Here is a 57,671-nt window from a genome sequence, read left to right on the forward strand (position 1 = left end):
TCTTTGATGCCAAAGGTGGTCAGTGCCAGCACAAAGCCCAAAAAAACGGCCAGCATCGCGGCACTGGGCTTCTCTTTCGAAAAATACATGGCAAAAATAAGCAGCGGATTGGCAAACCAGGCAAAACTGCCGGCCAGCGGCCCTAGCCAGCCGAGCAATAACACGCCCCCACCCAGCAAGACTTCGTGGGAGTCCACGATTGCCGTTAAAAACAGGGATGCTACATATGCAACAACGCTCAGGGACAGCCCGATGGCGGCGGCATCTTCGCCGAGTATTTTTTGATATTTCACAGGTTTCCGATGGCACGAACGGGGGTAGCAGGACGACGATGAATTAACCAGGAAAAGTAATCCCCTTACGGTTTTAGCGGCACGGCACCCACTTCATACCACACCCGCAAGCCTCGCCATCGCCCGCCTGTGCGGCAAACGCCGAAAACCGGACGCCATGCAGCATAACAAATTACCAAGAAGAAACATGCGCACATTGTCACAAGCACCTGGCCAGCACCGATGCGGCGCATACGGCAGGCGCCTTCCCCTCCCGCGTCGGCAGCGGGAAGGCGCCATTGCTGTTAGAACTTCAGCTGCAGCCCCAGATCAATCGACCGGCCTTCGGCCGGCAAGGCTTGCAGCGCCCCGCCGTTCGCCTTCAGGCCCGACAGGTACACGCCGCCCAGCGGGTCCGCGTAGGCGCGGTTGAACAGGTTGCTCACGCCCGCGCTCAGGCTCGCCATCTTGCCCAGCGCCACGCTGCTGCGCAGGTTGACGAGGGCATAGCCGCCCGTTTCCGGTTCGAAGCGGCGCGCATCGACCTTGTCCTTGCGGGCCACGATCTTCGTTTCGATGCGGTTGCTCCAGGCGCCCAGCTTGTGCTCGACGGCCAGCAAGGCGTTGAACGGCATCATGCGGTACAGGTCGCCGCCATCGCTGCGCTTGCCCCGCGTATAAGCGGCATTGCCCGTCGCCATGAAACGGCCCCAGCGGGCACTGCTGGCCAGCGGCAGTTGCCACGCCACATTGGCGCCGTACAGCTTGGCGTCGTGGTTGGCAAAGCGCAGCAAGTTGCCATTCGCGCCCATTTTCATGTACGGATGGAAAGACGCCAGCACGTCGACATCGATGTAATCGTCGACCTTGCTGTAATAGGGGTTGACGCGCACGAACCAGCCCTCCTCGCCGCCGCCATGCCAGTCGGCCGTCAATGCCGCCGTGTAAGCCGTCTCCGGCTTGAGGTCGATATTGCCCACATAGCCGTTGCCATCGCCAAACCAGTTGGTCATGGTCATGGCCATCGAACCGCGGCCCCAGGAATAACGCTCGTACAGATTGGGCGAGCGTACCTTGCGCGCCAGCGCGAATTCATAGCTGCTGGCCGCATCGGGCGTGAAAGTGGCTTGCGCCGAGGCATCGATATTCGTGTCGCGCTGGCTGCGGCTGCGCGCATTGAAGGCCTTCGCGGCCATCAGGTCCGGCATGTTCATCATGTTGGTGCCGTACGATTGCACGTCGCCCGTGTCCATGCGCACGGATTCGCCGCGCACGCCCAGCACGCTGGTCCAGCGCGCATCGTGGCGCGTTTCCAGTTCGCCAAACAGCACGGTGCGGTCGCGCTTGCCGTCATTGATGTTCAGGTAGGTGCGCGGTCCCATCATCATGGAGCCGGGCACGGCCGGCCAGTAATCGTCGAGGCGGAAGCCGTGCCACTCCTGGCCCAGGCGCAACTCGCCCGCCGCCGTCGGCAAGCTGGCCATCAGCGCATAGCCCGTGTTGCGCCCATGCGTGAGCATCGGCATCGAGCCCTTGCGCTCGCTGCTGAAGAAGCCCATCTCGTGGTCCGTCTGCTGCCAGTAGGCACGCGCGTCCAGCACGCCCCAGCCGAATTCGCCCTTGTAAGCGAGATTGGCGAACTGGCCGTGGTTATCCGTCATGTCCATGTACTGGTTGGGAAAACCCTGGTACGGGATGTGCTGCACGCCGGCGCGCAGGGTCAGCTGCTGGCCCTGGCCTTTCGCCGCCAGCACGATGGACTGGTTGATGCTTTCATACATGCTGGCCAGCACGGTGTTGCCATGGCCGTCTTCATAGCTGTGGCCGCGCGTGTAAGCGCCGCTGTAGCCGACGCTCAAGGTGTCGCTGGCGGCCGACGCATTCACGCTGGTCGCCACGCTGTTGTTGACGCTGCGTCCCGAGACGGCAAAGCTGCCTTGCGTCAGCAAGCCTGCGCCGGGCCGGGCGAACACGGGCGCGTTCGACTGCACCTCGATGGTGCCGGCGATGCTGTCGCCGCCCGCGCTGACGGGCGTCACGCCCGCGATCAGGCGGATGCGCTGCACTTGTTGCGGATCAATGTAGGACAGCGGCGCATTCATATGATTGGCACAGGCGGACGTCAGTTCCATGCCGTCGATGCGGATCTTGATGCGGTCATCCGCGAAACCATTTACTACCGGCAAGCCGGACACGCCGCCCCCGGCCGCCACGCTGTAGCCGGGCGTGCTCGACAGCATTAATGCCGTGTCGGCGGCAGGACGGTAGCCGTCGCCTATGGCCGTGACGATGACTTTCATTTCGGGCAAGACGGTGGTGCCGGCTTCGGTGCGCGTTTGCGCCACGGCAGGCATGGCGATGGCGAGGGAAATCACTAACGATAAATGTTTCATGGTGCTGCTTTCAGTTTCTGTATGGGCAAGACGAACAGGCGCCAGCGCACGACGGGTGCGAGGCAAGGCCGTTCAGGGAAAGGACAGATCAGAAAGCGGCGGGCGGGCCACGGGGCTGGACGGGCGTCCAGGCGAACAATGGCGTGGCGGATTGGTAGAACAACTCGGGCAGCAAGCCCGTGATCAGTTCGCCGGAAGCGAGCACGAGGGAGGTGGGCGGTATCGCCAGGGTGTCGGCATGCATGCTGCAGCACGGGCAATCGCCCATGCGCATGCCGCCCTTGGCGGGATCGGGCGTGTCCGTGGACAATTTCACGGGCAGCATGTTCATGCCGCCCGCCACCGAGCAAATCTCGAAGCTGGGCACGGCCTGGCCGCTGGCGACCGTGAACGCGCGCGACAAGGTAGGGGCGAGCGCGGCCATGAGGATGGCGAGGCATGCGATCCACAGGACGACGACGGCGCGGCCTTGGCGAATAAACATGGCGGCATTATAGCGGCCGCCCTGCCCTGCAGCCAGCCATGTGGTCAAAGAAACTTTACAAAGCGTCCAGTTTCTTGATCTCGGCCTGCAAGTCCTGTTCGCTGAGCGGCAAGTAGCCCTCTTCGCTATCTTGCTGGGCCAGAATGATGGCTTGTCCCTGCGGCGACAGGGCCAGCTGCAAGTACGCTTTCACCAGCGGATCGAGCCCCTTGCCCGGCGCGCGGTTCACGTACAGCTGCACGGGCATGGTCAATGGATACTTGCCGGCGCGCACGGTGGCCTTGTCGGGACCGTAGTATGGCCCGCCCCGGGCCGCCGCCAGCGGCAGCACGCGCACCTGGTCCGAGATGGGTGCCGCATTGACCCAGCCCAGCACGGCAATGCCATAGCGGTCGGCGGCCACGGCGCGGATCACGGCTTCGCGCGAGGCCAGCGCCTCGTACCTGGCGGCAAACGGACGCTTGCCGAAACGCGCATGGCGCAAGCCCGTGGCGAAGCCGCCATCGTCGCGCAAGCCGTAGGCGTGGATGCGGCGCGGCGCCCAGTCCCCTGTCGCGCCCAGCTGCGACCACAGGTTGGCGTCGCCTCCCGGTGCGCCTGCCGTGAATACCTGGCCCAGCTGCTCCATCGTCAAGCCCGCCAGCGGGTTGTCGCGGTGCACGTACACGGCGGGCGGCGTCTTGGCCGGCGGACGGGGACCGTGGCCGTTGTAGCCGATGCGCACGGGAGTGGCGTCGTAACCGAAGACTTGCCGGAATGCCGCCTGGTCGCCCGGCCACATGTCGCGCGTCAGCGGCGCAAACGCCGTGGCGCCCGCCGTCAGCGCGGGCATGCCGGCCGATGAGCCTTCCATGCGCAGGCTGAAGCGCACCTGCGGATGCTTGCGCGTAAACAGCACGTTCAACTGCGTAATCACTTCTTCCAGGCCATCATTGCCGACGATGGCCACCGTGCCGTCACGGTTCACATAGGTTTGCGCGGGATCAACGGCCAGGGGCGAGGCCTGCACGGCGGCCGCCAGCACGCAGCAAACGGCCAGTGCGGTCTTGTTCAACGGCGTCATTCGAGTTTCTCCAGTTCAGCCCTGGCTTGCGCGGCCGTCAGGGGTAGATAGCCGCCCGGCTGCGCGGCGATGATCGCCTGTCCTTCGCGCGACAACACCAGGCGCAGGTATTCCTTTGCCAGCGGATCGACGGCGTGGCCCGGCAAGCGGCGCACGTACAGGTACACGTAGCGGCCGTACGGGTAGCGTTGCGCGACCACCTCCTCGTCCGTGCCCGTCGTTGGCTGGCCATCCGCGCCCACGATGGCCAGCTGGCGCAGCTGCGGGTGCGGCACGCCGAGCGCGGCCACGCCGATGCCGGCCGGGTCTTGCGCGATGCGGCCCGTGATGGCGGCCGTGTTGCCCAGCTCTTCGTGGCTGGCTGCCAGCGCCCTGCCCTGGAAATGTTCGCGCTGCAAGTAGTCGCCAAAGCCCGTGTACGCGGCCGTGCCGTACGGGTGGATCGCGCGCTCGCGCCATTCGCCGCTCAAGCCCAGCTGTCCCCAGCGGCTGAAGTCGCCGCCTGGATTGCCGATAGATAAAATTTGCGACACTTGCGCCGCCGTCAGCTGCGTCAAGGGATTGGCGCGGTTCACGTACACGGCCAAGGACGTGGCCAGGTGCTCGCCCGGCGTGGATGCCGTGTGCGCAATGCGGATTTCCAGCGCGTCGCGCCCCACGATCTTGCGGTATGGCACCAGCTCGATGGGATTGATGGCGCGGCCCATGGCGCCGAACAGCACCTTGTCGTGCATCAATAGCGGCACGGCGCTGCTGGTACCCTTGCCGTCAAACCCCAGGACGATGCCCGGATGGCTGGCCGCAAACAGGGCATTCCATTGGCCAACGACGGTAGCCACGTGTTCGGCGCCGCCTATCATGGCCGCGCCCGTCTTGCGGTCCAGGTAGCCGGCCGTGGCCGGCACCTTGACGGGCTGCGGCGCGTAGGCGGGCAAGGCGGGGTCGAGTGCGGCTGCGCCCGCTGCCGATGCGGACATGGCCAGCATGAGCGCCGCCAGCGGCAAGGATGGGCTATTTGCCATCGCTGGCCCAGTCCACGGCCGCGTCGAACAGGCGCAAGCCGGCCGGCGACAGATTCGTGAAGGTTTCATTATCGAGGAAGAAACTGACCCGGCGCGCAGGCGCCAGGCTGTCATAATCCATGGTGGAGCCCTTTTCATAGCCGAAGATGGCGGCTTTTTCCGGCTCGCCATAGATGGTGGCGATGGTCGTCGCGCCCAGGCCAGGCTTGCCCCAGCTCATGGTCGCCTGTTTCTGATAGATGTCCACCGTGCCGGCCGGCAAGCCGCCTGCCAGCGCGTGGGGCGCGTTGACCAGCCACACATAACGCGACTTTTCCACCGTGCCATAGTCCACGCCGGCCCGCTTGCCCGTCATCGACAGGTCGTCATACAAATCGTTTTCCCACGTCAGCACGGGCACCGTGACGTTGCGGTAGGCGCCCAGCAGGTCGCGGCCCCGGATGGTCGACGACAGGATCACCAGGTCCTTGCCTTGTGCGCCGGACACGGGCGCGTACTGGCTGTGCAGCGTGACGGCATAGCCGCGCGATTCCAGGTGTTCCTTGATTTTCTGGTCGAAAGGCAGGCTCTTGCCTTCCAGGCGCACCACCAGCAACACCTGCTTGCCAGGTGCAGTCTGCGCCGCCTGCACATGCAAGGTGCCTGCCAGCAGTGCCGCCGCCAGCGCGGTTTTGACGAGACGCATCACAGGTCCACCTTCATGCTCAGCTTGATGGCGCGCGGCGCGCCGGACGCCAGACGCGTGCCGGCGCCAGCCCAGTAGCGCTTGTCCGCCGCGTTTTCCACGTTCAGCTGCCAGACGACGGCTTTGTGCATGACCGTGCTGGCATAGCGGGCGCCGGCACTGAACAAGGTCACGCCACCGAGGAATGCCTGGTTCAGGTCGTTGACGGGACGGGCGCTGTAGTAATACGCGCCGCCATTGACGGACAGGCCCGGCACGGCGTCGAACGCGTAGGCGAGGAAGGCGCTGGCCGTGCGTTTCGACGCGTTTTCCGGCGCCTTGCCGTTGTAGTCGGCGTTGATGTGCTCGAATTTCGGGTCGAGGAACTGGGCCGACGTTTGCCACGACAGCTGGCGCGTCAGCTTGCCCTGGGTCGACAGTTCCAGGCCACGGTAGCGCTGTTCGCCATCCGAGGTGAACACATTGCTGCTGTTGGTGTAATAGCCGGGACGCGTGATGTCGAACAGCGCGGCCGACACCAGGGTGCCGCCCGGCGTCAGCCAGCGCGCGCCCAGTTCCTTCTGTTTGCTCACGCCGGGCGCCATCTTGACGTTCTGGTTGACGGTGCCCGTCGGGCCCGTCTCGCCCTCTTCCAGCCCCCGCGCCGACGAGGCGTAGAACGAGATGGCCGGCGTCAGCTTGTAGACCAGCGACACCATGGGCGTCGTCTTGCTGACGTCATAGTGGCTGGCGCCCTGGTCGCTTTGATAGCTGGTGCGGCGCACGCCGATGACGCTTTGCCACTGCGGGCTGAAGACCATGCGGTCGAGCGCATACAGGCCCGTGTCGCGCGTGTCCAGCGCGGCCGTCGTCGGCGAAGTCGGCTTCGGGCCGAACACGACATTTGTCACGGGCACGGGGTTGTACAGGTTTTGCGAGGCGATAGTATAGTTGCTCTGGTAGATAGGATCTTGCGACTTGTCCGTGCGCGAGGCGCCCAGGGTCAGTTCATGGGCAATGAAACCCGTATTGAACGTGCCGGCCAGTTCCGCGCGCAGCAAGTCCGACGCCGTCACGTGATGCTGCATATTGCCCGTGATGCGGCCCGCTCCCGTGGCCAGCGCCGCCGCATTGTTCAGGCGGAAGATGGCCAGGCGGCGGTCGCGCGCCGTTTCCGAGTGACCCGCCTCGACCGTCAGGGCCCAGCCATCCGTGATGGCGTAGTCGGCGCGCAATTGCGCGTTTTTCGTTTGCGCCTCGAAATTCGACCAGTCGGGGCCGATCAGCTTGCGCGGATCGACGGCGCGCGGCAAGCTGATCACGCCTTTCACGGCCGTGGGCAAGGCCACGCCCGCCTGCTCCGTCACCCGGCGGCGGTCGTATTCCAGGTCCGCTTTCAGCAGCAGTTTGTTCGTCACGCGCCAGTCCAGCGCCGTAGAAATGAAGCTGCGGTTGCCGTTGCCGACATTGTCCAGCCATGAACCCAGGGTGCCGCCGGCTGCATTCACGCGCACGCCGAATTCCTGCTCCGCGCCAAAGCGGCGGCCGATGTCCACGTTTGCCACGGCACTGCCCCGGTCATCGAGGCTCAGGCCCATGCTCGTGACGGGCTTGCTGCCGGCGCGCTTGGTGACGAAGTTGACCACGCCAGCCGGCGAGGTGAAGCCGTAATACAGGGCCGAGGCGCCCTTCAGCACTTCCACGCGCTCCTTGTTTTCCATGGATACTTGCGAAAAGTTCATGATGGGCAGCGAGCCATTGAGGCGGTAATTCGTGCGGTTTTCCACGGCGATGCCGCGCACCACCAACTGGTCCCAGGTATCGCCGCCGTTTTGCTGGCGCGTCACGCCCGCCGTATTGCGCACGGCGTCATACAGGCCGGACACGGCTTGCTGCTCCAGCAATTCGCGCGTGATCACGTTGACGGTCGATGGCACGTCCATGATGTTGGCGCCACGGAAGCTGCCCGCCTCGGTGGTGGTCGGCACCAGGCCTTGCGCGCGCGCACCCGTCACCTGCACCGCCTGCATGACTTTCTCATCGCCAGCCGTCAAGTCGTCCTGGCCGTTGGCGCCATTGGCGGCGCAGGCCGTGTGGGAAGCGAAAGCCAGCGACAAGGCGGCTGCCACTGGAAGTAGTTGCAAGGAAGGAAAAGCTGCGCGCATATAAACGGGTCTTTCAACAGAGAACAGTGATAGAAGGAAACTTCAAGTTACCGCGCATAATATCCGTAACGAGAATCATTCGCAATAAATAAGTGACAATTTGTGAGAATCTGAGAATTTCATAAGATAAACAGTCCGCCAGGCCGCCTGTTATCACTTGAACACGTCTGGATTTTGCAGACACAGCCGCAAAGAGGCATACTGACAGTCACGGCGTGCAAGATGTGCCGCCCAACAAGATCAAAAGGTAAGTTTGTGAATACAATCGACAACAAAAGCGTGCAGACGAAAACATTTCGCTGGAAACGCTGGCAGCGCTGGGCCGTTGGCACAGGCTGCGCCCTGGCCGCCTACAGCGCGGCCGGCTTCTGGCTGGTGCCCTACGTCATCAAGCACCAGCTACCCAAATTTGCCGAGAAAGAACTCGCGCGCCAGGCCAGCATCGCCGACGTGCGCTTCAACCCGTTTACCCTGCGCCTGGAAGCGGACCAGATCGCTTTCAAGGAAGCAGCCGGCGCGGATGGCAAGGACGGCGCACCGCTGCTGTCCATCGGCGCCCTGGCCGTGCAACTGGAATGGAAATCCATCGTGCGCCGCGCCTGGAGCCTGGCGGAAATCCGCATCACGGCGCCGCAAGCCCAGCTGACGATCACGCCGGACGGCAAGTTCAACCTGGCCGAAGTGCTGGCCACCTGGCAACGCAACCATCCGGAAAAAAGCGAAGGCGGCATGCCGCGCCTCGTCATCGCCCACTTTGCGCTGGAACAAGGCAAAGTGGATTGGCACGACCAGAAGGCGGGCTATGCAGACAACTTCACGCCCATCAACTTTACGCTCGACAATATTTCGACCCTGCCCGACGCCAACGGCAGCTACAGCCTCAGCGCCGACGCGGCGCGCGGCGGCAAGCTGCACTGGCGCGGCACGGCCTCGCTCAGCCCGATCCGGGGTGAAGGCGAACTGATATTGAACGACGCTTCCCTGCCCGGCCTGGCCGCGTATCTGAAAGCCTATACGCGCGCCACGGTGACGAGCGGACAATTGTCGGCGCGCCTGCCCTACGCCTTTTCCTATGCGGACGGCAAGCTGGAAGCGAGCGTCAAAGGCGCGGGCCTGGCCCTGCGCGACCTGGCGCTGGTGCGCGACGGCAAGGGAGAAGCATTTACTTCGCTCAATACTTTGGGCGTCGCCGGCGTGAACGTGGACCTGGCGCGCCAGAGCGTCACCGTGGATAAAATCAACTTGTATGGCGGCAAGGTGGCCGTACGCCGCGACAGCAAGGGCGAGATCGACGTGGCGAACCTGATGCTGCCGGGTAATCCCGCGCCCGCCGCCACCGCGCCAGCCGCACCAGCCAAGCCTGGCAAATGGAAGGTGGATTTAAAACAGCTGGCGCTGGCCAATGTGGACGTGTCCGCCATCGATGAAACCGTCTCGCCAGCCTTGCAGCTGAGCGCGAAACAATTACAACTGCAGCTGCAACTGGGCTTGCAGCAAGGTCCAGCGGGCATGGCCACCGTGATCGACGGCGCGAGCTTCAGCCTGGCCGACCTCGCCATGCAGCGGGGGGCGCAAACCCCGTTCAAGCTGGCCCAGTTGGGCTTTACAGAAGGCAAGATCGACCTGGCGGCGCATGCCGTGCACCTGGGTTCCGTGACGGCCAGCGGCGCGCAGATCGACCTGGCGCGCAACCGCCAGGGCGAATTTGCGATTGCGCAAAAGCTGCCCGTGTTTACCTCCGGCAAAACCGACCCGGCCAAGGACGCGCCATCCGCGCCGTGGTCCACCAAGGTAGACAAGGTAGAGCTGAGCAAGTTCGGCGCCCGTTTCGACGATGCGGGCACTGGCATCAAGGGCAATCTGCAGGATGCCAGATTGTCCCTGCAGAACGTCAGCAACGATATGCAGCAGGCGCTGCCGTTCGAGCTGGGCGTGGGCCTGCGCGAAGGCGGCTTGCTCACTGCCAACGGCAAGTTCGTGCCGGGCACGGGCGCCGTCGATGCGCAATTGAATTTGAAACAACTGCCCCTGGCCCCCGTGCAACCCTTGCTGGCGCAACATCTGAAACTGAAGCTGGCGGGCGGCTCGCTCTCCGGCAGCGGCCGCCTGACGACGGGCGGCGGCGCGCCGAAAGCGCCGAAAGTACGCTATGTGGGCGGCGTGGACATCGCCGGCCTCGTGCTCAATGAAACGGATGGCAAGCGTTTTGCCTCGTGGAAAAGCGTGCGCGCCGACAAGCTGACAGCCAGCGTGGGCCCCGATTTTGTCGACATCCCCGAATTGCGCGTGGTGGAACCGAACGCCCAGCTGATCATCGAAAACGACCGCAGCCTGAACGCGCAGCGCTTGCTGGTGAAAGCGCCGGAACCGGCCGCACCCGCGCCGTCGGCTACCGCCACGCCGGCCGCCGACGCCGCCTTCCCCGTGCGCGTGCGCCGCGTGCGCCTGCAGAATGCCAAGCTGGACTTTGCCGACCTGAGCTTGCGGCCCCAGTTCGCCGCGAAGATATATGAATTGAATGGCGTCGTCACGGGCCTGTCGACGAAGCGCGATGCGCGCAGCCAGATCGAACTCGACGGCCGCATCGACGAATTCGGCCTGGCCCGCGTGCGTGGTCAATTAAATCCGTTCGCCCCGACCGACAACACGGACTTGAACGTGGTGTTCAAGAATGTCGACATGGTGTCCGCTTCGCCGTACACGATGAAGTTCGCCGGCTACAAGGTGGCTGAAGGCAAGATTTCGCTGGACTTGCAATACAAGGTGCGCAACCGTCAGCTGGACGGCACCAACCAGATCGTGCTCGACAAGCTGACCCTGGGCGAGCGCATCGACAGCCCGGACGCCTTGAAACTGCCGTTGGAACTGGCGCTGGCCATCCTCAAGGATAGCGACGGGCGCATCGACCTGGGCTTGCCCGTGTCGGGCGACATGAACGACCCGCAATTCAGCTATGGCGCCCTGATCTGGAAAGCCGTGGGCAATGTGCTGACGAAGATCGTCACGGCGCCGTTCCGCGCGCTGGGCAATTTGCTGGGCATCAGCGCCGACAAGCTCGAAGCCATCGACTTCGATGCGGGCAGCGCCGTGCTGCTGCCGCCGGAACGGGAAAAGCTCAAGCAGGTGGCGCACATCCTCGCCAAGCGCGAACAGCTGAAGCTGGCCGTGCCGGGCCAGTACAGCGACACGGATGCGGCCGCCCTGCGCGCCCAGGCCGTGCGCCGCGCCGTCGCCGCCAAGGCCGGCATCAAGCTGGAAGCGGGCGAGGAACCGGGACCATTGAACCTGGGCGAACGCAAGATACGCAGCGCCCTGCGCGACCTGTACGGCGAACGCTTCGGCAAGGCTGAGCTGGACAAGCAGAAAAAGGCGGCGGAATCGGCCGTACCAGCCACCGCGGCGGTAGCCTCCGCCAGCGCCTCCGCTGCGGCGGCAGCCAAGATCCCCGTCTTGCAACGCCTGGGCAAGCTGATCGAGGGCGAGCCGCAAGTGGCTGACACGGGCGCCTTCTACAACGGCTTGCGCGAGCAGCTGGAAGCCAAACAGCCCCTGCCTGCCGACGCCTTGAGCAAGCTGGGCGCCCAGCGCAGCGCAGCCATCCTGGCGGCCCTGCAGCAGGACGGCACGCCGGCGGCCAGGGTCAGCGCGGGCGTGCCGGAAAAAACGGATGCCGCGCCGGGCAAGCTGGTGGGACTGAAGCTGGGACTGGCCACGCAATAAGACACGGAGATAATCTGACGCATGAAAAACCTCGACAAGGTAACGCTCTATGCATCGTCTGTTATACAGGGCGACTTGTGCACCATGACAACGCTCGTCGCTGAAACACAGGTATCGGCAAAAGACAGCATTGCATTTGCTGAAAAGACGCTGCTGGCGAACTATGTATACGGGAAAAATGGCACGTACAAGCTGATTTATACGGTGGTCGGGATTGATGGCAATATCGACAACTACATCGAGGATGACGGCATCTTGCCGACATTGTTCCTGAGTCCGGCTCAGGAAAACTATGTGTCCGTCATCCCCTATCATCCTGACAAGGAATTGGAAATCAGCATTCCCATCTTTGATCGTGAAGACGTGGAAATACCGAAGGGCAGCCGTCCATTTACAGGAACCTTCATTGGAACAACGGAAACCTGTTCGATATTTCACGATGTGGATTTCTATGACAGCAAACCCGATAAGATCCTGGCCATCGAATTTATCAATGGAAAACTAAAAAAGAAAAACAATATCAAGATCCCATTGCCCGCAAATAACAGAATCAGCATTGCCAACAAGGCGATTCATTTGCTGGCCAATGAAGGCAGCCTGCTGCTGCACCGGGAGCTTGATGAAAAAGGCAATGTGATTCGCCATCGCGAAATCGACTCGGATGGCATCTATGTCTTGCAGATATTAAGCGCTTCCTTCGATGGGAATTCTTATCTGCTGGCGCAGGAAAAAGACAAGCTCGTTATCCAGAAAATAGATGAGAATGGTGCAAGTGCCGTCATTGAATTGGTGGATTTTGCTGACCCATTGTTCAATACATGGCAACCGGTCAACATCGCCGACGACACTTTCATCACCCGCTTCAATAGCGAGTTTGGAAATGGCTGGCTGACCACGAAAAATGATGAGTTATTGGAAATCTTCTATAGCAAAGATGAGCAAGGCTACAGGAACTTGCTGACCAACGAGCTTTTGTCCATACCCCGTGACAACTTGATCATTTCAAGCATCAACAAGACGAGCGATCGTGCTTATGCGGTAGTGCTCTACCCGATGGCAGACGATAACGCGGGCAATGCCGAACTGATCGTCTTGAATCGCCGCTTGCAATAAGGTCGAACGCTTCAATGGCAGCGCATCCGCGGCATGGCCGGTCCATGCCGCGGATGCGTAGCGCTTACTTCCCTTTCCCCGCCTCCTTCACCGCCTCGTCCGGCAAGGCAAACGCCACCAGGCTATCGCCCATCTTCGTGCCCAGCGAACCGTGGCCGCCGGCCATCACCACCACATATTGCTTGCCCGTCTTGTCGGAGACATAACTCATCGGCGTAGCTTGGCCGCCGGCCGGCAGGCGGGCTTTCCATACGGTCTTGCCGTTGCGCACGTCGTAGCCGCGGATGTAGTAGTCGAGAGTGCTGCTGAGGAAGGCCACGCCGCCGCCCGTGGTGCTGATGCCGCCCAGGCTGGGCACGCCCAGCGGCAAGGCGATGGGCACGGGAGCGCTGTCGCGCGTGGTGCCGTTCTTGTGCATCCACACTTTTTTCATCGTGCGCAAGTCGACGGCGGCGATATAGCCCCAGGGCGGCGCCTGGCATGGGAAGCCCAGCGGCGACAGGAAGGGCTTGATTTCCACGGCAAACGGCACGCCCGTCTGCGGCTGCAAGCCCATTTCCGTGCCCGTGCCGCCCGGCGCATTGGCTTGCGCGCGCGGCACCAGGCGTTCCAGGAAGCCCATGTAGTCGGGGTTGACCAGCAGCAACTGACGCACGGGATCGACGGCCGCCCCGCCCCACTCGAAGATGCCGAGCGGACCGGGCGAAATGATGGCGCCCTTGATCTTGCCTTCGGCCACCGTTTGCGGCGTGAACGGCCCTTCATAGCGGTGCTGGCGGAAGATGATGCGGCACGCCAGCTGGTCGAACGGCGTCGTGCCCCACATATCCGTTTCGCTGATGTTTTTCTCGGGCAAGAAAGTGAGGGCCGAGAATGGCTGCGTGGGCGACAGCTTGTCGCCGGGGGCCGCGTTGGCCGTCGGCACGGGTTTTTCCGGCGCCGGCACGACCAGGCTGCCGTCGCGCCGGTCGATCACATAGATATCGCCCCGTTTCGTCGTGGCCACCACGGACGGTACCTTGCCTTTCGGCGTGTCGATGTCGACCAGGGTGGGCTGGCCGCCGATATCCATGTCCCAGATGTCGTGGTGCACGGTCTGGTACACCCAGCGCACCTTGCCCGTCGCCAGGTCCAGCGCGACGATGGCGCTATTGTATTTTTCGCCATGGGGGTTGCGGTTGCCGCCCCACGTATCGGGCGTTTCGTTGCCCATCGGAATGTAGACCATGCCCAGCTTTTCATCCACGCTGGACACGCCCCAGGAATTCGGCGAATTGTTGGTGTAGGTTTTCCCCTCGGCAATCGGCGCCGTGTCGTCCGGGTTCGAGGCATCCCAGTTCCACATCAGCTTGCCCGTGACGGGGTCGTAGCCGCGGATCACGCCAGACGGCTCCTCGGTGGAAAAATTGTCGGTCACGCTGGCGGCCATCACCACCACGTTTTGCGCCACGGCCGGCGGCGACGTCGGCATCAGGAAGCCCCGCTTCTTCATGCCCATGCCGTGGTACAGGCCGATGACGCCATTTTCGCCAAAGCTCTTGCACGCTTCGCCCGTATCGGCATTGACGGCGATCAAGGTCGCATCCATGGTGGGCGCGAAGATGCGGCGCGGGCATTCCATGCCGGCCGCTTCCGGCGCCGGGCTGTCCTTGGCGCGGCCCGCATTGACGTCCCAGTAGGCGACGCCGCGGCAAATCATGTGCTGGTAGCTGGACGCGTCGCGGTTGATCTTCGGATCGTGGCGCCAGATTTCCTTGCCCGTGTCCGGGTCCAGCGCGATGACGATGTTATGCGGCGTGCACAGGTACAGCATGCCGTTCACTTTCAGGGGCGTGACTTCGTTGGCGATCTCGCCCGGATCGTTCGGCCCCTTGAAGTCGCCCGTGTTGTAGACCCACGCCTGTTTCAGCTGCGCCGCGTTGGCCGGCGTGATCTGCGCGGCCGGCGCATAGCGGTCGCCATAGCCGGAGCGGCCATATGCGGCCCAGTCGTTGGGCGCCACGCCGGGCGCGAAATCGCCTGCGGGCACGGCGGCCATGTTCTCGGCCGGCACTTCGCCGTGCAAGGTGGTGTAATCCTGGAACAGCGAGAACACGCCCACGGCAGCCGTCACCACGACGGCCGCCAGCAGCGCGCTCTTGCCGGCGTCGCGCGGCTTTGCGCCCGCGATCAGCGGCGGATCGAGGCGGCGGTCGATGAACGGCAGCAGCAGCCAGACGGCGGCGGCGAACCAGATATCGAGGCGCGGCAGCAATTGCCACCAGTCGAACTTCACTTCGATCACGGACCAGATCAGGGTGCCGAACAGCAGCAGCGCAAGGAAGAGCTGGGCGCTGCGCCGCCTATTCCACACGAGCGCACCGGCAACTATCATGCCGATACCCGCCACGACGTAATACCAGGAACCGCCGAGGCTGACGAGCCAGGCGCCGCCGCCAACGAGCGCCAGGCCCAGCAAGATAAAGATGACTGCGGTGATGACAAGCAAGGGTCCAGGCCGGGCAGAGGCAGTCATGATGCTCCTTTACAAGAGTCAGTCGGCGGCACGCGCCTGCGCACCGTATTTGATGGCAATCAATGAAATTACATTTTTTCACTAATTGACAAAGCGTGCCACACGCCAGAACGCCCGCCGCGTGCCGTGTGGCTTTTTATACACGACATGCGCGTTCAGCCATCTTCCATGATGCGATTTTGATGAAAAACATAAATTAAAATAGATAAACAACAAATTTCTCGAATAAAACAAATTTTTGGCGTAAAATGAAAAAACTCATCCAGGCAAAGTATTTTTCTTGAATTTCACTTCATTGGAGCGGCGCCCATCATGACCATCGCTAAACGGCTGTACGTCTTGATCCTTTCCGTCGTCCTGGGACTGGCCGCCCTGGCAGGCTTTGGCATCTACCAGATGGACCGCGTGTACACAGCGGCCAGCTATGCCACCGTCAACACCGTTCCCAGCCTGCTGACCATGAACCAGGCGTTCGTGCCGTTCACGCAGATGCGCACGGCCGTCTGGCAGCACATGGCCAGCAAGGACGCCGCCAGGCGCGACAAGCTGGAAGCGGGCATCAACGAGGCGCGCGCGGCGGTCGGCAAGGCGCTCGACCAGTATGAAAAGGAAAACATTTCAGATGAGCAAGACAAGGCGCTGCTGGCCACGGACCGCGCCGTGCTGCTGCGCTACGACGCCGTGCGCGACAAGGTGCTGGCGCTGTCGAAGGCGGGCGAACTCGACGCCGCACGCGACTTGCTGATGGAAAGCCAGCCCCTGATCAAGGAACTGGTCGACGCCCTCGCCGCCCATCACCGCTACAACGAAACCCTGGCCGCCAAGGGGGCTGCCGACGGCGCCGCGGCCGCGGCCAGCGCGCGCTGGATTTCCAGCGGCCTGACCCTGGCCGTGACGGCCCTGGTGGCCGGCATGGGCCTGCTGCTGGCGCGGCGCATCGCCGCCTCGCTGGCCGATGCCATCGGCGTGGCCCGCACCATCGCAAGCGGCGACCTCAGCGTGCAGGTCAGCGCCGCCTCGCACGACGAGGTGGGCCAGCTGATGACAGCCCTGGCGGAGATGAGCGGCAGCCTGGTGCGCATCGTGGCCGAAGTGCGTGCCGGCACGGACACCATCGGCACGGCGTCAAGCGAGATCGCGGCGGGCAACCTGGACCTGTCGGCGCGCACGGAGCAGCAGGCCGGCTCGCTGGAAGAAACCGCGTCGGCCATGGAAGAATTGACGGCCACCGTGCGGCAGAATGCGGACAACGCCCGCCAGGCCCGGCAAATGGCCGTCAGCGCCTCGGACCAGGCGCAGCGGGGCGGGCAAGTGATGGGCGACGTGATCCGCACGATGCAAGCGATCGACAGCTCGTCCGCCAAGATCGCCGACATCATCGGCGTCATCGACGGCATCGCCTTCCAGACCAATATCCTGGCCCTGAACGCGGCGGTGGAAGCGGCGCGCGCCGGCGAACAGGGACGCGGCTTTGCCGTCGTGGCCACCGAAGTGCGCAACCTGGCGCACCGTTCGGCGGCGGCCGCCAAGGAAATCAAGGCACTCATCGGCGACTCCGTGCAACAGGTGCAACAAGGCGGCAAGCTGGTCCAGCAGGCCGGCGCGACCATGACGGAAGTGGTCGACACGGTACGCAGCGTCACCGGCATCGTCAGCGAAATCTCGGCCGCCAGCGTGGAGCAAAGCACGGGCATCGAGGAAATCAACCGCGCCATCGCGCAGATGGATGAAGTCACGCAGCAGAATGCGGCCCTGGTCGAGGAAGCGGCGGCGGCATCGCAATCGCTGCAGGAGCAGGCGGCCAAGCTGGCCGACGTGGTGGGCACCTTCAAGCTGGCGCAAGGACAAGCCGGCGCGGCGCCCCGCGCGCCTGCCGCCCGGCGGCCCGCACAGCACAAGGCCACGCTCAGGCTGGTCGCCACGCGCCACGCGGGCCAGGCCAGGAACACGGCGCCGGCCGGCGCCGATGCCGGCGACTGGGAAGTATTTTAGGTCCGCCCTCACGCAGGATCACGCGCATCGTCCGCACCGGAGCACCGCCATGAACGCCTTTCTCTCCATCCACCCCTTCCTGCGCTGCGAAGACCTGTCGCTGATGCGCCCGGCGCTGGCGCTGGCAGGCCTGCTGTTGCTGCTGGCCGCCCTGCTCTGGCGCCGCACCCGCTGGCGCCAGGCCGGCCGCGCGCCAGCGGCCGGCAGCAGCACGCCGTCCGACCTGCATCAACTGCTGCAGATGCGCAAAGCGGCCCCGCCGGCCAGGGGGGCTGACAGCGCACCGCCGCCGCAAGCGCCCAGGGCGCCGGGCGCGCCGCCATTCGAACTGGCCCGCCTGGACGCCATGTTCGGCCACGACCGGCGCCTGCAGGGCGAGATTCTGGCCCTGTTCGTGGCCGAGACGCGCGACCGCCTCGCCGGCATCGCCCATGCGCTGCGCTGCGAGCGGACCGCCCCGGCGCGCGTGCTGGCGCAGGAAATTCTCGACGGCAGCCTGGCCATGGGCCTGCTCCCCTTGCAGGCGCTGGCGCGCCAGGCCGTGCATGCGGGCTTTGCCAACGATATCGGCGCGCTGCGCCGCCTGCATGCGGAACTGCTGATGGCGCTCGACACGCTGTCGCAAGCCGTCACGGCCCTGCAAACGGGCGCGGTGCTGGCAGAGGAGCGCAGCGGCGCAGGCAGCCGGCCATGAGCGCGCATCCACCTGGCGCGCCTGCCCGGCCCTGAACCAGCCAGGTTTTTATTGAATTCATCTAATTCGTTAAAATTGATTTTTTGAGCGCGATTGCGTATCATCTCCTTCAACTTCATCCGCAACCAGACAGCCCATCATGCACACTGCAGACGTTTGCACTACCCAAAAGGCCGCCGAAATCCTCGGCATCTCGGTGACATCCGTGCAGCAACTGGTCGAGGCCGGCGTGATCGAAGCCTGGAAGACCAAGGGCGGCCACCGCCGCATTCCCCTCGCGGCCGTCGAAGCCTACAAGGGCAATCCCGGCCAGCCGGGCCAGGACCAGCGCGCCGCGCGCGCCGGCCGCCCCGCCCCGTCGGGCCGCCCGCCGTCCATCCTCGTCATCGAAGACAATCCGATCGAACGGGCGCTGTATGAAAAGCAGATCGGTTCCTGGGGCTTGCAGGCGGACTTGCGCTTTTGCGAAAACGGCTACCAGGCGCTGATGGAAATCGCCCGCGACCAGCCCGACATCTTGCTGGCCGACATCATCATGGAAGGCATCGACGGCTACGAGGTGATCCGCACCATCCTGGCCGACCCGCTGCTGGCGGACATGCACATCGCCATGCTGTCGAGCCTGACGCCGGAGGAACTGCAAGAACGGGGCGGCGTGCCGCCCGGCGTGGTGTTCTTTGCCAAACCCGTCAATTACGACGAGCTGCGCGGCTATCTGCGCGCCTGCTGCGCCGGCCATGCGCGGCGCAACAGCCTGGCCGCCTAGCCGGCCACCGCCTTCCCCCCGCCACGGAGCCGCCATGCCAGCCTATCGCCACATCGATCCTGCCGTGCTGTTCCAGGCCACCGGCCGCGACCTGGAGATGTTCCGCGCCCTGTCGCAGACCTACCTCGATACGGCGCCGGCCATGTTTGCCCGCGTCGAGCAAGCCGTGCGCGGCGGTGCGGCGCAAGCCATCGTGCACAGTTGCCATACCTTGCGCGGCACCGTCGCCCTGCTGGGCGCCGGCGCCCTGGCGGCGCGCCTGGCGGAATTCGAGCAGCTGGTGCGCCACCAGGGCGTGCCGGCAGCAGGCTGGCTCGATGAAACGGCGGCGCTGGTCGGCGCGGTGGAGCAGGAGGTACGCCGCAGCATGCTCGACTACACGGGCGCGCAGGCATGAACGCGCGCCAGGCCGCCCTGCGCCTGGTGCACCGCTATCGGCCGCGCACCACGGCGGCCGTCGTGGGCCTGGTGCTGGTGGGCCTGCTGGCGTTGCGCATCGCCGTCTCCGGCGTGCTGCTGCACCGCGAAGCCGTCGACGACTGGAAACAGGACTTGTCCAAGCTGTCGCTGCTGCTGGCGGAAAACACGGCGCAGAGCATGACGGCGGCCAGGCTGGTGCTCGACGGCGTCAGCCGCGACATCGATGCCGCCGCCCCGGCGGACGCGCAAGCGCTGGCCGCCGCCGTCGGCACCCCGGCCATGCAGCAGATGCTGCGACACAAGATCGGCGGCGTGCCGCAAGTGGACGGGGTATCCATCATCGGCGGCGATGCCAAGGTGCTGGCCTTCAGCCGCGCCTTTCCCGCGCCGCCCATCAGCCTCGACGAGCGCGATTACTTCGAGTATCACCGGCGCCACCCGGACGGCGGCATGCATGTCAGCGCGCCCGTGCAAAACAAGGGCGATGGCGCCTGGACCTTCTATATCAGCCGGCGCATCAGCGGCACGGACGGCCGCTTCCTGGGCGTGGTGCTGGTGGGCCTGTCGTGCGACTTCTTCAGCAAATTCTTCCAGAACGCCAGCATCGGCGAACACACGGCCTTTTCCCTGTACCGCAGCGACTACACGCTGCTGGCCCGCTGGCCGGCCGTACCCGGCATGATGGGCAAGCGCAACCTGACGGGCAGCACCTACCGCCTGCTGGAACAGGGCAAGACCGATGGCGTGCTGCAGGTGGACTCGCCGCGCGCGGCCGACCAGGGGCGCGCGGTCGACCGCCTGGCCGCCATACGGCTGGTGCGCGACTATCCGCTGGCCATCAACGTGACCGTGACGGACGACGTCTACCTGGCGGGCTGGCGGCGCATGCTGCTCACCATGGGCGGCGCGGCCGTCGTCAGCCTGCTCGTGCTGGCCGCGGCCGTCGCGCTGGTCCTGGCCCTGCTGCGGCGCCAGGAGCGCGACGCGGCCACGGTGCTGGCGCTACAGGAGCGCGCGGCACCAGCCGATGCCGCCAAGCCGCCGGAACAAGAGATAGCGCCGGGCGCGCGCATCCTGCTGGTCGAGGATACGGCGCTGAACCGCCAGCTGGTGTGCCTGCAGCTGGGCACCTGCGGCTACGCCATCGACACGGCGGAGAACGGCGCGCTGGGCCTGCAAGCGCTGGCCGAACAGCAGTACGACCTGGTCCTGATGGATTGCATGATGCCCGTCATGGACGGTTACCAGGCGTGCCAGGCCCTGCGCGCCCGCGAAGCGGCCAGCGGCGCACGGCGCCTGCCCGTCATCGCCCTCACGGCCGGCGTCACGGACGACGACCGGCAGCGCTGCGCGGCGGCCGGCATGGACGATTACCTGTCCAAGCCCTTCACGGCCGCCCAGCTGCGCGCCATGGTGGAACGCTGGCTGGCGCGCTAGCCTGCGGCTGGCGCCTGCCGCCTGGCGGCAAATTGGCCACACTATCACCTGCGTAGTCATGCACAAAAGTTGTTCTCCCTGCATATCGGGTATAGCATCGCCACATGACCTACCACACAGACGCGGCGGCGGTGCACAGGCGATTGATCGAATGGCTGTTTTTGCTCCTCGGGCTGCTGATCGTGGCTGCCGCCCTCGCCTACGCGCACCTGGCCGAAGCGTCGCGGCACGATGCGGCCGAGCGCGAAAGGCTCAGCGTGCTGACTGCGCTGCTGGCAAAAAATATCGAAGTCGACCTGGCGTCGACCAACCTGGTGCTCGACGGCGTGATCCGCGACTACCTTGCCGCCGGCGCCGCGCCCGACGCCGGGCAAGCGCTGCCCCGGCGCCTGGCCGCGCTGGTCGACGCCATGCCGGGCGTGCGCACCATGCTGGTCATCGATGGCGGCGGCAAGCCGGTCGCCACCAACATCCCGGAACTGGCCGGCCAGGATTTTTCGCGCCGCGGCTACTTCCAGACGGCGCGCGACGCCCCCGATGCGCGCATGCTGTACATCTCGGCGCCTTTCCTGTCCTTCAAGCGGGACTTGGTCATCACGGCGGCGCGCATGGTGCAGGACCGGCAAGGCCGCTTTGCCGGCGTCGTCGTGGCCACCTTCGACCCCGACTATTTCACGGCCAAGTTCCGCACCGCCATGTATGCGCCCGACGTCTGGGCCGTGGTCGTGCATGGCGACGGCCGGCAATTCCTGAACTATCCCCCCAGGAACGCCAATGGCGGCAATGTGGACGCGCCCGGCAGCTTCCTGCGGCGCTTTCGCGACAGCGGCTTTCAGGCGGGCGTGCTGAGCGGCGTCGAGATTGCCGGCGCCGGCGGGTCCGCCTCCCCCCGCGTCATGGCGATGGCAACCATCGCCCCCGCCGCGCTGCACATGGACCGCGCCCTGATCATCGGCCTGAGCCGCGAAGAAGCGGCCATCGCCGCCCCCCTGCGGCGCCAGGCGCTGGGCTACGTGCTGGGCTTTGCCATGCTGGCGCTGGCCGCGGCCAGCCTGCTGTTCTGGAGCCAGCGGCGGCGGCGACAGCAGGCGGCCTGGCAGGTGGAACAGGAAAGGGAACGCCAGGCCATGCAAGCCGTGTCCGACAGCGAAACGCGCTTTCGCACCCTGATCGAAGATGCGCCCGTGGCGATCGCCATCCTGCGCCATGGGCGCTTCGTGTATTCCAACCCGCGCTACCGCCACCTGCATGGCTATGCGCCCGAGGACGACCTGAGCGGCCTGGCCTGGCGCACCATGCTCACGGCCGACTCGCAAGTGGCGCTGGCAAGCAACGAGGCGCTGATCGAGGCCGATTCGGCCAGCGAACAGGTGTTTGAAGCCATCGGCCTGGACAAGCAGGGCCGGCCCGTGCCCATCCTCAAGACCAGCACGCGCGTGATGCTCAAGGATGGACCGGCCACCTTGATCTTTGCCCAGGATATTTCCGCGCAAAAGCAGGCCGAGGCGGCCATGCTGCTGGCGCGCGACGGGGCCGAAGCGGCCAACCGCAGCAAGGCGGAATTTCTCGCCAACATGAGCCATGAAATCCGCTCGCCGCTGAACGCCATCCTCGGCATGGCCTGGCTGCTGGAAAGGGGCCGCCTGGATGACGAGGGACTGTTGATGACGCGCAAGATCCGCGCCGCCGGCCAGTCCCTGCTGGGCATCATCAACGACGTGCTGGACGTCTCGAAAATCGAGGCTGGCCACATGCGCATCGAACAGGCGCCGTTCCGCCTGGCCGAAGTGATCGAAAAGATTGCCGCCAGCATGGGTGTTGCCGCGCACGACAAGCCGATTGAGGTGCGGATCGGGCCGTTGCCCGACGGCATCGACCACATGCTGGGCGACGCGCTGCGGCTGGAGCAAGTGCTGGTCAACCTGGGCAGCAATGCCATCAAGTTCACGCCGCAGGGCACGGTCGAGCTGCTGAGCACGCTGGACAGCCGCGACGGCGACGCCGCGGTGCTGCGCTTTTGCGTGCGCGACACGGGCATCGGCATCGCCCCCAAGGTGCAGGAAGCGATCTTTTCCGCCTTCGCCCAGGCCGACAGTTCCACCACGCGCCGCTTCGGCGGCACGGGACTAGGCTTGACCATCTGCCGCCAGCTGGTCCACCTGATGGGCGGCACCCTGCAGCTGAAAAGCGGCCTGGGCCAGGGCAGCGAATTCAGTTTCACGGTGCCCCTGCAATTGATGCCCGCCGGCGCCCTGTCCTCGCCCGACATGCAGGGCCTGCATGTCTTGCTGGCCGATGACAACGCCGGCACGCGCGAGGCGGTGGACGCCGTGGCGCGCGGCCTGGGCTGGAGCGTGCATGCCGTGTCCGGCGGCCAGGCGGCACTCGATTATGCGCTGGCCTGCGCCGAGGGGGAGCGGCCCGGCGTCGTGCTGCTGGCCGCCGGCATACCGGACCTGGACGGCGAAGCGACGGCGCGCGCGCTGCGCGAATACTTGCCGCCGCAGGACTGCCCCGTCGTCATCCTGGCCGCCAGCGGCGCGCCGGCAATGGCGCCGGCACGGCGGCGCACCGACCCGGTCTATGCCGCCGATGCCATCCTCAACGAACCGGTGACCGCTTCCAGCCTGTACAACGCGGTGATGGCTGCGCGCCAGCAGCGCGCCAGGGATGCCGGCCTGGACGCCAGTCTGGCTCCGCTGGAAGAGCGCCAGCTGGCCGGCGTGCGCGTGCTGGTGGTCGACGACAGCGAAATCAACCGCGACGTGGTCAGGCATATCCTGTGCGACCAGGGCGCCGTGCCCTCGTTCGCCTGCGATGGCCAGCAGGCGCTGGACTGGCTGCTGGCCCACCCCGCCGACGTCGACATCGTGCTGATGGATGTGCAGATGCCCGTCATGGACGGCTTGCAGGCGACACGCGCGCTGCGCCAGTTGCCGCAGTTCCAGGACTTGCCCGTGGTGGCGCTGACGGCCGGCGCCTTCCAGACGCAGCGCACGGCGGCACTGGAAGCGGGCGTGAACCATTTCATCAGCAAACCGTTCGACGTGCCGCAGACCATCGCCCTGGTGGCGCGCGCGCACCGGCGTCATGCGCAAGGGCTGCCTGCCCTGCCGCCTGTCATGGCCGAAATGGCAACGACCGAGCCGCCGGGCGGCGCGGCGCCCGCCATCGACCTGGCGCAAGGGATGGCGCAGTGGCTCGATGAAGCGCCCTACCGCCAGCACCTGTTGCGTTTTAGCAACACCTACGGCGACACGGTCGGCGCCATGCGGGCGCTGCTGGCGACCGATGCGCGCGGCGACGCGGCCGCGCTGGCGCACAAGCTGGCCGGCGAGGCGGGCAGCCTGGCCCTGCCAGCCACCCTGCATGCGGCCCGGCATGCCGAACAGCTGCTGCACGCCGGCGACGATGCGGCCGCCGCGCTCGACACACTGGAGCAGGCTCTGGCGCATGCCATCGAGGCCGTCGCGACCTTCACGGCACGGACGCCGCCGTCCGACCAGGCGGCCGTACCAGAAACGCAACATGGCCGGGCATGCCAATGATAAACTTGCCAATATGAAAATTTGGGAGACGCCATGATCTGGTGCAGGGATTTACTGCTGAGAGCCTTGATGCTGGGCCTGCTGCTATTCGTCGTGGGCGAATCGCTGTCCTACTGGACGCCGGAAATCAGGAAACTGCTGGCCTGGCGCCCTTTCTGACGCTTAGCCTTCGCGGCCATCCACCCTGGCGCGCCACAGGTACGGCGCATACACGCACGCATACAGGCCAAAGGCCAGCGACCAGCAGGCGCCCGCTGCCAGCAGCAGCGGCATGGCCAGCGTTGCGGGACCGACGGCGGCCAGCAGGCGCGCCAGCGCGCCCAGCTGGATCAGCCAGTACATCGCCGCTTCCGCCCTGCCGCCTTTCAACGGCCGCCCCGTGTGGCCCAGGGTGGTGCGCGTCATCATGCCGATGATCAGGCCCGCCATCGAGCCCACCGTCAGCGCGTGAAACGCGGCGCTGGCCGGCAGCAGGCCCAGGCTTGCGGCCGCCAGCAGCGCGAAGCCGATGCCTATCCACGCATACGACAGGTGCAGGATCCACAGCAGCGGCACGCGCAAAGTGCGCTGTGGCTGCCAGGCCAGCAGGTTGGTCAGCGAGACGCCGGCAGCACAGAAAGCCAGCGGCGCCGTCAGCCAGGCCGGCGCGCCGGCCAGCCACGCGATCGCGGCCGCCGCCATGCAGGCCACGGCGATCAAGGCCCGCCGCGGGCTGGCCACCGGCGTGCTGCCAGGCGCGCCATTGCGGGTAAACATGGGGATCACGCGCGCGCCGATCACCGATTCGATCAGCACGATGATGAAGATGGCCGCCTGCACGGGCAGGAACAGCGACAACGGCAGCCAGCCCAGCACGGCCGCATGGAACAGGCCGTTGGCCAGCGCCAGCAAGGCCAGCAAGCCGACGAGGAACAGGTTGCGCGTATTGCCCGAGCGGCGCAGCACCCGATACAGGGGCCAGGCGGCCAGCGGCAGGAACAGCCAGTCGACCAGCGCCGCCAGCAGGCTCGGGCCGCACAGCATGGCCACGCGCCCCGCCAGCCACAGCGCCGCCAGCGCCATCAGCGGCGCGCCGTGCGGCGTGGGCAAGCCCGTCCAGTTGCGCCCCGCCGTGTACAGGAAACCCACGACGACGGCCAGCGCGAAGCCGAACACCATTTCATGCATATGCCAGCCCAGCCCCACGTGCAAGCCGCCCGCCAGCACGCCGAAGTAGCTGGCCAGCCACAGGGGAATGCTGATGGCCGCAAACACGGCCGCCAGCAGGTAAAACGGGCGGAAACCCAGTTGCCAGACGGCGTGGCCGGCATGCCAGGGCGCAGCGCCGGGGGCGGAGGGAGAAGGAGATGGTTCGCTGATCGGGGTGATGGCCATGATGGGCTCGCATTTAAAGATATATTCAATATACTACTTTAAAAGCGCAGCTGCCGCCATCGGCAAAAGGATTAGACGGCTAGCCCGCAAGGACTAGCCGCCGGCGCAGGCTACTTGCCCTGGCGGTGCTCGACCGCGTACACGGCCGCCTGCACGCGGCTGGTGAGGTTGAGTTTTTTCAGCACGTTCTGCACGTGGATCTTGACCGTGCTTTCGGCCAGGTCCAGCGTGCGGGCGATGCCCTTGTTGCTCTCGCCGCGCGACAGGCAGTCGATGATTTCCTTTTCGCGCGGCGTGAGCTTGTCGAGTTCCGACACGGGCTCCTCGCGCCGCGTGCCCGCCTGCAGCTGCGCCACCAGCTTGCCCGTCATGGCTTCGGCGATGACGACTTCGCCGGCGGCGGCGCGGCGGATGGCGCGCACCAGGTAATCGGCGTCGATATTCTTGATCAGGTAGCCGCAGGCGCCCGCGCGCAGGGCCGTCGCCAGGTCTTCCGCGTCTTCGGACACGGTCAGCATGACGATGGCCGTGTCCGGGCAATCGTGCTGCATCAGCTGCAGCGCTTCCACGCCGGACATGCCGGCCATGTTCAGGTCCAGCAGCACCACGTCGGGCTGCAGCTGGATGGCGCGCTTGATGCCTTCCACGCCATCGGCCGCCTCGCCCACGACGGAAAAATCCGTATGCCGCTGCAGCAGCGAGCGTATGCCGCTGCGGAACAGCGCGTGGTCGTCCACCAGCATGACGGTGATCGGTTTATCGGGTGTCTCCATTTTTTGTACTTTCAGGTGGTTACTTAGGCGGCGCGGCGCTGCTCGCGCGACAAATGCAGTTCGACGGTGGTGCCGCCGCCAGGACAGGCGTGCACGTCGAACGTGGCGTCGATGCGCTGCGCGCGCTCGCGCATGATATGGATGCCGACATGGCTGTCGCCCTTTTCCAGCACGGCGCAAGCGTCAAAGCCGACGCCATTGTCGCTGATCGTCAAGGTAAAGTCCTGGTGGTCGGCGAGGCGCACCTCGACGTGGCTGGCCTGGGCGTGCTTGCGGATGTTCGACAGCGCTTCCTGCACGATGAATAATAACTGCAATTGCTGCTCGCGGGGGAATGGCGCGCCGTCGACATCGGCCAGCAGTTCGGCGTCGATGCCCGTCTGGCGGCGGAATTTGTCCACCGCGGCGCGCAGGGAGCCGATCAGGTCATCTTCCATCAGGCGGCTGCGGAAATTGGCCAGCAGTTCGCGCACGTCTTCATAGCTTTCCTTCACGCCCGCATGCAGGGCCGGCACGATGCCTGCCACCTCGTCGAAACGGGCGTTGCGCACTGAGTCGTCGAGCATCTGCACTTGCAGGTTGAGGAAATTGAGGCTTTGCGCGATACTGTCGTGCAGCCCCTGCGCCACCAGGTTGCGCTCTTCGGAAATGGCCATTTCGCGTTCGCGCGCGGCCAGGCGCAGGTTTTCCAGCGCGATGCCCAGCAACTGGCCCAGCGTTTCCAGCAAGGCCAGCTCGCGCGCGGAAAACACGCGGGCATGGCGGAAATGCAGGTTGAAGAAGCCCAGGTGCTGTTCGTGCGCGTGGATATGGAAGACGGAGACGGTGGCAAAGCCCTCGCGGTGGCAGCGCAGCTCGTGCGCCTTGTCGATGCGGCGCATGTCGTGCACCTTCGCCACCTTCATCTCGACGGCCGTGCCACACAGGCAGTCGCCCACCTTCAGGCAATGCTCGGACGCCACCAGTTCTTCGGACAGGCCGTGGTGCACCACCATGTGCAGGTTGCCCCGCTCCGCGTCGAGCACGCGCACGGTGGAACCGTCGGCCTCGAAATAGTCGACGATGCGCTGCATGAAACCGCCGCAGATGTCTTCCAGCGGCTGCGGGCGCTGCAGGAAGGCGGCGCTTTCGTACAGCAGCGCCAGTTCGCGGTTGCGGTATTCCAGCGTGGCCGTCTTGCTGCGCACGCCCTCTTCCAGGTTGCCGTACAGCGCCTGCAGGCGGTCGGCCATCTGGTTGAAGCCACTGGCCAGCTGGCCGAATTCGTCATTGCTCTCCACTGCCAGGCGCACGCTGAAGTCGCGTTCCTTCATGCGCTGCATGCCCAGCCGCAGGCGCGTGACCGGTTCGATGATCAGCATGAACATCAGGTAAATCATGCTCACCGTGCCGATGACGGCCATGCCGACCAGGATCAGTTGCGAGGCGCGCAGCCAGAAGGTGCGCTGTTCGCTATCGTGTTCGATCAGGCGCACCAGCTGGTCGACCTGGCCGACGAAGGTATCGGCGTCATGCTCGAACTGGCGCGCGCGCACGCTGGAATCGGCGGCCAGGGCGGCCGGACGCAGGGCGCCGCGCCAGGCGGTGCCGATGCGCTCGAATTCGGATTTGATGGCGCTGCTGGGCGGCAGGAACAAGGGGCGCTGCGGGTCGCCATGGCCGATCTTGGCCAGGGTCTCGTCGATCAGCAGCACTTGCTGGCGCGCCTGCTCGCCCGCATCGCTGGCAAGCAAAAGGGTCAGGCGGTAAGTCTGCATGCGCAGCCGGCCCGTCTCGTTGATGGCGGCCGAACTGCCTTCGAGTTGCCACGACAGGAACAGGGTGCAGCCGATGGCACTCAGGGCCAGCACCAGCATGAGCAGCAGCGCGCCGACGATCTTGGTCGACAGCTTCTGCCAGGAGGAAAACATCGCTTTAAATTTCATACACCCTTTACTTGGCACCGCCCCGTTCAGCCTCCGGTTTGGGCCATAAAACGGATAATCTTGTCCGGCTGCGTGTTGAAATCATGCTGCTGCGGCTTGAGTTCGATGGCGGCGCGGATCGCCGCCTCGATCTCCGCATCCGTGGCCCCGCCGCGCAGCATGGGGCCAAGGGCGAATTTTTCTTCCTGGCCCAGGCACAGGTACAGGGTACCATCGACGGACAGGCGCACGCGGTTGCAGGTGGCGCAAAAGTGCTGCGACATGGGCGTGATGAAGCCGATGCTCGAGCGTCCATCAGGGGTCGCCATATAGCGCGCCGGCCCGCCACCGAGCTCCATCGCCTGCGGCACCAGGCCAAAGCGGGCCGCCAGGCGCTCGCGCACGGGACCGAGCGGCATGTAGCGGGCATTGCGGCCCGTGCTGCCCATCGGCATGGCTTCGATCAGGCGCAGGATGAACTGCTGCTCGATGCAGAAGGCCGCCATGGCCTCGATCTGGCTGTCATTGACGCCGCGCATGGCCACCATATTGATCTTGATCGGATCGAAACCGGCCCCCTTGCCCGCCATCAGGCCGTCCAGAATCGGCTGCAGGCTGTCGCGCCCCGTGATCTGCTGCATGCAGGCGCGGTCCAGGGAGTCCAGGCTGACGTTGATGCGGTCCACGCCGGCCGCGCGCAGGGCCACGGCATGCTTGCCCAGCTGCGTGGCATTCGTCGACAGCGACAGGTCCTGCAAGCCGGGCAGCGCGGACAGCCTCTGCGCCAGCTCCGGCAGGTTACGCCGCAACAGGGGCTCGCCGCCCGTCAGGCGCACGCGGCGCGTGCCGAGGCGCACGAAAATACCCAGCAGGCGCTCGATCTCGTCGAACGTCAGCCAGTCCTTCGGCTCTTCGAAACCGCGAAAGCCCTTGGGCATGCAATAACTGCAACGCAAATCGCAGCGGTCGGTGACGGACAGCCGCACATAATCGATCGAACGGCCAAAACGGTCCTGCAACTTGACGCTACCCATGACGCTACTCCTGTTTCTTCCTTGATTGTAAAGGCTGGGGCACGATCTGGCTGTGCCCCAGAAGGCCTAGCGGCCTACGCCTTCCGGTCTATTGCACTAACGGACTGGCTGTGCCTTCCAGCTCGATGCCGGCGATCTCCGCGCGCCCCACCAGCAAGTGCAGATACTGGTGCACGGCGCGCTGCCACGCGGCACGCGACAGGCGGTCGGCGATCTGCGCCTGCACCGCCTCGTAGGCGATGGCCTGGCCTTCGACCCGGCGCAGCACCTGCACGATGTGGTAGCCGAAGCGCGTTTCCAGCAAATGGCCAGCCAGCGCGCCCTCTTCCAGGCGGAAAAGCAGCGCGTCGAACTCCGGCACGCTCTGGCCCGGCGACAGCTGGCCCAGGTTGCCGCCCAGGGCGCCCGAGGGGCAGTTCGAATACTGCGCCGCCAGTTCGCCGAAGCGCTCGGGCGCCAGCTTCAGGGCGTCGAGCACGGCTTGCGCCGTGGCCCGCAGCAGTTCCAAAGGCGCCTCGGGCGTCACCTGGAACAGGATGTGGCGCGCCTCGACCAGCGCGCCGCTGCTAAACAGCTGCGGACGCTGCGCATAAAAGGTGCGGCAAGCCGCATCATCGGCGGGCGGCACGCGCACTTCCTGCGCAAACAACGCTTCGATGCGGTCGTCAAGGCTGCCGCCCTGCACGCCGAGGCGTTCGACCTCGTCCTGCAGCAGCCGGCGCAGCACCAGCTCATGCACGGCCTGTTTCAGCGGATTGCCGGCGCCGTCGTGATGCGGCAATTCCTGCGCGATGTCGGCATCGTCGATATCGATGCCATTGACGGAGATTCCCATGATGTAGCTCCTTTCTTAACGGCGGCGCACCAGTTGCCAGGCGCGGCCAAGATAGCCGATGGCGCCAAAGCCGCTCCACACGTGCACCAGGCGGGTGAACGGGAAGATGACGAACAGCGACATGCCCATGAACAGGTGCAGCTTGAACACCAGCGGCGCATCGACGATGAAGCTGGCCGCGTCGCCGCGGAAAGTCACGATGTGCTGCGCCCAGTTCATCAGCAAGACCATCATGTGGCCATCCATGTGCGAAGCGGAGACGAAGATCGACGACAGTCCCAGCAGCAAGGTCAGCAAAATCCACACCATCACCAGCTTGTCACCGGCCGTGGTGACGGCGCGCAAGCGCTCATTGGAAAAGCGGCGCACCAGCAGGATCAGGATGCCGGCCAGGCACAGGCCGCCCATCACGCCGCCGGCCGCCATGGCCACGCCCTGCTTCAGGCTGTGCGACACGCCCAGCGTATCCCACACCCAGACGGGGGTGAGCAAGCCGGCCGCATGGCCGAACAGCAGGCCGATGATGCCGATGTGGAACAGGATATTGCCCAGGCGCAGGCTGCCGCGGTGCAGCAACTGGCTGGAATCGGACTTCCACGTGTATTGCTCGCGGTCGAAACGGATCAGGCTACCCAGGAAAAAGATGGCCAGCGCGATGTATGGATAAATGCCATACACAAATTGATGCAAATAGTTACTCATGATGTACTCTCCTCATGCGGACGCGATTCAAGCTGCGCGCCGCGGCTGCGGGTGAAAATGCACGGGATGGACGCCGCCCGCGACCTGGCCCTGACCTTGGCGCAGCAACGGCTCGACGCCGTCCGCACCGGGACCGAAGGTTTCCAGCGCTTCATCCATGTCGCGCACCGGCGGTTCGGCCAGCATTTCGGCCGCCACGGGGCTCAGGCGTTCTAGCAAGGTGAAGATGGGCGCATACGGGCTGCCGTTGGCCGTCAGCTTGCGGCCAATGTGCGCCAGCACGTGGACGGCGTCGCCCAGCAGCGGTGCCGAGACTTCCTCGTCGAGCTGCGCCAGGAACTCCAGGAACAGGGGCACGAAGTCGGGCAAGTCGTCGCCCACCATTTGCAGGCCGTGGCGCTTGTATTCCTCCATCAGGTCGACCATGGCCTGGCCCCGGTCGCGCGATTCGCCGTGGATATGCTCGAACAGGTGCAGCGAGTGCGACGGATTGCGGTCGAACGTGGCCACGTACTGCTGCTGCAGGTCGATCAGGCTGCTGCTTTCCAGGTGCGCCAGCAAGGGCCGCAGCAGCGCGTGCTGTTCCGGCACGGCCGCCAGCGCGGCATCGAGCTGCGGCAGGTGTTCGATCAGCTCGGGCTCGGGATACAGCAGCAGGCGAGAAAGGACTTGGTAGTGATGCATAGCGTGTTCCATATGAACTCCTTAAGCGCCGGGCGCCGTTTTGCGCGACTTCGGCATCTGCATGAAGATGGCCGAACCGTGTTTTTTCTTGCCGAACAAGGTAGGCTCGCTGACCCCGTCCGAGCAGCCATTGCCGAAGCTGAAGCCGCAGCTGCCCTTCTCGTTGAAGCTGTCCTCGGCCATTTCCTTGTGGCTGCTGGGGATGACGAAGCGGTCTTCGTAATTGGCGATGGCCATGATGTGGTACATGTCCTCCACCTGCGCCTTGGTCAAGCCCACCTGTTTCAGAACCGTGAGGTTCTCCACCTTCTCGACTGTCTTGCTGCGCATGTAGGCACGCATGGCCAGCATGCGGTCCAGCGCCGAGACGATGGGCGGCTGGTCGCCGGCCGTCAGCAGATTGGCCAGGTACTGCACGGGAATGCGCAGGCTTTGCGTATCCGGCAGCATGCCGTTCACGCCCAGCTTGCCCGATTCGGCGGCCGCCTGGATCGGCGACAGCGGCGGCACGTACCACACCATCGGCAAGGTGCGGTATTCGGGATGCAGCGGGAACGCCACTTTCCACTCGACGGCCATCTTGTAGACGGGCGACTTGACGGCAGCTTCCAGCCACAGGTCGGGGATGCCCTGGCGGCGCGCCTCGGCGATGATGGCCGGGTCGTGCGGATCGAGGAACAGGTCGAGCTGCGCCTGGTACAGGTCCTGCTCCTGCGGCACGGAGGCGGCAGCCTCGATCTTGTCGGCGTCATACAGCAGCACGCCCAGGTAGCGGATGCGGCCCACGCACGTTTCCGAGCACACGGTCGGCTGGCCAGCTTCGATGCGGGGGAAGCAGAAGGTGCACTTCTCCGCCTTGCCGGACGACCAATTGTAGTAAATCTTCTTGTACGGGCAACCGGAGATGCACATGCGCCAGCCGCGGCACTTGTCCTGGTCGATCAGCACGATGCCGTCGTCTTCGCGCTTGTACACGGAGCCGGACGGGCAAGAGGCCACGCACGTCGGATTGAGGCAATGCTCGCACAGGCGCGGCAAGTACATCATGAAGGTGTTTTCGAACGTGCCGTACATCTCCTTCTGCATGTTGTCGAACAGTTTATCTTTGCTGCGCTGGGCGAATTCCCCGCCCAGGTCATCCTCCCAATTCGGACCCCACTCGATTTTCTCCATCTTTTTCCCCGTCAGCACGGAGATGGGACGGGCCGTCGGCGGCGTCTGCGACAGCGGCGCGCTTTGCAGGTGCTCGTAGTCGTAGGTGAACGGCTCGTAGTACTCGTCGATGGCGGGCAGGTTCGGGTTGGCGAAGATATTCGCCAGGATTTTCAGACGGCTGCCCTGGCGCGGCTCGATCTTGCCCGCGTCCGTGCGGCGCCAGCCGCCATTCCACTTGTCCTGGTTTTCCCACTGCTTCGGATAGCCGATGCCTGGCTTGGTTTCCACGTTGTTGAACCATGCGTACTCGACGCCGTCACGGCTGGTCCACACGTTCTTGCAGGTGACGGAACAAGTGTGGCAGCCAATGCACTTGTCCAGGTTCAGCACCATGCCGATTTGCGCTCTGATTTTCATACTATGCTCCTTCTTCCTGCAACGGGCCTTCGAGCCAGTCGACCTTGTTCATCTTGCGCACCAATACGAATTCATCGCGGTTGGAGCCCACCGTGCCGTAGTAATTGAAACCGTACGCCAGTTGTGCGTAGCCGCCGATCATGTGCGTCGGCTTGGGCACGGCGCGCGTCACCGAGTTATGGATGCCGCCCCGCTTGCCCGTCATCTCCGCGCCAGGCACGTTGATGATCTTTTCCTGGGCGTGGTACATCATCGTCATGCCGGCCGGGATGCGCTGGCTGACGATGGCACGCGCCGTCAGGCTGCCATTCACGTTGAACACTTCGATCCAGTCGTTGTCGACGATGCCTGCCGTCTGCGCATCGGTTTCCGACAGCCACACGTGCGGTCCGCCGCGCGACAGGGTCAGCATGCGCAGGTTGTCCGAATACGTGGAGTGGATGCCCCACTTCTGGTGCGGCGTCAAAAAGTTCAGCGCCAGTTCCTTGTTGCCGTTCGGCTTGGTGCCCAGCAGCGCTTCCGTCGTCTTCGTGTTGATGGCCGGCTTGTACACGCACAGCCCCTCGCCGAAATCGCGCATCCACAGGTGATCCTGGTAAAACTGCTGGCGGCCCGTCAGGGTGCGCCATGGGATCAGTTCATGCACGTTGGTATAGCCGGCCGTGTAGCTGACTTCTTCGCTTTCCAGGCCCGACCAGGTGGGCGAGGAAATGATCTTGCGCGGCTGCGCCTGCACATCGCGGAAGCGGATGCTGTCATGCTCGCGCGGCAGCGCCAGGTGGGTGTGCTCGCGTCCCGTGATGGCGGACAGCGCGGCCCAGGCTTTCACGGCCACGTGGCCATTCGTTTCCGGCGCCAGCGACAGAATCATTTCGGCCGCATCGATGGCCGTATCGAGGCGCGGCTGGCCCTTCGACACGCCCTCGTCGAGCACCGTGCGGTTCACGCTGCGCAGTACCTCGACTTCATGCCCCGTTTTCCAGGAAATGCCCTTGCCGCCGTTGCCGATGGTTTCCAGCAGCGGGCCGATCGAGGTGAACTTCTTGTAGACGTCGCGGTAATTGCGCTCGACCACCGTCATGTTCGGCATGGTCTTGCCGGGAATGGCGTCGCATTCGCCCGCGCGCCAATCCTTGGGATCGAATGGCTGGCCCAGTTCGCCCGGGGTGTCGTGCATCAGCGGCGTCAAAATGATGTCTTGCTGGGTGCCCAGCAGCTCGCCGCCGATTTCCGAGAATTTCTCGGCGATGCCCTTGTAGATTTCCCAGTCCGATTTCGATTGCCACAAGGGTTGCACGGCTTCCGACAAGGGGTGAATGAACGGATGCATGTCCGACGTGTTCAAGTCGTCCTTTTCATACCAGGTGGCCGTCGGCAGCACCACGTCGCCGTACAGACACGTGGTCGACATACGGAAGTCCAGCACCACCAGCAGATCGAGTTTGCCTTCGGCGGCCGGGCGCACCTTCACCTGCTTCGGCGTGAGGCAGTCCTCTTCATCGCTGAGCAAGCCGTTCTGCGTACCGAGCAGGTATTTCAGGAAGTACTCGTGGCCCTTGCCCGAACTGCCGAGGATATTCGAACGCCAGACGAACATATTGCGCGGGAAGTTGGCCGGGTTGTCCGGGTCGTCGCACGAGAACTGCAGCTGGCCTGCCTTGATCTGGTCGAGCGCATATGCGGCCGGCGCCTGCCCTGCCGCCTTGGCGGCCTTCGCCACTTCCAGCGGATTGGTTTGCAGCTGCGGCGCCGATGGCAGCCAGCCCATGCGTTCGGCCTTGGCGTTGTAGTCGAGCAGGGTCAGGTCGCCCGTGCCGCCGGCCGCCGATGGCGAGGCGATGTCGCCCGTTTCCAGCTTTTCATGGCGCCACTGGCTCGTGTGGGCATAGAAGAACGAGGTGCCGTTCATCTGGCGCATCGGGCGCACCCAGTCCTGGGCGAAGGCCAAAGGCGTCCAGCCCGTTTGCGGACGCAGTTTTTCCTGGCCCACGTAATGGGCCCAGCCGCCGCCCGACTGGCCGATACAGCCGCACATCATCAGCATGTTGATGATGCCGCGGTACGTCATGTCCATGTGGTACCAGTGATTCAGGCCGGCGCCCACGATGACCATGCTCTTGCCGCGCGTCTGGTCCGCGTTTTCCGCGAACTGGCGCGCCACGGTGATGACGTCGGCGCGCTTCACGCCCGTGTGCTTCTCCTGCCATGCTGGCGTGTACGGCACGTCGTCGTCATAGCTTTCGGCCACGTTTTCGCCGCCCAGGCCACGGTCGATGCCGTAGTTGGCCAGGGTCAGGTCGAACACGGTGGTCACCAGGCCCGTGCTGCCGTCGGCCAGGCGGATGGTTTTCACCGGCACCTTGCGCAGCAGCATGTCGGACGCATCCTTGCCGCCGAAGTAGGCAAAGCCCACTTCCGTGACGGCGTCGCTGTCGTTGATCATGGAGAGCATCGGCACGATGGGCGCGCCGCTGCCGCCCGCCTTCTGCTCCAGGTTCCACTTGCCCGACTCACCCCAGCGGAAGCCGATGGAGCCGGCCGGCGCGGTGATCGCACCCGTGGTTTCATCGATGACGAGGGTTTTCCATTCCGGATTGTTGGTTTCGTCGAGGTTGTTGTCCAGGTGCGAAGCGCGCAGGAAGTAGTCGGGCACCAGGGTGCCGTTATGCTCCTTGAGCAGGACCAGCATCGGGAAGTCCGTGTACTGGCGCGCATAGTCGCGGAAGTAGGCGCTCTGCCCTTCCGAGTGGAATTCCTTGAGGATGACGTGGCCCATGGCCAGCGCCAGCGCGGCATCCGTGCCCTGCTTGGGCGCCAGCCAGATGTCGCCGAACTTCACCATTTCGCCGTAATCGGGCGAGATGGCCACGGTTTTCGTGCCCTTGTAGCGTACTTCCGTGTAGAAGTGGGCGTCCGGCGTGCGCGTCATCGGCACGTTCGAGCCCCACACCATCAGATAGGTCGAGTTGTACCAGTCGGCCGATTCCGGCACGTCCGTCTGTTCGCCCCACACTTGCGGGCTGGCGGGCGGCAAGTCGCAGTACCAGTCATAAAAGCTCAGGGCCACGCCGCCGATCAGCGACAGGTAGCGCGTGCCGGAGGCATAGCTGACCATGGACATGGCGGGAATCGGCGAAAAGCCGACGACGCGGTCCGGGCCGTATTTCTTGATCGTCAGCGCATTCGCTGCGGCGATGATTTCATTCGATTCGTCCCACGTGGCGCGCACGAAGCCGCCCAGGCCGCGGATGGACTTGTACTGCTGCGAGCGCACGGGGTCCTGGCTGATCCAGTCCCAGGCCGTGACGGGGTCCATGGTCTTGCGCGCTTCGCGCCACATTTCCATCAGGCGGCCGCGCACCATCGGGTATTTCACGCGCTGCGCCGAATACACGTACCAGGAATAGCTGGCGCCGCGCGGACAGCCGCGCGGTTCGTGGTTGGGCAGGTCGGGCCGCGTGCGCGGGTAATCGGTTTGCTGGGTTTCCCAGGTGATCAAGCCATTCTTGACATACACCTTCCAGCTGCACGAGCCGGTACAGTTCACGCCATGCGTGGAGCGCACGATCTTGTCGTGCTGCCAGCGCTGGCGGTAGGCGTTTTCCCAGGTACGGTCTTCATCGACCACGGTGCCATGGCCGTTTGAAAACGGCTCGGCGGGCTTGCTAAAAAATTTCAGGCGGTCCAGAAAGTGACTCATGCTACCTCCACAGTGCGCCGCAGGCAGCGGCGCCAGGTCTTAAAAAACGCTGCAAGCAGGATGGCTCAAGCGTCGATACAAACAGTCTATCGATGCGCCCTGCCCGGCGGTATTGGCAAGAAGTCGGTTTCCGGCACCAGGAATGCATAGGCGCGTAGTCACCCGGATAGTCACTATTGCCTATGGGCGGCAAGGCGGCGCTGCGGTATACCTGTCGTCATCGTTCAACACAGAGAAAGAGCACCATGCCGATTACCGATTACGCCAGCCTGCTGCGCAGCGCCCGCAACCAGGAGCAGCCGCAACGCCTGCTGTTCACCTTTACCCAGGCGCAGGCCCAGCCTGGCGGCCAGGGCAAGTCCCTCACGCCCGTGATGTGCGCCGACAAGCTGCCCGAGGAACTGGACAGCTTCGAGACATTGAAGGAGGAGTCGAAACAGATGCAGACGCACTGGGACGTGGTCTTCGTGGCGGGACTGGCGGGCCAGGACGGCCAGCCGCCGGCGGCGCAGGAATGCGAAGCGCCCCTGCGCGCCATGGTGACGGCCATCGAGCAAGGCCGCATCGACAGCCTGCTGGCGTTTGACCGCAGCGGGGATTTGTTACGTTTTAGCTGAATCCGGCCAAGGGCGCTCGTGCAAATGCCGCGCGCGCTCTATCGGACACACCAGCGGCAAAAACTGCTGCTGGCGCGCCGAATACGCCATCAGCGCCCCGCTGTCGATGTCGAAATACCATCCATGCAATTTCAATAATCCCTGCTCCACCCGCCGTTTCAGCCATGGGTAGGTGAGCAGGTTGTCCAGCGACTGCAGGATGCTGGCCAGTTCGCACGCGTGGTGCTGTTCTACCGACGAACGGTGCGCCAGTTCGCGCCGTACGCGTTGCGCCACCGGTTCGGCGATGCGCATCCACTGTCCCACGAAGTCCGTTTCCTGGCCTTCCGCGCGCGGCTGCGGTTCCAGCAGCGCGCGGATGCCGCCGCAGCGCGCATGCCCGAGCACGATGACCCTGGCCACTTCCAGCTTGCAGACGGCAAACTCGATGGCCGAACTGACGCCGGGCGGCGCGTCGGGCGTGCACGGCGGCACCAGGTTGGCGATATTGCGCACGACGAACATGTCGCCCGGATCGCTGCCCGTCAGCAGCATGGGATCGACCCGCGAATCGCAGCAGCCGATCAGCAAGGTCGAGGGCCGCTGCCCGTCGCGCAGGCTGTCGTACAAGGTTTGCGGCTCGCTGAAATACTGCTGCTGAAACAGGCTGAAGCCGTTGACGAATTTTTCCAGTTCTTCCATGACTACCTCTTACTGAATACAACGCCCGGCAAGCAGGACTTGCCAGGCATTCTGACGCTAACTAGCAAGGCATCGGTGCGTTCTTGCGCGCATAGCACCACCAGGTGATCACGATGCAGCTGACATAAAAGCCGATGAAGCACCACAGGGCCGCGTCGGGGCTGCCCGTCAGCGAGATCGAGGTGCCATAGCTTTTCGGGATGAAGAAGGCGCCATACGCGGCCACGGCCGAGGTGAAACCCAGGACGGCAGCGCCTTCCTTGTTGGCGTCGACGATGGCTTGCTCCTGCTCCGCCTTGCCCTTGCCGGCGGCCGCGCGCTGGTGTTCCGTCAAGAAGATCACGGGGATCATGCGGAAGGTCGATGCATTGCCGATACCGGTGCCGGCAAACAGCAGCATGAACATCCAGAAGAAACCGGTAAAGCTTCCACCCACGCCGGATTGCGGCATGAAGTACAGCACGCCCAGCACAGCGCCGATCATCAGCAGGAACGACCACAGGGTGACGCGGGCGCCGCCCAATTTGTCGGAAATCACGCCGCCGGCCACGCGCGCCAGCGCGCCGACCAGTGGGCCGAGGAAGGCGTAATCGAGCGGGTTCACGTCGGGGAACTGGATCTTGATCAGCAGCGGAAACGCGGCCGAATAACCGATGAAGGAGCCGAAGGTGCCCGTGTACAGCCAGCACATGAGCCAGTTGTGCTTGCGCTTGAAGATCACGGCCTGTTCGGAAAACGAGGCCTTCGCCGACGCCAGGTCATTCATGCCGAACCAGGCCAGCAAGGTACTCAAGGCGATGAACGGCACCCAGATGAAGCCCGCGTTTTGCAGCCACATGTCCTTGCTCACGCCATTCTTGACCCAGGTGAGCGAATCGCCGCCCCAGGCGCCGAAGACGGCGAAGGTGATCACCAGCGGCACGACGAACTGCACCACCGACACGCCCAAGTTGCCCAGGCCCGCATTCATGCCCAGCGCGAAGCCCTTGCTCGCCTTCGGGTAGAAAAAGCTGATGTTGGCCATCGACGAGGCGAAATTGCCGCCGCCAAAGCCACACAGCAGCGCCAGGATCAGCATGGTCGGATAGCCCGTGTTCACGTCCTGCACGGCCAGGCCGATGCCGATGGCGGGAATCAGCAGGGACCCGGTGGAAATGGCCGTCCAGCGGCGCCCGCCGAAGATCGGCACCATGAACGAATAAAAGATGCGCAAGGTGGCGCCGGACAGGCCCGGCAAGGCCGTCAGCCAGAACAGCTGGTTGTTACTGTAGGTAAAACCGATGTTGGGCAGGTTGACCACCACCACGCTCCACACCATCCACACGGCGAACGCCAGCAGCAGCGCGGGAATCGAGATCCACAGATTGCGCGCGGCCGTGGCCTTGCCTGTCGATTGCCAGAAACTGGGAGTCTCAGGCTCCCAGGTGTTAATCATATAGCGGCTCATGCTTTTGCTCCTGCAGGTTGAGGGATAGGTGCCGCGCGCAGCGACTTGAACGAGAAATGCATCCAGACGAGGGAAACGCAGACGGTGCCGTACAAGAGCATGAAGGAGCTCGAACGCACGCCGGTGAGGTCCACCAGGGCACCGAACATCACGGGCAGGATGAAGCCACCGAGACCGCCGGCCAGGCCGACCACGCCCGAGACGGCGCCGATGTTGTCGGAAAAATCATCGCCGATGAACTTGAAGACGGATGCCTTGCCCACGGCCATGGCGATGCCGACGATGAACAGCAGCACGGTGAACCACAGCGGCGACAGGCCGATATGGAAGGCCAGCGGACCCGTGACGGTTTCCACCACCATCTGCGTTTGCGGATACGACAGCAGGAAGAAGCACACCCAGCACACCCACATCACGGCCCAGGTGACTTTCGCCGCACCGTATTTGTCGGAGATCCAGCCGCCCACGGCGCGCAGCACGCCGCCCGGCAGCGAGAAGCAGGCGGCCAGCAGCGCTGCGTGCTTCAGGTCGAAGCCGTATTCGGCCACGTAGTACTTGGTCATCCACAGGGCCAGCGCCACGTAGCCGCCGAACACCACCGAGTAATACTGGCAGTAGCGCCACACGCGGGGATCCTTCAGCACCTTCATCTGCGCCGAAAAACTTTCGCCCGACGGCGCCAGATGCGATTTGTCCGTGAACGAAAACAGCCAGAAGATGATGGCAGTGGCCAGCATGGTGACCGCATACACCTTGGGCAGCATTTGCCAGCCGAAAGCGGCGACGATGCCGGGCGCGACGAACTTGGTCAGCGCGGAACCGGAGTTGCCGGCGCCGAAGATGCCCATCGCCAGGCCGCGGCGCTCCTTTTCATACCAGCGCGCCACGTAGGGCGTGCCGACGGAAAACGAACCGCCCGCCAGGCCCACGAACATGCCCAGCACGAGGAAATGCCAGTAGGCGGTGGCGTAGGAGATCAGGTAGATCGGCACCACGCTGGCCAGCATCAGCCAGAAGAAGACGCGGCGTCCGCCGTATTTGTCCGTCCAGATGCCCAGGGGCACGCGCACGAGAGAACCCGTCAGCACAGGCATGGCGGCCAGCAGGCCGAATTGTGTTTCAGTCAAGCCCAGGCTGGTCTTGATGGGAATGCCCAGTACGGCAAACATCATCCAGACTGCAAAGCAGATGGTAAATGCGAAGGTGCTGCTGACCAACACGGAAAACTGCTTGCGCCGCATGCCGGGTTCGACTGCCTTGTTACTACTGTTGTTCTTAGTGCCATCTAGGGTAGCCACGATGTTTCTCCATGAATGCACTGGCCGTCTGGCCAGCCGTCCCGACCAGCTTACGTGGCAGAGGGGAAAGGCACTATCGGTCACAGGGTGATTCTGGAAAGGCAATCTGGATAGCCGCATCGGCAAAAGTGACTAGACAGGGAGGCGCCGCACTAGGCTGAACGGCAGGCCAGGCTCGTGCGGACCGTCGCCCTGCCCAGCCTGGAAAAGCAGGCCCGCGGGCAGTCCAATTCCCGCCATGCCTTGATCTGCATCAAGAACATGAAATTGCCTGGCGAAACCGCCTTGCCGCATCACCGCTCTATCCTATTCGCCTCCCGCCGCCTGCATTCCCCAGTAGCGGCAAGAGCTTCACCGAGAGGAGTTACCATGAAGATATTCTTTTTCACTATCCTGTTGCTACTTTTACAGGCGCTCCCGGCATCGTCACGCGCCAGCGGAAGGCTGTCCGCGCTGGCCGCCAGCCAGTCGCAAACTTCCGTTTCCGGCCTTTCCGCAGGCGCATTCATGGCTGTGCAATACCAGGTCGCCTATTCGGGATCGGTGATCGGCGCGGGCATCGTCGCCGGGGGGCCGTATTACTGTGCCACCGGCATGGCCACACGTACCGCGCTGTGCATGGGCTGGATGAGTCCTCTTGAACCGTGGCCGCAGCGAATGCTGCTCGCGGCCGAATATTTCGCCGCCATGGGCCTGATCGACCCGCTCGACAACTTGAGGCACGAGCGGATCTACATATTCAGCGGCCTGAATGACAAAGTCGTGGTACCGCCCCTGGTCGACGCTACGGCCGTTTTTTTCAGGGATGCCGGCGTTCCCGCCGAAAATATGCTGTACATCAAGAATGTTCCTGCTGGACATGCCATGATATCGCCATCGTATGGCGGCGACTGCGCCACGAATGGGGACCAGTACATCAACCACTGCGAGGTCGACGGCGCGGCATATGACCAGCCTGGCGCGATACTCAAGCACATCTATGGCGACTTGAATCCGCCGGTGCGCAAGCGCGCGGACAAGGCGAAAAGCTTCAATCAGCGCGAATTTTCCATGGGCTGGACCAGCCTGGATACCGATGCCCATGTGTATATCCCCGCCATCTGCCTGCGCGAGCCCGGCTGCCGTATCCATGTGGCATTTCATGGTTGCGAGCAGACCCAGGCGGATGTGGCCGATGCCTTTTATGAAAAAACCGGTTATAACGATTGGGCTGACAGTAATAAAATCATCATCCTGTATCCGCAGCTGCGGCGTGTCGGCATCCTCAACCCCCTCGGATGCTGGGACTGGATCGGCTATACGGGGCAGAACTACGCGTTCCGCTCGGGAGCGCAGATGTCCGCCGTGCATGCGATGCTGACGCGGCTGATGTCCGCCCCGGACTGAGCGCGGATGATTGCCGCCCGCTTCTTCGTCCAGGCGGCAAGGCGCAAACCCGCTGGCGCCTCATGCGATTTGCCGGCGTGTTTGCCGGCGTGGCGAGAAAGACGCATGATGATGGCAGCGGCCTGCATGACCACGCATGCCCGCTGGGCGATATCGACAAGGGAAAACCCGACTGGAAAGGAGCATTCATTGATGTATTACGCAGGAAACAGCGCCGCACAGGGTGACGAGAGCACCGTGCTGGTCCGCACTGCAAGACCCGAAGAGATCGACGCCATGCTCGCCTGCGATGCCTATGCGCAGGCGCACCCGGAGCGTGGCGATGCCGTGCGCGCCGCCGTCGGCCAGGGCCACTGCCTGGTGGCCATGCGGGCGGGCCACGTGGCCGGCTATGCCCTCACGCACGACGACTTCTTCGGCTACGGCTTCGTCTCGCTGGTGGTGGTCGATTCCGGGCAGCAGCGGCGCGGCGTGGGATTGCGCCTGCTGGCCGCCGCCGAAGCCGCGTGCCAGACAGGCAAGCTGTTCACCTCGACGAACCAGTCCAACAGCGCCGCGGCCAGATTGACCATCTCGACGAGGGAGACCCGGAGCTGGTGTACGTGAAATGGTGCCGCTGATCGATCGCGCCTCATCCCGACGACGTATGGCGCGGCGCGGCAAAGGCGGCTATGCTGGCGCCATCGTCAATCAACGCCGACAACATCACGCATGGATTATCTGAGCCTCAAGCATTTCCACATGGGTTGCGCCGCCGCCAGCGGCTTTCTTTTCCTCTTGCGCGGCGCGTGGATGCTGCGCGCCTCGCCCGCCTTGCAGCAGCACTGGGTGAAGATATTGCCGCACCTGGTCGACACAGCCCTGCTGGCCAGCGCCATCACCCTGGCCGTGTGGAGCGGCCAGTCGCCGGGCAGCCAGCCGTGGCTGGCCGCCAAGCTGTGCGCGCTGGTGGCCTACATCGTGCTGGGCACCATCGCCCTGAAACGTGGCAAGACGCCAGCCGTGCGCGGCGCCGCCTTCGCGCTCGCCGTGCTGGTATTCGCCTACATCATCGCCGTGGCCGTGACCAAACAGGCCTGGCCGCTCTGATACATCAGAAGAGGTAGCGCAGCGTGACGCTGGCGTTGCGCGGCGCGCCCCAGTAACCCTGGTTGTACATGCCAAGCTGGCTGTAGTAATGCTTGTCGAACAAGTTGTTGACGTTCGCCTGCAGCGACAGCTGGCGCGACAGCGCGTACTTCGCCATCAGGCTGGCCACGGCGTAACCCCCCTGCTCCACGCGTTCCGTGCCCTTCGGCCCGGTGGCGTCGCGGTAGGCGCCGCTCTGCCAGTTCACGCCGCCGCCCACCGATAACGCGCGCCAGTCGCCAGGCATCTGGTAAGTGGAAAACACGCGCGCCAGCGTCTGCGGCACATAGCTGTTCAGGCGCGCGCCCGTGTTGTCCTCGGCCGCCGCGTGCGACACGCTGCCCGAGACGTTCCAACCCTGCGCCAGCTCGCCCGAGACATCCAGTTCCACGCCCTTGCTGGTGGTGCCGGCCGCCGCGTAATACGCCTGCGTCAGCGAATTGCCGACAAAATGCCCCGTGTCCTCCTGCGCCAGGCCGTCTTGCGCGATGCGGAACACGGCCAGCGCCGCGTTCAATCGGCCGCCGAAATACTCGCCCTTCACGCCCGCTTCCACATTCTTGCCCTGCACGGGATCGAGGTAGCGGCCGAGCCGGTCCTGGTAGCCCTGCGGCTTGAATATCTTGCTGTAGCTGGTGTACAGCGCATGCTGCGCGTCGATATCCCACACCAGGCCCGCATACGGCGTGACGGCATGCTTGGCATAGGCGTAGCTGCCGCCCCAGTCATCGACGTGGTCCGCCTTGTAGCGGCTGTAGCGCGCGCCGACGATCAGTTTCAAGGGATCGGCCAGCGAAAAGCGCGCCGTGCCGTAGATGCCGCGCTGCTGCACCGTGTCGAGCAACTGCCAGCGCGAGAAACTCGGGGCGTTCCAGTCCGGCTCCGGCGCCACGCCCTGCCACTGGTAGAAATTGCCGTAATCGACGCTGCTGCCCGCAATACCCGGATTGCTGGAGAACTGGTTGCTGCCCGAGACGCCGAACGCCAGGTCGTGCGTGCGCCCCAGCAGTTGCACGGGGCCCTGCACATAGGCGTCGACGCTGTCCTGGCGCCGCGTGCCCGAGTAAAACCCGGCGTAGCCCGTCACGCCTTGCCCCGTGACCTTGTCCGGCCAGGTATTCGCGAAAAGCTCGGCAGCCGAATAATTGCCCCAGCCGTGATTCAGCATGGCCGTCAGGTTCCAGCCCTTGCCCAGGTCCTGCTCCAGGCGCAAAAAGGCCGTCTGGCTGGTGCTGAACCAGCGGCTCCAGGTGGTTGCCGTGGTGGCGGAACGGGGCAAGGTGGCCCGTTCGCCATCCGCATACCACAGCGGCAAGCCGCCATACATGCCGCCGCGCGGGCGATTATCCTGGTACTCATAGCCGACGATCAGCACGCTGCCGGGCGCCAGGTCCGCTTCCACGGTGGCATACGCCATGGCCTTCTTGGCGTGATACAGGCTCACATACGATTCGCTGTCCTGGTAGCTGGCCACGACACGCCCGCGCACCTTGCCATCGCTGCTCAATGGCGAGGAGACGTCAGCGCTGGCGCGCGCATTGCTCCAGGAACCCAGGCTCAGGGTTGCATTCCCGGCGAGCTGACTCGATGACGCGCGCTTGCGCACCAGGTTGATGGTGGCCGACGGCTCGCCCGCGCCCGTCAGCAGGCCCGTGGCGCCGCGCACGATCTCGACCCGGTCGTAGGCCGTCATGTCCAGGGTGCTGTCACCCACGCTGAACGCATTGTCGACCGTGGTGGGAATACCGTCATACTGGTAGCTGGCGATGGAAAAGCCGCGCGCGAAGAACGAGGTGCGGTCGCTGTCGTAGCGGTTGATGGCCACGCCGGCCGCGTTTTGCAGCACCTCTTCCACCGTTTGCAGGTTCTGGTCATCCATCTGCTGGCGCGTGACCACGCTGACGGCTTGCGGCGTCTCGCGCACGGACAGGCCCAGGCGCGTGGCCGAGCGCATGGTCTGCGTCGTATACGAACCGCTGCCTTCCGTCGCGCCGTTCGCATCAAAGCTGGCGCTGACCTTCATCTCGGGCATGGTCTGGCCGCCATCGGCCGCCGCCACGTCGAGCACATAACCGCCGTTCGCCTGCGGTACGGCGCGCAAGCCCGAGCCGGCGACGATGGCGCCCAGCGCCGCAGGTATGCTGTAGCTGCCCGTCAGGCCGGCGCTGCGCTTGCCCGCCACGCTGGCCGCCTGATAAGAGATCATGGTGCCCGTCTCCTGGCCGAAGCGCACCAGCACTTGTTCCAGGGTGCCGGCAGGTATCGCCAGCTCGATGCGCGCCGCATTGGCTGCCTGCGCAAGGGGTGCGGCGGCCGAGGCGCCGCCGGCGGCGAGCAGCCACAGGGCGTGGCTGACGGCCAGCGCCGCCACGCTGCGGCGGCATGTGCTGGAAATGGAAGAGGCGTAAATAGGTGTTGTGCTGGGCATGCGGACTGTTTTCCTGAAAGTGAATGAAGGGTTCACTCGCTATGTCACGCGAAAATCGAAAACCCCTCACTTTTTCGGAAAATAATCACGGGTGCTTCCGATGCGGCACCACGCTCACCCAGAAGCGCGTGCTCTGGCGCACGTCGACGGGCAAGGTGCGCGTCAGCATGTCGAGCACTTGCGTCGTGTCGGCCAGCGGATAGATGCCCGACACGCGCAGGTGGGCGATGGCCGGATCGCAGGCCAGGCGCCCTTGGCGATAGCGGGCCAGCTCGCCGACAAAATCGGCCAGCGGCATGTCGTGCGCCACCAGCATGCCGGCCGTCCACGCATCCGCACCGGCAGGCAAGGTTTGCACGCTACCGATCTGCGCCGCCGTGAAGCTGGCTTGCTGGCCGGCCTGCAGCCTGCGTACGGCGGCGGGCGCCTGTTCCGGCAGAATATCGACGGCGCCCGCGAACACACCCAGGTGCGTGCGTCCCCCTTCCGCGCGCACGGCAAAACGCGTGCCCACGGGCTGCAAGCGGCCTTGCGCCGTGCGCACGAAAAAGGGACGGCCAGCCGCATCGCGCGCCGTACTGACCATGATCTCGCCTTTTAACAAGGTCACCAGGCGCTGGCCCGCATCGTAGCGCACGTCGATGCTGGACGCCGTGTTGAGCGCGATGCGCGTACCGTCTGCCAGCACGAGGTGGCGCAGCTCGCCCGTGCCGGTGCGGTAATCGGCCAGCCAGAAGGCCGCCTGTTCGTCGCCGCCCGCCAGCCAGGCGCCGCCGCCCACGGCCAGCAGCGCCAGCAGCTTGAGCGACTGGCGCCGCGCCGCATTCGCTTGAGCGTGCAGCGGCTTGCGGGCCAGCGTGCCGTGCGCCAGCGGCGCGGGCAAGGCACGCATGCGCGCCATGCAGCCTTCCACGTGCTGCCAGGCCTGCTCGTTTTCCGGGTCGCTGCCGCGCCAGGCGCGCCAGGCCTGCTCCACTTCGGGCGTGGCGTCTCCGGCCTGCAAGCGCACCAGCCATTCGACAGCCTGCAGGCTGGCCGCTTCCGGCCTCAGGGCGCCCATCACGGCGCCGACGGGGAAAAGAAGCACTGGTGCATGGCTTTGACCAGGTGGCGCTGCACGGTGGCCAGCGAGATGTTCAGTTCCAGCGCAATGGCCGCCTGCGGCATGCCGTCGAGCTGCGACAGCAGAAAAGCGCGGCGCACGGCGGGCGCCAGGCCGTCGAGGCGGCGGTCGATGTCGAACAGGGCTTCGAGCAGGATCGCCTGCGCCTCGGGATCGGGCGCGCACTGCGCGGGCAGGCTGGCCAGGGTTTCCAGGTAGGCCGCTTCCAAGTCGCGGCGGCGGTACAGATTGCCCAGCACGCCCTTGGCCACGGCGGTGAGGAAGGCGCGCGGCTCGCGGGCGGCGATGGCCTCGTCACGGTTCAGCAGGCGCATGAAGGTGTCGTGCGCCACGTCGGCCGCGTCAAACGCGTTGCCCAGCTTGTGCCGCAGCCAGCCTTGCAGCCAGCGGTGGTGATCGTGGTACAGGCTGCCCACCTCCTGGTGAACGCCGGGTTGGGCTGCCGACACGTTGCATGCTCCCTGGGTCGCAAATAATAATGATTCGCATTCTATATCTAGGCGGTGCTGCGGCGCAAGCGGCCTGCAAATGCCAGTTTGACGCGACTCTTTCCAAAATTGCCAGGCTGACCACGTCCACCGGCGCAGTGCACGGTGCAAGTTCTACCGGGCGCGCCTCGGCACGCGGCAATGATAGTATTGACAACATCACCGAGCCGGCCATCCTGGCCTGGCGTCCCTCCATTGAAAGGCAAACATGCTGTTATCTGAACTGCTGACCAAACTGACCTGCGGTGACCTGGAAGGCGAGGAACTCGACGCGGCCGTCACCGCCATCACCAACGCGCCGTCCGCGCCACGCGACGAGTGGATCGACAGCGATGCGCATGCCTACGCGGTGGCGATCCTCTGGCACCTGGCTGGCTATACGGCGTCGGGCGACAAGCTCGATGAGCTGCACAAACAGATACAGGACATGTTCGACGAATTCCCCGACTTCCCGTACGCAATGCTCGAGGGAGGCGACGGTAGCGCGCTGCCCTATTTCGAGTGGCTGGACACGGAACTGGCGCAGCGCGCCGTGGACGAAGGCGGCTATGACCTGATCCAGATCGACGGCAACGGCACCGACCAGATGGATGCGCTGGTCGTGTACCGGCGCGATACAAACGACATCATCCAGGCGGCGGCATTGATGGGAGTGACGATAGGCCGCCCGCTCACCTACTATCGCGGCATCGAAGCGATGGTGGGCAAGCGGCCGGGGTAAGGATCAACGCCTATTGCATCGGCAAGGCCGCCACATCGACGGCCGGTGCCTGGCCCGTGGCCGGACGCGTGAAGTTCTGGCTGGTTTTCACGTAGTCGGCAAAGAAGCCGCCGTTATGCAGGTAGAACTTGCCGTTTTCCAGGCCGCCCGCGTAATCCATGCGCTGCGCATTGGTGGCCGTGGCGTCGCCCGTGAACCTCCCAGCCGTCACTTCCGACCAGGCGCCTGAAACGTTCCTCGCCCACTGGTTGCCGAACTCGACGCGGCGCTCCGTGTAGCCCAGGGTATCGATGAAGTTCTCGAGGAAGGAATGCACGCCCGTCAGATACGTGGAAATCGCCGGCCGCTTCCACGTGGCGATGTAGCTCCACTTGCCCGTCTCGGGCGCGTAGAACCAGGCCGAGTAGTCGCTGCCGCCCTTGCCGTCGGGCCGCGCGCGCGTGATGAAGCGGTAGGTGGTGCCGGCCGCCCAGTTGTACGACAAATAGGTCTGGCCGCCCGTGCCTTCGCCGCCGAACGCGTTGTCGACCACGCCGGCGCCCTTGCTGACCAGGGTGGTCTTCGCTCCATTGTCGGCGTCCCAGACGGAAAACAGGATCCAGCGCTCGCTGGTCGATTTCACCTGGATACCCATGTAGCCCTGACCAAAGCCGTTGGCCATGAAGTAGGAGCCGATGGCGTCCTGCCCCTTGGGTATCGTCATCTCGTTATAGAAATACTCGGTATTGGCCGGCACCGTGTAACCCATGTGCACGGACGGGCCGCGCCGCGACCAGTAGTAATTGGCCGGGTCGTTGGCATACGTGAGCGCCGCGTTCGCAGTCACCTTCAGCGCGGCGACGTCGCCAAACGTGGCTTTTGCGCGCGTCACCCCCTGCAAGTCCACCTTCACATAGCCGGCCGTCGGCACATCGACCATGCCGACGGCGTAGGTCTTGCGGGCCTTGCCGGCCAGCTTGACGTCGAACGGCGCGCCATTGATCTTCACGCGGATGGTGCTGTTGCCGCCATCGGCCAGGCTGGCGTCGAGCGCCACCTGGACGGGGCCCGCACCGGCCACGCGGAAATACGTGCTGGCGACGGCATCGGGATCACTCCAGCCGACCAGGCCATGTTCGCCGATGACGGCACCCTTGTCTCCGCTGGTGATGAAGGCATTGCCGGCCAGTTCCACGGTGGCGGGCGTGACCGGTGCGGCCATGCCCGTGGCCAGCAAGGCGGTGCCGCCCATGTCCGGGGTAGCGGTGGCAGTGGCGCCGCCGCAGGCTGCCAGCAGCAAGGGCATGGCGGGAAGGACTGCGCAGAGTAATGCACTTCTGTGTTTCATCAACGTCTCCTGGTAGTACGGCGTGCAACAGGCGCAAGAAGTCCTGCGGCGTGCGCCGCGGTTGAAAAACGGATCGGGACAGAAAAAACCCGCTACGGCGGCAGGCGCGGTAGCGGGCGGATGGGGCTTAGTACTTGCCGTCGAGGGCGAAGATCGGCTTGCGCGATTTCCACTGCCCGCCCGTGAAGTCCGGGAAGTCCAGGGTCTGGAAGTTGGCGGCGATCGATTGCTCGGACAGGGGCGTGATGGCGCTCCACGTTACGGCATCGTAGATATCGATCGGCATCGGCGCATTGGCCTTCAGGGCTTCGACAAAGGCGTGGATGACGAAGAAGTCCATGCCGCCGTGGCCCGCGCCTTCCGCTTGCGCGGCATACTTGCGCCATACCGGGTGCTCATACTTGTCCTGGTAGGTCTTGAAGTCATCCCACTGGTGCGGCTTGCTGACGCCCTCGATATGGATGGCATTGTTCAAGTCCATCCACAGGCCGTCCGTGCCTTGCACGCGGAAGCCCAGCGAATACGGGCGCGGCAGGCTCGTATCGTGCTGCAGGATGATGGTTTCGCCGTTTTCGCATGCCAGGGTGGTGGTGACCACGTCGCCCAGCTTGAATTTCACCTTGGCGTTCGCATGCTGCGCGCCGCCCGGCTGCTTGACGATGTAGTCGTGCAAGCCGCGCGCCTTGGTGGCGAAGGCGTTGATGCGCGTAAAACGGTTGCCGCGGTTGATGTTGGTGTACATGGCGCACGGGCCGATGCCGTGGCTCGGATACAGTTCGCCATTGCGCTCGACCGAGTGCTGCGTGCGCCAATGGGCTTCCGACCAGCCCTTTTCGCCGAATTCCACGCCGCCGCCATACGGCTTGGCCGGATTGCCGCTGTTGAATTTGACGGCGCGCAAATCGTGCTGGTAGCCGCCCTGCAGGTGCAGCAGTTCGCCGAACAGGCCCGCGCGCACCATCTGCAGCGCAGCCATCACGTCGCGGCGGTAGCACACGTTTTCCAGCAACATGTACGGCGTGCCCGTTTTCAGCTGGGTGTTCAGGACATCCCAGTGGTCTTGCAGGGTGATGCCGGCAACCACTTCGCAGCCGACGGCGATCTTCGCCTGCATGGCGGCGATCGCCATGGGCGCGTGGAATTCCCACGGCGTGGCGATGATCACGCCATCGAGGCCGCCCGCGTCCAGCATGCGCTTGTAGGCTTTCTGGTCGCGGTCTTCGCCATACGTGCGCGGACGGGGCTTGCCGGCTTTGGCCACCTGGCCCAGCGCGTGTTTCAGCATGATCGGCTCGATATCGCACAGGGCGACCACTTCCACGTCGTCGCGGCGCACCAGTTCAGCCAGCAGCACCTGGCCGCGCATGCCCGTGCCGATCACGCCCAGGCGGACCTTGTCGCGGCCGGCCACGGGGGCGGCGTTGGCGTCGCCAGGCAGCAGTGCGCTGCCGGCCATGGCGCCGCCGGCCAGCGCGGCGCTGGCGGAGAGGAAATTGCGTCGATTGATTTGTGTTGTCATTGGTCTCTACTCGCTTCCATTGGTAATGTTCGTCGCCGGCCCGCCAGACAGCGGGCCGGCTGCAGTTTAATAGGTGTATTCAGCCGTGAAGCGCACCGAACGCGGCGCCGTGCGTCCATCGACCTGCAGGTAATTGCGGGAGATGGCGCCATGGTCTTCGCGCGTTTCGGTGTAGCGGGTCACGGTCTGGCTGTTGAACACATTGAAGACGTCCACTTTCAGGCTCAGGCCCTTGACGGCGCTGGGAGTATAGGCCACATTCATGTCCAGCTGGGCTTGCCACGGCAGGCGGCCCTGGCTGCCGCGCGACGCCGGCTTGCCATTGCAATAAAAGTAGGAATCGCCGTAGTCTTTCTCGAACCTCAGGTTATCGGGCAGCGCGCCGATGCAGTTGCGCGGTGCGCCCGAGGTCAGCGACAGGTTGGCGCCCACCATCACGTCCGGGATGACCTGCATGAAACCGTAGGCCTTGAAGGCGTGGCGATGGTCGCCCGGCAGGTAGCCATACGCGTTGTACATCAGTTCCTTGTGGTCGTCGCTGACCGTCAGGCCCACGTCGCCGCCGCCGATGCTGTCCGTCTGGCCTTCCATATTGCCCTTCAGGCCGGACAAGGTGTAGGTCAGCTTGCCGTACCAGCCATTCGTGTACGGGTGCTCGATGAACATGTTCAAGGCGCGGTAGGTGCGCGATGGCAGCGGGTTGCCCCACTCCGCCGCCGAAATATCCACGCGGCGCAGGCCCTTGCCATCGTCAAAGTCCACCATCAGGCTGTTGTCGCGGCCCGGGTTGATGATGGCGCACTGGAAGCCGCTCCATTTGCCCGTGTCGACGCCGTTGCGCGTGGCCCAGGCTTGCAGCGGACGCTCGTCGCAGACGTCGTCGTTGGTGTCGTTCAGCTTGCGGTACAGGAAGCTGGCGCCCACCACCAGCTTCTTGCTCAGGGCGCGTTCGAAGCCCAGCGAGAATTCATCCTGCGACAGCGGCTTCAGGCCCACGGCCGTCACCTCGCGCGCATCGCGGCTCTGGCCATACGCGTTGTTGGCCGAATACGGCTTGCTGATGGCGTGCAGGCCCGTCGGCGCGCCCGTGACGGGATCGACGCCCGTGTAGGTGAACATCTCGCTGGTGGCCAGGAAGGGACTGGCCATGTTGCTCGACAAATTCGATGGCACCGGCAGGTGGTAGCGGCCGCCGTTGGCGAAGAATTTCAGGGTGCCGTCGCCCAGGTAATCCCAGGTGGCGCCCACGCGGGGGGCGATCATGTTGCGCTGCGAAATGAAGGCCACGCCATCGGTGCTGTAGTTGGTGAACTGTTCGCGGCGCAGGCCCAGGTCCAGCAGCACCCGTTCCGTGACCTGGTAGTGATCCTGGATGTACTGCGCCGATTGCACGCTGGTCGGACGCGCCAGGTTGGCGTTCAGGTCCTTGCTGACGTAATAGCCGTCCTTGCCGTAGCCGCCGCCCTGGGCCGGCGTTTCAAAGGCGCCGTTGATCAGGAGCGTCGGATCCTTGACCTTCTGGTACTTCCAGCGATAGCCGCCGGCCAGGCTCAGACCCACTTTCGATTCCACGTCGATGCGGTCGATGCCGCCGCGCAGCGAATGCTTGCCCAGCTTGTATTCCAGGTCCAGGCGCCTGGCTTTCTGGCGGTCTTCCGACGACGGGTCGACCAGAGTACCGGTCACCATTTGCGGATTGGTGTACGTCAGGCCAGGCACCTGGGTCGATTCATTCGACGACGTTTGCGCCAGCAGCGGATTGTAGCCTTCCGGGGTACGGCGGTGCGAAGTGCGCGACTGCCCCATCATCGCCGTCACCGTCAGGTTGTCCGTCAGGTAGCCCGTGTACTTGAAGATGTCGACATTCGCGCCCGGCGCGGCCGACGAGCCGCAGCAGTTGATGGTGGTCTCGCTCCCGCCGCCAGCCACGTTGTTGCGTTTCAAGGTGGCATAGTCAAAACCATAGCTCTGGCTGTCCGTAGTCGTGCGGTCATACAGCTTGGTATATTCAAAGTGATGGTCGTCCGTCAGGTTGTAGTCCAGCTTGGCCATCATGCGGTCAACCTTGCTCTTGCTCTCGCGCCAGCCGTTCGGCAGCACCTTGTCCACCAGGTCGTCGCGCGCACCGGCGACGGCGCCGCCGTCCGTGCGCGTCTGTTCCAGCGCCACGAAGGCGAACAGCTTGTTCTTGATCAGCGGTCCGCTGCCGTACAGGCCGACCACCTTGCTGGTGCTGCCGTTATCGCGGTTCCAGTACTTCAAGGTGCCATCCGTCTCCGGATTGGCGCCCGTGTTCGGGTAGTACCGGTTTTCCGTCGTGCCCTTCAGCGAGCGGGGGATGATGGAGACCTTGCCGCCGAATTCAACCTTGTTGCCGCCGCTCTTGGTGGTGATGTTGATCACGCCGCCCGTCGAGCGGCCAAATTCCGAGCCGTAGCCGCCCGACAGCACCTGCAGGTTGGAGATCGCGCCGAACGGCAGCTCCGACGCGCCCACCTGGGTCAGGAGGTTGGTGATGGGGAAGCCGTTGACGTAGAACGCGTTTTCGGACTGGCCCGAGCCGCCGATCGACGGTGCATTGCCATACACGCTGTTGGTGCCGCGCGCCACGCCCGGCGTCAGCTGCACGATGGAGGCGACATCGTTGCCGACCGGCAGCGCCTTCAATTCCTTGGCCGTGAAGATCACGCCATTGTTGGTGTTCGACACGTCGATCGGATTGCGCGACGCCTTCACCACGACGGTCTGCTCCTGGCCCACGGGGCCAGCCGCGCTGGCCGGGCCGAAGTTCGCTTCCGCGCCGGCGCCGATCAGGGCCTCGACTTCCTGCGACGCTTCCACCGAACCGGCACGCAGCACGCGCACCGCATAGCGGCCTGGCGGCATGGAGTTGGCCACATAGCGGCCCGACGTATCCGGCGTCAGGCTGCGCTGCACGCCCGTCGCCAGGTTTTCCAGCACCACGGTGGCGCCGGCCGGCGCGCTCACCTCGCCGAAAATGGTACTCGTGGCGTTCGACTGTGCCCAGGCCTGGCCTGGCACGCCGGCCGCCAGTGCGATCACGATCGCGGCGGCGCGGCTGATGTCGCGCAATTTGAGTCGGGTGCTATGCATGATGTCTCTCCGTCTATATCGAGGGTTATGCGCGCCCTCCCCGCTCCAGGGCGGAGTCGGGGGAGCGCAATTTTTATGGTGGTCGTCGGCCGGTGCAGCCAGGCAGCTGCACCTTTCGGGAAATCAGTCCGTATCGGCTGATTTTCGTTTTCTTGGGATTACTTTAAAAAGAAAAATAAGTATCGTCAACAAAAAGAAAGTTAAAACGGTAATTTATCGCTCAATCGAGCAAATAAATGCAATTTATCTTTCGATTTAATCTGTAGAGCGTCAAATAACTTTCGTTATCGTGGTGTAGCAGATACACGTGTCTGCAGGAAGGTGGCAAACAGAGGACGATACGTGCGGGAATCAGGGGAGGAAAACACGAAAGACGACAGGGCAAACGTCTTTCGCTTACGTTTATCTTTCGTATTGTGCATTTCGGAACATTGTCTTTTCTTTTCCATGGCAAAACCCCGGCCCGCCACAGGCAGGCTGGCGGGCCGGGGCAGTGTCACGCCTTAAAAGAACTTGTAGCTGGCCGACAGGGCAAACTGGCGGCCGAACAGGTCCTGGCTATGGTTGTAGCCTTCCCAGCCGTTCGGGTCGTAGTACGGCTGCTTGTTGAACGCGTTTTTCACGTTCAGGCCCACGTCCAGGTGCTTGATCGGCTTCCAGCTGAACGCCAGGTTCACCGTCGTGTACGAGGGCGCCCCCTTGCACTGGCCGGCCGGCAGCGCCACGGAGGCGGCGGTGCAGTTTTCCGGCGTGTTGTCCTTGTCCCAGGGGCCATACGCCCAGCGCGTCTTGCCCGAATAGTTGATGAAGACGCTGCTGACGAAGTTGCGGTAGCTCCAGTCGGCGTTGACGGTGGCGCGGTAGCGCGGCGAATCGTAGTAGCCGACGGTGTTGCCCTTGATGTCGCTGCCGTCTTCGCTGTCGTGGGTGTCGCGCTTGCGGATGGTGGCCGCAATGCCCGTGCTCAGCTTGCCCATGTCTCCCAGCGAAAAGCGCGTACGCGCATCGATGTCGACGCCGTCCATCAGGGTGCGGCCACGGTTCGAATACGAGTTGATCAAGCCGCCCAGGTTGCCCACCGAGTAGCCGGGCACGCCGCCCGCGCACACGCCCGCGTTGGCGGGATTGGCGCACATGGCCGCCACCGCCGCCACATTGCCACGGTCAGCGTCGGTCAGGTCATTGCGGATGGCGCTGGGCGTGCCGGCCAGGGTCGGACCGTACTTGTCCACCAGTTCCGTAAACAGCTCGTTGAAGTCCTGGCGCACGATTTCATCGCGGCGGTTGATGAACCAGTAATCGATGGAGATGCTCACGTCCTTGGCCGGCTGCAGCACCAGGCCGACGGTGGAAATCTTGGCCTTCTCCGGACGCAGGTTCTGGTTCGGCGGCGTCAGGCCGCCCACCGTCGTCGAGCAATTCGAATTGAGCAGGCTCTTGCCCAGATCCGCATCCGTCGCCACCTTGGACTTCATCAGCGCGCGCGCCATGGCATTCGTTTCATCGCAGCGCACCGTGTCGCGGATGCCGCCCACCTGCGCAAAGACGCCGCCCGTGCCCGATTCGGCCAGGTTGGGCGCGCGGAAGCCTTCGGAATACGTCCCGCGCAGCATCAGGTCGGGCCGCGCGCGCCAGATCACGCCCAGCTTGGGCGCCAGGTTGGCGGCGAAATGCGGATATTTGTCCAGGCGCGCGGCCGCATTCACTTCCAGGGTGTCGGAAAGCGGCACCACCACCTCGCCGAACACGGCGGCGATGGTGCGCCGGCCATCGAACCAGGAACCGCCCTGCTGCGTGATCAGGCCATTGGCCGCATCCGTGTTGCCGGGCGTGAGAAAACTCTCGCGCATGACGTTGGTGCCCACGGCGGCGCGCACTTCGCGCTCGCCCAGCTTGAACAGGGTGCCTTCCAGCTTCGCATCCCAGGTCATCAGCTTGGTCCACGATTCGATGGCGAAGGTGGGATAGGCGGCGCGCAGCAGCGCCGCATTGGCCTCGCTGATTTCGCCAAACTTGTAGGCGGGATTGTCCGAAATGAACGTGCGGCTGCTGACGGGGTCTTTCGTGAACGGGCCGAATGCCTGTTCAAAACCCTTGATGTTGATGTTCGCCGTCTGGAACAAGGTGGAATGGCTGCCCGCCACGCTGAGCGCCGTTTCAAAATCCCAGCCGCCGCCGATGCTGCCGCGCAGGCCGACGAGCGCGCGGTAGTTTTCATCGACGTTCTTCTGGCCGAAGTGGCCCGTCGCATCCTGCAGCAGGTAGTTCAAGCCGGCCGCACCGCCCATCTTGGCCACCATGTCGGCATCGAGCTTGCCTTTCAGGTAGACGTTGTTGGGACTCAGGAAAGGCGTGGCGAAGGTGTTCAGGGTATTGCCCGTGTTGCGCGCGAACCAGTTGTTCGTGCTGCCGCTGTTGAAGCTGGACGGACCGTTTTCGCCGCGCATCTTGATGTGGGTGAAGGCGCCTTCCGCGAACGCTTCCAGGTCGCCGCCCAGTTTCAGGCGGCCGCTCAGGTACGCCGTGGCGCGCTCCGAGGTAGGACCCGTGTCAAGCTGGTTGGGCAGCGCATTCCACACGCAGCGCGTGCCCGACGCTTCCGTGATGCTGGTGTTGCAGCCGGGCGCGGCACGCTGGGTGCGGGCATTGTTGTTGGCCTTGTCGAAGACAAAGAAGGTTCCCGGGTTCATCGTGCCCGGTTCGCTGCCGACGCCCACGCGCATGTTCGGGATGAAGTTGGGATTATTCGCATAAAAATACGCGGGACGCTTGCGCCAGGTGTCGGCCAGCGCGATGCGGTCGCGCTGGTAGACGTTCACGGAGCCGTAGATGTTGTAGCCGTCGCTGGCCAGGTCGCCCAGGCCATACAGCACGCTGGCCTGGCGCTCGCCATAGGATTTCACGCTGGGCGAAAACTCGCCGTTGGCGCGTGCTTCCAGGCCCTGATACGACTTCTTGGTGATCACGTTGATGACACCGGCCACGGCATCGGAGCCATACACGGCCGACGCGCCATCCGTGAGGATTTCCATGCGCTCGATGGCCGCGGCGGGAATGGCGTCGATATTGACGAACATGGTCTGGAAGCCGGCCGGCGCGCCATAGAACGACAGGCGGCGGCCATTCAATAGCACCAGGGTGCCCTGCGCGCCCAGGCCGCGCAGGTTCGCCTGCGAACCGCCGTCCGAGCCCGTGAACATCGAGCGGAAGTCCTGCTGCGCCGGACGGGCGGCGGGCAGGTTGTCGAGTACCTGCAGCAAGGTGAGCGCGCCCATGTTCTCGATCTGCTTGGCGTTGATCACCTGTACGGGCGACGCCGTTTCCGCGTTGATGCGCTTCAGGCTGGACCCCGTCACTTCGACGCGCGCCAGCTTTTCTTCCTCCGCTGCCAGCGCCGTTGACGCCAAGCCTACCGCCACCATGGCGGCCATCAGTTTTTTCAAGTGCATTCCCATCTCCCTTTTTATCAGTGATTTGTTTTCGTCAGGTTGCAAGAGCCCCTCCCCGGTCCGAAGAGGGGCTCGTTTTTGGTGAAATGATGAAGTGAA

General features: G+C 64.4%; 42 protein-coding genes (1 of these 42 running past the window's edge). 15 read left to right on the forward strand and 27 right to left on the reverse strand.

Annotation, left to right across the window (positions count from 1 at the left end; translation table 11 throughout):
- The 7 genes from CLU94_RS00745 to CLU94_RS00775 form a co-directional block, all read right to left on the reverse strand.
- Nucleotides 1-293: the 5' portion of a hypothetical protein gene (locus tag CLU94_RS00745; RefSeq protein WP_099664199.1), read on the reverse strand. The gene continues 139 nt to the left of window position 1, outside the view; the window shows 293 of its 432 coding nt (coding positions 1-293); its start codon is at nt 291-293; the stop codon falls past the left edge of the window.
- Between the two features lie 284 nt (nt 294-577).
- Nucleotides 578-2,665 (reverse strand): TonB-dependent receptor, encoded by a 2,088-nt coding sequence (locus CLU94_RS00750; RefSeq protein ID WP_099664200.1) that lies wholly within the window; start codon nt 2,663-2,665, stop codon nt 578-580.
- 88 nt (nt 2,666-2,753) lie between these two features.
- Nucleotides 2,754-3,149: a DUF2946 domain-containing protein gene (locus tag CLU94_RS00755; RefSeq protein WP_143451320.1), complete on the reverse strand. Its 396-nt coding sequence runs from the start codon at nt 3,147-3,149 to the stop codon at nt 2,754-2,756.
- Between the two features lie 55 nt (nt 3,150-3,204).
- Complete coding sequence (locus CLU94_RS00760) at nt 3,205-4,212, reverse strand: PstS family phosphate ABC transporter substrate-binding protein (RefSeq protein WP_099664202.1); 1,008 nt, start codon at nt 4,210-4,212, stop codon at nt 3,205-3,207.
- A complete protein-coding gene (locus CLU94_RS00765; RefSeq protein WP_099664203.1) occupies nt 4,209-5,234 on the reverse strand; it encodes a PstS family phosphate ABC transporter substrate-binding protein in 1,026 nt (341 codons plus the stop codon). Before CLU94_RS00765 ends, CLU94_RS00760 begins: the two co-directional genes overlap by 4 nt.
- Nucleotides 5,224-5,919: a hypothetical protein gene (locus CLU94_RS00770; RefSeq protein ID WP_257218623.1), complete on the reverse strand. Its 696-nt coding sequence runs from the start codon at nt 5,917-5,919 to the stop codon at nt 5,224-5,226. Before CLU94_RS00770 ends, CLU94_RS00765 begins: the two co-directional genes overlap by 11 nt.
- A complete protein-coding gene (locus CLU94_RS00775) occupies nt 5,919-8,063 on the reverse strand; it encodes a TonB-dependent siderophore receptor (RefSeq protein WP_257218624.1) in 2,145 nt (714 codons plus the stop codon). The genes CLU94_RS00770 and CLU94_RS00775 overlap by 1 nt, the downstream gene beginning before the upstream one ends.
- Nucleotides 8,064-8,318: 255 nt before the next feature.
- On the opposite strand from CLU94_RS00775, the gene CLU94_RS00780 reads away from it, so the two are divergent.
- Both CLU94_RS00780 and CLU94_RS00785 read left to right on the forward strand, forming a co-directional pair.
- On the forward strand, nt 8,319-11,783 hold the full coding sequence (locus tag CLU94_RS00780) for a DUF748 domain-containing protein (protein ID WP_257218625.1): 3,465 nt from the start codon (nt 8,319-8,321) through the stop codon (nt 11,781-11,783).
- Nucleotides 11,784-11,804: 21 nt separating this feature from the next.
- Entirely contained in the window at nt 11,805-12,896 is a 1,092-nt protein-coding gene (locus CLU94_RS00785; RefSeq protein WP_099664205.1) for a hypothetical protein, read from the forward strand.
- A 64-nt stretch (nt 12,897-12,960) separates the two neighbouring features.
- Here CLU94_RS00785 and CLU94_RS00790 read toward each other — a convergent pair whose 3' ends face one another.
- Nucleotides 12,961-15,411, reverse strand: coding sequence for a membrane-bound PQQ-dependent dehydrogenase, glucose/quinate/shikimate family (locus CLU94_RS00790; RefSeq protein ID WP_099664206.1), 2,451 nt, complete (start codon nt 15,409-15,411; stop codon nt 12,961-12,963).
- Between the two features lie 312 nt (nt 15,412-15,723).
- Between CLU94_RS00790 and CLU94_RS28830 the strand changes: the two genes are divergently transcribed.
- The 7 genes from CLU94_RS28830 (at nt 15,724) to CLU94_RS28595 (ending at nt 24,427) form a co-directional block, all read left to right on the forward strand.
- The gene (locus CLU94_RS28830) at nt 15,724-17,403 is read left to right on the forward strand and encodes a methyl-accepting chemotaxis protein (protein WP_099664207.1); all 1,680 of its coding nucleotides are present in this window, start codon (nt 15,724-15,726) and stop codon (nt 17,401-17,403) included.
- Nucleotides 17,404-17,452: 49 nt separating this feature from the next.
- Nucleotides 17,453-18,097 carry a hypothetical protein gene (locus CLU94_RS00800; protein WP_099664208.1) on the forward strand — a complete coding sequence of 215 codons (645 nt, stop codon included), beginning with the start codon at nt 17,453-17,455 and terminating at the stop codon, nt 18,095-18,097.
- A 139-nt stretch (nt 18,098-18,236) separates the two neighbouring features.
- Nucleotides 18,237-18,863 (forward strand): response regulator, encoded by a 627-nt coding sequence (locus tag CLU94_RS00805; protein WP_099664209.1) that lies wholly within the window; start codon nt 18,237-18,239, stop codon nt 18,861-18,863.
- Between the two features lie 34 nt (nt 18,864-18,897).
- Nucleotides 18,898-19,260, forward strand: coding sequence for an Hpt domain-containing protein (locus tag CLU94_RS00810; RefSeq protein WP_180278546.1), 363 nt, complete (start codon nt 18,898-18,900; stop codon nt 19,258-19,260).
- Nucleotides 19,257-20,720 (forward strand): response regulator, encoded by a 1,464-nt coding sequence (locus tag CLU94_RS00815; RefSeq protein WP_099664211.1) that lies wholly within the window; start codon nt 19,257-19,259, stop codon nt 20,718-20,720. The genes CLU94_RS00810 and CLU94_RS00815 overlap by 4 nt, the downstream gene beginning before the upstream one ends.
- Before the next feature lie 104 nt (nt 20,721-20,824).
- Nucleotides 20,825-24,268: a response regulator gene (locus CLU94_RS00820; RefSeq protein WP_099664212.1), complete on the forward strand. Its 3,444-nt coding sequence runs from the start codon at nt 20,825-20,827 to the stop codon at nt 24,266-24,268.
- Between the two features lie 33 nt (nt 24,269-24,301).
- Complete coding sequence (locus CLU94_RS28595; RefSeq protein ID WP_257218626.1) at nt 24,302-24,427, forward strand: hypothetical protein; 126 nt, start codon at nt 24,302-24,304, stop codon at nt 24,425-24,427.
- A 3-nt stretch (nt 24,428-24,430) separates the two neighbouring features.
- Here CLU94_RS28595 and CLU94_RS00825 read toward each other — a convergent pair whose 3' ends face one another.
- From CLU94_RS00825 to CLU94_RS00865, 9 genes are all read right to left on the reverse strand, one after another.
- Nucleotides 24,431-25,642 (reverse strand): NnrS family protein, encoded by a 1,212-nt coding sequence (locus CLU94_RS00825; RefSeq protein ID WP_099664213.1) that lies wholly within the window; start codon nt 25,640-25,642, stop codon nt 24,431-24,433.
- A gap of 110 nt (nt 25,643-25,752) precedes the next feature.
- Nucleotides 25,753-26,415 (reverse strand): response regulator, encoded by a 663-nt coding sequence (locus CLU94_RS00830; protein WP_034781594.1) that lies wholly within the window; start codon nt 26,413-26,415, stop codon nt 25,753-25,755.
- A 23-nt stretch (nt 26,416-26,438) separates the two neighbouring features.
- Nucleotides 26,439-28,340 (reverse strand): type IV pili methyl-accepting chemotaxis transducer N-terminal domain-containing protein, encoded by a 1,902-nt coding sequence (locus CLU94_RS00835; RefSeq protein WP_099664214.1) that lies wholly within the window; start codon nt 28,338-28,340, stop codon nt 26,439-26,441.
- Between the two features lie 26 nt (nt 28,341-28,366).
- Nucleotides 28,367-29,353, reverse strand: a complete 987-nt coding sequence (gene moaA, locus CLU94_RS00840; RefSeq protein ID WP_099664215.1) for a GTP 3',8-cyclase MoaA — start codon at nt 29,351-29,353, stop codon at nt 28,367-28,369.
- Between the two features lie 88 nt (nt 29,354-29,441).
- On the reverse strand, nt 29,442-30,188 hold the full coding sequence (locus CLU94_RS00845; protein ID WP_099664216.1) for a peptidylprolyl isomerase: 747 nt from the start codon (nt 30,186-30,188) through the stop codon (nt 29,442-29,444).
- Nucleotides 30,189-30,203: 15 nt separating this feature from the next.
- Nucleotides 30,204-30,890 (reverse strand): respiratory nitrate reductase subunit gamma, encoded by a 687-nt coding sequence (gene narI / locus CLU94_RS00850; protein WP_099664217.1) that lies wholly within the window; start codon nt 30,888-30,890, stop codon nt 30,204-30,206.
- Between the two features lie 27 nt (nt 30,891-30,917).
- Nucleotides 30,918-31,586: a nitrate reductase molybdenum cofactor assembly chaperone gene (gene narJ / locus CLU94_RS00855; RefSeq protein ID WP_257218627.1), complete on the reverse strand. Its 669-nt coding sequence runs from the start codon at nt 31,584-31,586 to the stop codon at nt 30,918-30,920.
- A 9-nt stretch (nt 31,587-31,595) separates the two neighbouring features.
- Nucleotides 31,596-33,146 (reverse strand): nitrate reductase subunit beta, encoded by a 1,551-nt coding sequence (gene narH / locus CLU94_RS00860; protein ID WP_099664219.1) that lies wholly within the window; start codon nt 33,144-33,146, stop codon nt 31,596-31,598.
- 1 nt (nt 33,147) lies between these two features.
- Nucleotides 33,148-36,846 (reverse strand): nitrate reductase subunit alpha, encoded by a 3,699-nt coding sequence (locus CLU94_RS00865; protein ID WP_099664220.1) that lies wholly within the window; start codon nt 36,844-36,846, stop codon nt 33,148-33,150.
- Nucleotides 36,847-37,091: 245 nt separating this feature from the next.
- Between CLU94_RS00865 and CLU94_RS00870 the strand changes: the two genes are divergently transcribed.
- Nucleotides 37,092-37,463, forward strand: a complete 372-nt coding sequence (locus CLU94_RS00870) for a hypothetical protein (protein WP_034781616.1) — start codon at nt 37,092-37,094, stop codon at nt 37,461-37,463.
- On the opposite strand, the gene CLU94_RS00875 is transcribed toward CLU94_RS00870, so the two are convergent.
- From CLU94_RS00875 to CLU94_RS00885, 3 genes are all read right to left on the reverse strand, one after another.
- The gene (locus CLU94_RS00875) at nt 37,449-38,144 is read right to left on the reverse strand and encodes a carbonic anhydrase (protein WP_099664221.1); all 696 of its coding nucleotides are present in this window, start codon (nt 38,142-38,144) and stop codon (nt 37,449-37,451) included. The two genes, CLU94_RS00870 and CLU94_RS00875, sit on opposite strands and share 15 nt — an antisense overlap.
- Before the next feature lie 61 nt (nt 38,145-38,205).
- Nucleotides 38,206-39,591 (reverse strand): NarK family nitrate/nitrite MFS transporter, encoded by a 1,386-nt coding sequence (locus CLU94_RS00880; protein ID WP_099664222.1) that lies wholly within the window; start codon nt 39,589-39,591, stop codon nt 38,206-38,208.
- Nucleotides 39,588-40,832 (reverse strand): MFS transporter, encoded by a 1,245-nt coding sequence (locus tag CLU94_RS00885; RefSeq protein ID WP_099664223.1) that lies wholly within the window; start codon nt 40,830-40,832, stop codon nt 39,588-39,590. Before CLU94_RS00885 ends, CLU94_RS00880 begins: the two co-directional genes overlap by 4 nt.
- A 426-nt stretch (nt 40,833-41,258) precedes the next feature.
- Between CLU94_RS00885 and CLU94_RS00890 the strand changes: the two genes are divergently transcribed.
- From CLU94_RS00890 to CLU94_RS00900, 4 genes are all read left to right on the forward strand, one after another.
- Nucleotides 41,259-42,275, forward strand: a complete 1,017-nt coding sequence (locus CLU94_RS00890) for an extracellular catalytic domain type 2 short-chain-length polyhydroxyalkanoate depolymerase (protein WP_099664224.1) — start codon at nt 41,259-41,261, stop codon at nt 42,273-42,275.
- 62 nt (nt 42,276-42,337) lie between these two features.
- The gene (locus CLU94_RS28280; RefSeq protein ID WP_180278537.1) at nt 42,338-42,502 is read left to right on the forward strand and encodes a hypothetical protein; all 165 of its coding nucleotides are present in this window, start codon (nt 42,338-42,340) and stop codon (nt 42,500-42,502) included.
- Nucleotides 42,503-42,512: 10 nt separating this feature from the next.
- Nucleotides 42,513-42,881, forward strand: a complete 369-nt coding sequence (locus CLU94_RS00895; RefSeq protein ID WP_218965264.1) for a GNAT family N-acetyltransferase — start codon at nt 42,513-42,515, stop codon at nt 42,879-42,881.
- A gap of 105 nt (nt 42,882-42,986) precedes the next feature.
- Nucleotides 42,987-43,364, forward strand: a complete 378-nt coding sequence (locus CLU94_RS00900) for a SirB2 family protein (protein ID WP_099664225.1) — start codon at nt 42,987-42,989, stop codon at nt 43,362-43,364.
- 4 nt (nt 43,365-43,368) lie between these two features.
- Here the strand turns inward: CLU94_RS00900 and CLU94_RS00905 are convergent, their stop codons facing one another.
- From CLU94_RS00905 to CLU94_RS00915, 3 genes are all read right to left on the reverse strand, one after another.
- Nucleotides 43,369-45,831 (reverse strand): TonB-dependent siderophore receptor, encoded by a 2,463-nt coding sequence (locus CLU94_RS00905; RefSeq protein WP_099664226.1) that lies wholly within the window; start codon nt 45,829-45,831, stop codon nt 43,369-43,371.
- A gap of 85 nt (nt 45,832-45,916) precedes the next feature.
- Nucleotides 45,917-46,891 (reverse strand): FecR domain-containing protein, encoded by a 975-nt coding sequence (locus CLU94_RS00910; RefSeq protein WP_099664227.1) that lies wholly within the window; start codon nt 46,889-46,891, stop codon nt 45,917-45,919.
- Nucleotides 46,891-47,403: a sigma-70 family RNA polymerase sigma factor gene (locus tag CLU94_RS00915; protein ID WP_099664228.1), complete on the reverse strand. Its 513-nt coding sequence runs from the start codon at nt 47,401-47,403 to the stop codon at nt 46,891-46,893. The genes CLU94_RS00910 and CLU94_RS00915 overlap by 1 nt, the downstream gene beginning before the upstream one ends.
- A gap of 247 nt (nt 47,404-47,650) precedes the next feature.
- On the opposite strand from CLU94_RS00915, the gene CLU94_RS00920 reads away from it, so the two are divergent.
- Entirely contained in the window at nt 47,651-48,163 is a 513-nt protein-coding gene (locus CLU94_RS00920) for a hypothetical protein (protein ID WP_099664229.1), read from the forward strand.
- A 10-nt stretch (nt 48,164-48,173) separates the two neighbouring features.
- Here the strand turns inward: CLU94_RS00920 and CLU94_RS00925 are convergent, their stop codons facing one another.
- The 4 genes from CLU94_RS00925 to CLU94_RS00940 all read right to left on the reverse strand — a co-directional run bounded on the left by CLU94_RS00925 (nt 48,174) and on the right by CLU94_RS00940 (nt 57,572).
- A complete protein-coding gene (locus CLU94_RS00925) occupies nt 48,174-49,490 on the reverse strand; it encodes a DUF3472 domain-containing protein (protein ID WP_257218628.1) in 1,317 nt (438 codons plus the stop codon).
- Between the two features lie 127 nt (nt 49,491-49,617).
- Entirely contained in the window at nt 49,618-51,009 is a 1,392-nt protein-coding gene (locus tag CLU94_RS00930; protein WP_218965265.1) for a Gfo/Idh/MocA family protein, read from the reverse strand.
- A 66-nt stretch (nt 51,010-51,075) separates the two neighbouring features.
- A complete protein-coding gene (locus tag CLU94_RS00935) occupies nt 51,076-54,123 on the reverse strand; it encodes a TonB-dependent receptor (RefSeq protein ID WP_099664231.1) in 3,048 nt (1,015 codons plus the stop codon).
- 503 nt (nt 54,124-54,626) lie between these two features.
- Complete coding sequence (locus tag CLU94_RS00940) at nt 54,627-57,572, reverse strand: TonB-dependent receptor plug domain-containing protein (protein ID WP_099668107.1); 2,946 nt, start codon at nt 57,570-57,572, stop codon at nt 54,627-54,629.
- Nucleotides 57,573-57,671: the final 99 nt, after the last annotated feature.

Source organism: Janthinobacterium sp. 13 (genome assembly GCF_002749695.1).
Classification (GTDB): Bacteria; Pseudomonadota; Gammaproteobacteria; order Burkholderiales; family Burkholderiaceae_D; genus Janthinobacterium; species Janthinobacterium kumbetense.

What these genes read in the sequence shown, in the direction of transcription:
- CLU94_RS00750 (WP_099664200.1), bottom strand. Translation starts at nt 2,665, where the DNA reads ATGAAACATTTATCGTTAGTGATTTCCCTCGCCATCGCCATGCCTGCC.
- CLU94_RS00755 (WP_143451320.1), bottom strand. Translation starts at nt 3,149, where the DNA reads ATGTTTATTCGCCAAGGCCGCGCCGTCGTCGTCCTGTGGATCGCATGC.
- CLU94_RS00760 (WP_099664202.1), bottom strand. Translation starts at nt 4,212, where the DNA reads ATGACGCCGTTGAACAAGACCGCACTGGCCGTTTGCTGCGTGCTGGCG.
- CLU94_RS00765 (WP_099664203.1), bottom strand. Translation starts at nt 5,234, where the DNA reads ATGGCAAATAGCCCATCCTTGCCGCTGGCGGCGCTCATGCTGGCCATG.
- CLU94_RS00770 (WP_257218623.1), bottom strand. Translation starts at nt 5,919, where the DNA reads ATGCGTCTCGTCAAAACCGCGCTGGCGGCGGCACTGCTGGCAGGCACC.
- CLU94_RS00775 (WP_257218624.1), bottom strand. Translation starts at nt 8,063, where the DNA reads ATGCGCGCAGCTTTTCCTTCCTTGCAACTACTTCCAGTGGCAGCCGCC.
- CLU94_RS00785 (WP_099664205.1), top strand. Translation starts at nt 11,805, where the DNA reads ATGAAAAACCTCGACAAGGTAACGCTCTATGCATCGTCTGTTATACAG.
- CLU94_RS00790 (WP_099664206.1), bottom strand. Translation starts at nt 15,411, where the DNA reads ATGACTGCCTCTGCCCGGCCTGGACCCTTGCTTGTCATCACCGCAGTC.
- CLU94_RS28830 (WP_099664207.1), top strand. Translation starts at nt 15,724, where the DNA reads ATGACCATCGCTAAACGGCTGTACGTCTTGATCCTTTCCGTCGTCCTG.
- CLU94_RS00800 (WP_099664208.1), top strand. Translation starts at nt 17,453, where the DNA reads ATGAACGCCTTTCTCTCCATCCACCCCTTCCTGCGCTGCGAAGACCTG.
- CLU94_RS00805 (WP_099664209.1), top strand. Translation starts at nt 18,237, where the DNA reads ATGCACACTGCAGACGTTTGCACTACCCAAAAGGCCGCCGAAATCCTC.
- CLU94_RS00810 (WP_180278546.1), top strand. Translation starts at nt 18,898, where the DNA reads ATGCCAGCCTATCGCCACATCGATCCTGCCGTGCTGTTCCAGGCCACC.
- CLU94_RS00815 (WP_099664211.1), top strand. Translation starts at nt 19,257, where the DNA reads ATGAACGCGCGCCAGGCCGCCCTGCGCCTGGTGCACCGCTATCGGCCG.
- CLU94_RS00820 (WP_099664212.1), top strand. Translation starts at nt 20,825, where the DNA reads ATGACCTACCACACAGACGCGGCGGCGGTGCACAGGCGATTGATCGAA.
- CLU94_RS28595 (WP_257218626.1), top strand. Translation starts at nt 24,302, where the DNA reads ATGATCTGGTGCAGGGATTTACTGCTGAGAGCCTTGATGCTGGGCCTG.
- CLU94_RS00825 (WP_099664213.1), bottom strand. Translation starts at nt 25,642, where the DNA reads ATGGCCATCACCCCGATCAGCGAACCATCTCCTTCTCCCTCCGCCCCC.
- CLU94_RS00830 (WP_034781594.1), bottom strand. Translation starts at nt 26,415, where the DNA reads ATGGAGACACCCGATAAACCGATCACCGTCATGCTGGTGGACGACCAC.
- CLU94_RS00835 (WP_099664214.1), bottom strand. Translation starts at nt 28,340, where the DNA reads ATGAAATTTAAAGCGATGTTTTCCTCCTGGCAGAAGCTGTCGACCAAG.
- moaA (WP_099664215.1), bottom strand. Translation starts at nt 29,353, where the DNA reads ATGGGTAGCGTCAAGTTGCAGGACCGTTTTGGCCGTTCGATCGATTAT.
- CLU94_RS00845 (WP_099664216.1), bottom strand. Translation starts at nt 30,188, where the DNA reads ATGGGAATCTCCGTCAATGGCATCGATATCGACGATGCCGACATCGCG.
- narI (WP_099664217.1), bottom strand. Translation starts at nt 30,890, where the DNA reads ATGAGTAACTATTTGCATCAATTTGTGTATGGCATTTATCCATACATC.
- narJ (WP_257218627.1), bottom strand. Translation starts at nt 31,586, where the DNA reads ATGGAACACGCTATGCATCACTACCAAGTCCTTTCTCGCCTGCTGCTG.
- narH (WP_099664219.1), bottom strand. Translation starts at nt 33,146, where the DNA reads ATGAAAATCAGAGCGCAAATCGGCATGGTGCTGAACCTGGACAAGTGC.
- CLU94_RS00865 (WP_099664220.1), bottom strand. Translation starts at nt 36,846, where the DNA reads ATGAGTCACTTTCTGGACCGCCTGAAATTTTTTAGCAAGCCCGCCGAG.
- CLU94_RS00870 (WP_034781616.1), top strand. Translation starts at nt 37,092, where the DNA reads ATGCCGATTACCGATTACGCCAGCCTGCTGCGCAGCGCCCGCAACCAG.
- CLU94_RS00875 (WP_099664221.1), bottom strand. Translation starts at nt 38,144, where the DNA reads ATGGAAGAACTGGAAAAATTCGTCAACGGCTTCAGCCTGTTTCAGCAG.
- CLU94_RS00880 (WP_099664222.1), bottom strand. Translation starts at nt 39,591, where the DNA reads ATGAGCCGCTATATGATTAACACCTGGGAGCCTGAGACTCCCAGTTTC.
- CLU94_RS00885 (WP_099664223.1), bottom strand. Translation starts at nt 40,832, where the DNA reads ATGCGGCGCAAGCAGTTTTCCGTGTTGGTCAGCAGCACCTTCGCATTT.
- CLU94_RS00890 (WP_099664224.1), top strand. Translation starts at nt 41,259, where the DNA reads ATGAAGATATTCTTTTTCACTATCCTGTTGCTACTTTTACAGGCGCTC.
- CLU94_RS28280 (WP_180278537.1), top strand. Translation starts at nt 42,338, where the DNA reads ATGCGATTTGCCGGCGTGTTTGCCGGCGTGGCGAGAAAGACGCATGAT.
- CLU94_RS00900 (WP_099664225.1), top strand. Translation starts at nt 42,987, where the DNA reads ATGGATTATCTGAGCCTCAAGCATTTCCACATGGGTTGCGCCGCCGCC.
- CLU94_RS00905 (WP_099664226.1), bottom strand. Translation starts at nt 45,831, where the DNA reads ATGCCCAGCACAACACCTATTTACGCCTCTTCCATTTCCAGCACATGC.
- CLU94_RS00910 (WP_099664227.1), bottom strand. Translation starts at nt 46,891, where the DNA reads ATGGGCGCCCTGAGGCCGGAAGCGGCCAGCCTGCAGGCTGTCGAATGG.
- CLU94_RS00920 (WP_099664229.1), top strand. Translation starts at nt 47,651, where the DNA reads ATGCTGTTATCTGAACTGCTGACCAAACTGACCTGCGGTGACCTGGAA.
- CLU94_RS00925 (WP_257218628.1), bottom strand. Translation starts at nt 49,490, where the DNA reads ATGAAACACAGAAGTGCATTACTCTGCGCAGTCCTTCCCGCCATGCCC.
- CLU94_RS00930 (WP_218965265.1), bottom strand. Translation starts at nt 51,009, where the DNA reads ATGACAACACAAATCAATCGACGCAATTTCCTCTCCGCCAGCGCCGCG.
- CLU94_RS00935 (WP_099664231.1), bottom strand. Translation starts at nt 54,123, where the DNA reads ATGCATAGCACCCGACTCAAATTGCGCGACATCAGCCGCGCCGCCGCG.
- CLU94_RS00940 (WP_099668107.1), bottom strand. Translation starts at nt 57,572, where the DNA reads ATGCACTTGAAAAAACTGATGGCCGCCATGGTGGCGGTAGGCTTGGCG.